Source organism: Pseudoalteromonas sp. SG45-3 (genome assembly GCF_014164075.1).
GTDB lineage: Bacteria > Pseudomonadota > Gammaproteobacteria > Enterobacterales > Alteromonadaceae > Pseudoalteromonas > Pseudoalteromonas distincta.
Genome location: NZ_JACJEN010000002.1, coordinates 386,513 through 444,183 on the forward strand (window position 1 = coordinate 386,513; position 57,671 = coordinate 444,183).

49 protein-coding genes, 1 tRNA gene and 1 other RNA gene (1 of these 51 cut by a window edge) are annotated in these 57,671 nt (G+C 40.4%); 33 read left to right on the top strand and 18 right to left on the bottom strand.

The window, feature by feature from the left end:
* Positions 1-430 precede the first annotated feature (430 nt).
* Genes H5126_RS04180 through H5126_RS04190 form a run of 3 tightly spaced genes read left to right on the top strand, consistent with a single transcriptional unit; the run spans position 431 to position 6,232 of the window.
* The gene (locus H5126_RS04180; protein WP_182721144.1) at positions 431-1,846 is read left to right on the top strand and encodes a TolC family protein; all 1,416 of its coding nucleotides are present in this window, start codon (positions 431-433) and stop codon (positions 1,844-1,846) included.
* Positions 1,836-3,152: an efflux RND transporter periplasmic adaptor subunit gene (locus H5126_RS04185; protein WP_149603183.1), complete on the top strand. Its 1,317-nt coding sequence runs from the start codon at positions 1,836-1,838 to the stop codon at positions 3,150-3,152. Before H5126_RS04180 ends, H5126_RS04185 begins: the two co-directional genes overlap by 11 nt.
* Positions 3,149-6,232 (top strand): efflux RND transporter permease subunit, encoded by a 3,084-nt coding sequence (locus tag H5126_RS04190; protein ID WP_002962744.1) that lies wholly within the window; start codon positions 3,149-3,151, stop codon positions 6,230-6,232. Before H5126_RS04185 ends, H5126_RS04190 begins: the two co-directional genes overlap by 4 nt.
* Positions 6,233-6,370: 138 nt before the next feature.
* On the opposite strand, the gene ssrS is transcribed toward H5126_RS04190, so the two are convergent.
* Positions 6,371-6,553, bottom strand: a non-coding RNA gene (ssrS, locus tag H5126_RS04195) — 6S RNA.
* Between the two features lie 193 nt (positions 6,554-6,746).
* Between ssrS and H5126_RS04200 the strand changes: the two genes are divergently transcribed.
* The 4 genes from H5126_RS04200 to H5126_RS04215 are packed head-to-tail and all read left to right on the top strand — an operon-like array spanning position 6,747 to position 11,027.
* Positions 6,747-7,310 carry a UPF0149 family protein gene (locus H5126_RS04200; protein WP_002962745.1) on the top strand — a complete coding sequence of 188 codons (564 nt, stop codon included), beginning with the start codon at positions 6,747-6,749 and terminating at the stop codon, positions 7,308-7,310.
* A 28-nt stretch (positions 7,311-7,338) separates the two neighbouring features.
* Entirely contained in the window at positions 7,339-8,661 is a 1,323-nt protein-coding gene (gene pepP, locus H5126_RS04205) for a Xaa-Pro aminopeptidase (protein WP_182692801.1), read from the top strand.
* A gap of 15 nt (positions 8,662-8,676) precedes the next feature.
* Positions 8,677-9,864, top strand: a complete 1,188-nt coding sequence (gene ubiH / locus H5126_RS04210) for a 2-octaprenyl-6-methoxyphenyl hydroxylase (RefSeq protein WP_182721145.1) — start codon at positions 8,677-8,679, stop codon at positions 9,862-9,864.
* Positions 9,861-11,027 carry an FAD-dependent monooxygenase gene (locus tag H5126_RS04215; protein WP_182721146.1) on the top strand — a complete coding sequence of 389 codons (1,167 nt, stop codon included), beginning with the start codon at positions 9,861-9,863 and terminating at the stop codon, positions 11,025-11,027. The genes ubiH and H5126_RS04215 overlap by 4 nt, the downstream gene beginning before the upstream one ends.
* Positions 11,028-11,295: 268 nt before the next feature.
* On the opposite strand, the gene H5126_RS04220 is transcribed toward H5126_RS04215, so the two are convergent.
* Complete coding sequence (locus H5126_RS04220) at positions 11,296-12,495, bottom strand: alpha/beta hydrolase-fold protein (RefSeq protein ID WP_182721147.1); 1,200 nt, start codon at positions 12,493-12,495, stop codon at positions 11,296-11,298.
* 376 nt (positions 12,496-12,871) lie between these two features.
* Between H5126_RS04220 and rpsF the strand changes: the two genes are divergently transcribed.
* From rpsF to alr, 9 genes are all read left to right on the top strand, one after another.
* A complete protein-coding gene (gene rpsF / locus H5126_RS04225) occupies positions 12,872-13,213 on the top strand; it encodes a 30S ribosomal protein S6 (protein WP_002962750.1) in 342 nt (113 codons plus the stop codon).
* Positions 13,214-13,256: 43 nt separating this feature from the next.
* Positions 13,257-13,574 carry a primosomal replication protein N gene (priB, locus tag H5126_RS04230; protein WP_004588456.1) on the top strand — a complete coding sequence of 106 codons (318 nt, stop codon included), beginning with the start codon at positions 13,257-13,259 and terminating at the stop codon, positions 13,572-13,574.
* Positions 13,575-13,586: 12 nt separating this feature from the next.
* The gene (gene rpsR / locus H5126_RS04235; protein WP_002962753.1) at positions 13,587-13,814 is read left to right on the top strand and encodes a 30S ribosomal protein S18; all 228 of its coding nucleotides are present in this window, start codon (positions 13,587-13,589) and stop codon (positions 13,812-13,814) included.
* Positions 13,815-13,849: 35 nt separating this feature from the next.
* Entirely contained in the window at positions 13,850-14,302 is a 453-nt protein-coding gene (gene rplI, locus H5126_RS04240; RefSeq protein WP_002962755.1) for a 50S ribosomal protein L9, read from the top strand.
* A 390-nt stretch (positions 14,303-14,692) separates the two neighbouring features.
* Positions 14,693-15,241 carry an RNA polymerase sigma factor gene (locus H5126_RS04245; RefSeq protein WP_182721148.1) on the top strand — a complete coding sequence of 183 codons (549 nt, stop codon included), beginning with the start codon at positions 14,693-14,695 and terminating at the stop codon, positions 15,239-15,241.
* Positions 15,228-15,710 carry a hypothetical protein gene (locus H5126_RS04250; RefSeq protein ID WP_182721149.1) on the top strand — a complete coding sequence of 161 codons (483 nt, stop codon included), beginning with the start codon at positions 15,228-15,230 and terminating at the stop codon, positions 15,708-15,710. The genes H5126_RS04245 and H5126_RS04250 overlap by 14 nt, the downstream gene beginning before the upstream one ends.
* 9 nt (positions 15,711-15,719) lie before the next feature.
* The gene (locus H5126_RS04255) at positions 15,720-16,658 is read left to right on the top strand and encodes a DUF4097 family beta strand repeat-containing protein (RefSeq protein WP_182721150.1); all 939 of its coding nucleotides are present in this window, start codon (positions 15,720-15,722) and stop codon (positions 16,656-16,658) included.
* A 112-nt stretch (positions 16,659-16,770) separates the two neighbouring features.
* On the top strand, positions 16,771-18,150 hold the full coding sequence (gene dnaB, locus H5126_RS04260; protein WP_002963050.1) for a replicative DNA helicase: 1,380 nt from the start codon (positions 16,771-16,773) through the stop codon (positions 18,148-18,150).
* The gene (gene alr, locus H5126_RS04265) at positions 18,150-19,229 is read left to right on the top strand and encodes an alanine racemase (RefSeq protein WP_182721151.1); all 1,080 of its coding nucleotides are present in this window, start codon (positions 18,150-18,152) and stop codon (positions 19,227-19,229) included. Before dnaB ends, alr begins: the two co-directional genes overlap by 1 nt.
* Before the next feature lie 31 nt (positions 19,230-19,260).
* On the opposite strand, the gene H5126_RS04270 is transcribed toward alr, so the two are convergent.
* On the bottom strand, positions 19,261-19,500 hold the full coding sequence (locus H5126_RS04270; RefSeq protein WP_002963045.1) for a DUF2960 domain-containing protein: 240 nt from the start codon (positions 19,498-19,500) through the stop codon (positions 19,261-19,263).
* Between the two features lie 100 nt (positions 19,501-19,600).
* Between H5126_RS04270 and H5126_RS04275 the strand changes: the two genes are divergently transcribed.
* The 3 genes from H5126_RS04275 to H5126_RS04285 all read left to right on the top strand — a co-directional run bounded on the left by H5126_RS04275 (position 19,601) and on the right by H5126_RS04285 (position 21,481).
* The gene (locus tag H5126_RS04275; RefSeq protein ID WP_002963043.1) at positions 19,601-19,852 is read left to right on the top strand and encodes a hypothetical protein; all 252 of its coding nucleotides are present in this window, start codon (positions 19,601-19,603) and stop codon (positions 19,850-19,852) included.
* A 201-nt stretch (positions 19,853-20,053) separates the two neighbouring features.
* Positions 20,054-20,671, top strand: coding sequence for a nicotinamide riboside transporter PnuC (gene pnuC, locus H5126_RS04280; protein ID WP_002963042.1), 618 nt, complete (start codon positions 20,054-20,056; stop codon positions 20,669-20,671).
* 3 nt (positions 20,672-20,674) lie between these two features.
* The gene (locus tag H5126_RS04285) at positions 20,675-21,481 is read left to right on the top strand and encodes a phosphotransferase (protein ID WP_182721152.1); all 807 of its coding nucleotides are present in this window, start codon (positions 20,675-20,677) and stop codon (positions 21,479-21,481) included.
* Positions 21,482-21,484: 3 nt separating this feature from the next.
* On the opposite strand, the gene H5126_RS04290 is transcribed toward H5126_RS04285, so the two are convergent.
* Positions 21,485-21,667: a hypothetical protein gene (locus H5126_RS04290; protein WP_039490259.1), complete on the bottom strand. Its 183-nt coding sequence runs from the start codon at positions 21,665-21,667 to the stop codon at positions 21,485-21,487.
* Between the two features lie 246 nt (positions 21,668-21,913).
* Here H5126_RS04290 and H5126_RS04295 point away from each other — a divergent pair.
* From H5126_RS04295 to H5126_RS04305, 3 genes are all read left to right on the top strand, one after another.
* Positions 21,914-21,988: transfer RNA gene (locus H5126_RS04295), tRNA-Arg, on the top strand.
* 211 nt (positions 21,989-22,199) lie between these two features.
* Positions 22,200-22,751 (top strand): DinB family protein, encoded by a 552-nt coding sequence (locus H5126_RS04300; protein ID WP_182721153.1) that lies wholly within the window; start codon positions 22,200-22,202, stop codon positions 22,749-22,751.
* Positions 22,739-23,443 (top strand): NRDE family protein, encoded by a 705-nt coding sequence (locus tag H5126_RS04305; RefSeq protein WP_002963038.1) that lies wholly within the window; start codon positions 22,739-22,741, stop codon positions 23,441-23,443. The genes H5126_RS04300 and H5126_RS04305 overlap by 13 nt, the downstream gene beginning before the upstream one ends.
* Before the next feature lie 106 nt (positions 23,444-23,549).
* On the opposite strand, the gene H5126_RS04310 is transcribed toward H5126_RS04305, so the two are convergent.
* Positions 23,550-25,313, bottom strand: a complete 1,764-nt coding sequence (locus tag H5126_RS04310) for a lysophospholipid acyltransferase family protein (protein ID WP_182721154.1) — start codon at positions 25,311-25,313, stop codon at positions 23,550-23,552.
* A 336-nt stretch (positions 25,314-25,649) separates the two neighbouring features.
* Between H5126_RS04310 and H5126_RS04315 the strand changes: the two genes are divergently transcribed.
* The gene (locus H5126_RS04315; protein ID WP_182721155.1) at positions 25,650-26,864 is read left to right on the top strand and encodes an HD-GYP domain-containing protein; all 1,215 of its coding nucleotides are present in this window, start codon (positions 25,650-25,652) and stop codon (positions 26,862-26,864) included.
* Here the strand turns inward: H5126_RS04315 and H5126_RS21435 are convergent.
* A complete protein-coding gene (locus H5126_RS21435; protein ID WP_154903641.1) occupies positions 26,824-27,147 on the bottom strand; it encodes a hypothetical protein in 324 nt (107 codons plus the stop codon). The genes H5126_RS04315 and H5126_RS21435 overlap by 41 nt on opposite strands.
* Positions 27,148-27,430: 283 nt before the next feature.
* Here H5126_RS21435 and H5126_RS04320 point away from each other — a divergent pair, with 283 nt between their 5' ends.
* Entirely contained in the window at positions 27,431-28,699 is a 1,269-nt protein-coding gene (locus H5126_RS04320; RefSeq protein ID WP_154903642.1) for an outer membrane protein transport protein, read from the top strand.
* Positions 28,700-28,812: 113 nt separating this feature from the next.
* On the opposite strand, the gene H5126_RS04325 is transcribed toward H5126_RS04320, so the two are convergent.
* From H5126_RS04325 to pepA, 3 genes are all read right to left on the bottom strand, one after another.
* Positions 28,813-31,668: a valine--tRNA ligase gene (locus tag H5126_RS04325; protein ID WP_182720498.1), complete on the bottom strand. Its 2,856-nt coding sequence runs from the start codon at positions 31,666-31,668 to the stop codon at positions 28,813-28,815.
* 53 nt (positions 31,669-31,721) lie between these two features.
* Positions 31,722-32,168 (bottom strand): DNA polymerase III subunit chi, encoded by a 447-nt coding sequence (locus tag H5126_RS04330; protein WP_024604879.1) that lies wholly within the window; start codon positions 32,166-32,168, stop codon positions 31,722-31,724.
* A gap of 149 nt (positions 32,169-32,317) precedes the next feature.
* Positions 32,318-33,829 carry a leucyl aminopeptidase gene (gene pepA, locus H5126_RS04335; protein WP_024595639.1) on the bottom strand — a complete coding sequence of 504 codons (1,512 nt, stop codon included), beginning with the start codon at positions 33,827-33,829 and terminating at the stop codon, positions 32,318-32,320.
* A gap of 309 nt (positions 33,830-34,138) precedes the next feature.
* Here pepA and lptF point away from each other — a divergent pair, with 309 nt between their 5' ends.
* Both lptF and lptG read left to right on the top strand, forming a co-directional pair.
* Entirely contained in the window at positions 34,139-35,251 is a 1,113-nt protein-coding gene (gene lptF / locus H5126_RS04340) for an LPS export ABC transporter permease LptF (RefSeq protein WP_182720499.1), read from the top strand.
* Positions 35,248-36,315: an LPS export ABC transporter permease LptG gene (lptG, locus tag H5126_RS04345; protein ID WP_182715597.1), complete on the top strand. Its 1,068-nt coding sequence runs from the start codon at positions 35,248-35,250 to the stop codon at positions 36,313-36,315. The genes lptF and lptG overlap by 4 nt, the downstream gene beginning before the upstream one ends.
* Positions 36,316-36,395: 80 nt before the next feature.
* On the opposite strand, the gene H5126_RS04350 is transcribed toward lptG, so the two are convergent.
* From H5126_RS04350 to H5126_RS04360, 3 genes are all read right to left on the bottom strand, one after another.
* Positions 36,396-36,896 carry an RDD family protein gene (locus tag H5126_RS04350; RefSeq protein ID WP_002962012.1) on the bottom strand — a complete coding sequence of 167 codons (501 nt, stop codon included), beginning with the start codon at positions 36,894-36,896 and terminating at the stop codon, positions 36,396-36,398.
* Positions 36,897-37,066: 170 nt separating this feature from the next.
* On the bottom strand, positions 37,067-37,831 hold the full coding sequence (locus H5126_RS04355; RefSeq protein ID WP_182711848.1) for a DUF6515 family protein: 765 nt from the start codon (positions 37,829-37,831) through the stop codon (positions 37,067-37,069).
* Positions 37,832-38,076: 245 nt separating this feature from the next.
* Positions 38,077-39,216 (bottom strand): alkene reductase, encoded by a 1,140-nt coding sequence (locus tag H5126_RS04360; protein ID WP_182720500.1) that lies wholly within the window; start codon positions 39,214-39,216, stop codon positions 38,077-38,079.
* An 80-nt stretch (positions 39,217-39,296) separates the two neighbouring features.
* Here H5126_RS04360 and H5126_RS04365 point away from each other — a divergent pair, with 80 nt between their 5' ends.
* On the top strand, positions 39,297-40,214 hold the full coding sequence (locus tag H5126_RS04365) for a LysR family transcriptional regulator (RefSeq protein WP_220488585.1): 918 nt from the start codon (positions 39,297-39,299) through the stop codon (positions 40,212-40,214).
* On the opposite strand, the gene H5126_RS04370 is transcribed toward H5126_RS04365, so the two are convergent.
* The 4 genes from H5126_RS04370 to H5126_RS04385 all read right to left on the bottom strand — a co-directional run bounded on the left by H5126_RS04370 (position 40,209) and on the right by H5126_RS04385 (position 47,598).
* Positions 40,209-41,276, bottom strand: coding sequence for a cytochrome-c peroxidase (locus H5126_RS04370; RefSeq protein ID WP_182720501.1), 1,068 nt, complete (start codon positions 41,274-41,276; stop codon positions 40,209-40,211). The genes H5126_RS04365 and H5126_RS04370 overlap by 6 nt on opposite strands.
* Positions 41,269-43,947, bottom strand: coding sequence for a TonB-dependent receptor plug domain-containing protein (locus H5126_RS04375; RefSeq protein ID WP_182720502.1), 2,679 nt, complete (start codon positions 43,945-43,947; stop codon positions 41,269-41,271). Before H5126_RS04375 ends, H5126_RS04370 begins: the two co-directional genes overlap by 8 nt.
* Positions 43,948-43,963: 16 nt before the next feature.
* Positions 43,964-46,708 carry a cadherin-like domain-containing protein gene (locus H5126_RS04380; protein WP_182720503.1) on the bottom strand — a complete coding sequence of 915 codons (2,745 nt, stop codon included), beginning with the start codon at positions 46,706-46,708 and terminating at the stop codon, positions 43,964-43,966.
* Positions 46,709-46,905: 197 nt separating this feature from the next.
* A complete protein-coding gene (locus H5126_RS04385; protein ID WP_259413324.1) occupies positions 46,906-47,598 on the bottom strand; it encodes a hypothetical protein in 693 nt (230 codons plus the stop codon).
* A gap of 153 nt (positions 47,599-47,751) precedes the next feature.
* Between H5126_RS04385 and H5126_RS04390 the strand changes: the two genes are divergently transcribed.
* The 6 genes from H5126_RS04390 (at position 47,752) to H5126_RS04415 (ending at position 56,281) form a co-directional block, all read left to right on the top strand.
* Complete coding sequence (locus H5126_RS04390) at positions 47,752-49,113, top strand: TolC family protein (RefSeq protein ID WP_182720505.1); 1,362 nt, start codon at positions 47,752-47,754, stop codon at positions 49,111-49,113.
* Positions 49,110-50,255, top strand: a complete 1,146-nt coding sequence (locus H5126_RS04395) for an efflux RND transporter periplasmic adaptor subunit (RefSeq protein ID WP_182720506.1) — start codon at positions 49,110-49,112, stop codon at positions 50,253-50,255. The genes H5126_RS04390 and H5126_RS04395 overlap by 4 nt, the downstream gene beginning before the upstream one ends.
* Entirely contained in the window at positions 50,255-53,443 is a 3,189-nt protein-coding gene (locus H5126_RS04400) for an efflux RND transporter permease subunit (RefSeq protein WP_182720507.1), read from the top strand. Before H5126_RS04395 ends, H5126_RS04400 begins: the two co-directional genes overlap by 1 nt.
* On the top strand, positions 53,443-54,126 hold the full coding sequence (locus H5126_RS04405; protein ID WP_024596691.1) for a response regulator transcription factor: 684 nt from the start codon (positions 53,443-53,445) through the stop codon (positions 54,124-54,126). Before H5126_RS04400 ends, H5126_RS04405 begins: the two co-directional genes overlap by 1 nt.
* Positions 54,123-55,415 carry a HAMP domain-containing sensor histidine kinase gene (locus H5126_RS04410; RefSeq protein WP_182720508.1) on the top strand — a complete coding sequence of 431 codons (1,293 nt, stop codon included), beginning with the start codon at positions 54,123-54,125 and terminating at the stop codon, positions 55,413-55,415. The genes H5126_RS04405 and H5126_RS04410 overlap by 4 nt, the downstream gene beginning before the upstream one ends.
* A gap of 191 nt (positions 55,416-55,606) precedes the next feature.
* A complete protein-coding gene (locus H5126_RS04415) occupies positions 55,607-56,281 on the top strand; it encodes a hypothetical protein (RefSeq protein ID WP_182720509.1) in 675 nt (224 codons plus the stop codon).
* Between the two features lie 517 nt (positions 56,282-56,798).
* On the opposite strand, the gene H5126_RS04420 is transcribed toward H5126_RS04415, so the two are convergent.
* On the bottom strand, positions 56,799-57,032 hold the full coding sequence (locus H5126_RS04420; protein WP_182696147.1) for a hypothetical protein: 234 nt from the start codon (positions 57,030-57,032) through the stop codon (positions 56,799-56,801).
* A 216-nt stretch (positions 57,033-57,248) separates the two neighbouring features.
* Positions 57,249-57,671 carry the 3' end of an MBL fold metallo-hydrolase gene (locus H5126_RS04425; protein ID WP_182720510.1) on the bottom strand. 435 nt of this gene lie beyond the right edge of the window, so 423 of the gene's 858 nt are visible here — the last part of the coding sequence; its start codon lies off the right edge, out of view — the gene reads right to left on this strand; its stop codon occupies positions 57,249-57,251.

Sequence of the window (57,671 nt, forward strand, 5' to 3'; positions counted from 1 at the left end):
CCGTTCGACTCGGTTAGTCGGCACCATTTATTTTAGGTAACTTGAAGCAACTGACTTGTAATCAGTAGTCTGTATAAGTTATCCGTTCGACTCGGTTAGTCGGCACCATTTATTTTAGGTAACTTAAAGCAACTAACTTGTAATCAGTAGTCTGTATAAGTTACCCGCTCGACTTCGTTAGTCGGCACCATTTATTTAAAAGCCTCGCTTATAGCGGGGCTTTTTTGTTTTTGTATAGTTAATCTCTTAAACACATTGCAAAAAGTTAATTTTAGTATTAAAAATTGCTGATCATTTACTCATTTTTACCGTATAACTGGCTATTATGTTAATTCATCGCTAGCTATGTAATGTTATGTAAAGTAAGTTGAGCAAAATTTGCCAAAGTGCTTGAATTACGTTCATAAATAGCAGTAATTTAGGTTTAATTATGATTTGGCAATGCAAGCCAACCCTACTGGCAATTAGTGTGATGCTGCTCAGCGGCTGTGCGAGTGATTTAAACTCGTCTCAGCGCATGCAAGTCTCTAATAATATGCCTCAGCAATGGCAGCAAGAAGCATCAAGCTCAGTATTAAAAGTACAAGAGCAATGGCTTACACAATTACAAAATCCTACGCTTAATAAATTTGTACAACAAGCACTTAAAAATAACCAACAGCTTTTGCAAACGAGTTATGATGTTGAAATTCAAAAGCAGCAACTTATAGTCTCGGGCGCTGCACTTTGGCCAAGCCTTGATTTATCAACACGTACAAGCCGTAGTAAAGACAACCGCCCTGTAAGTTACGACAACGCAAGCTCAGCTAGTTTAAACTTAACTTACGAGGTTGATTTATGGGGTAAGCTCTCTGACGCCAAGCGCGAAGCTAATCTTAACTATTTAGCTCAGCAGGCACGGTTTGAGCAAGCTAAACAGCAACTTGTTGCTGATGTATTAACAGGTTGGTTTGATGTGGTTACGGCGCAGCAATTACTGGATTTATTTAAGCGTCGCGAAGCCAACTCACAACAAAATCTCGATATTATTGAAGCTGGCTATCGCCAAGGCATAAACGAAGCGCTCGATGTGTATTTAGCGCGTAATGAGCTTAATAATGAACGCTCTCGCATTGCCACTCAAAAAGCGAGTTTATCGGCATCAGCACGTGTACTTGAGCGTTTACTTGGTGAATACCCAAAAGGCGCTATTACTGCTAGTAGTGACTTACCTGTTATTAATACCGATATTCCTCTAGGATTACCTTCTGAGCTTATAACGCGAAAACCTACTCTACGTGCAAGTTGGTATGAGCTTTTAGCAGCCGACGCATCATTGGCATATGCGCACAAACAACGCTTTCCAAGTTTAGATTTAACAGCTTCATTAAGTGATAGTACAGACAGAGTAAGCGACTTGTTTTCTCCATCAAGCCTTGCATGGTCTTTGTTAGGTAGTATTTCAGCGCCACTTTTTGAAGGTGGGCGCTTAAAAGCCAACGAAGAAATAGCGCGTCTTAATACTCAAAAGCAAGAGCAGCTTTATTTACAAACGCTTTATGACGCATTTGGTGATGTTGAAAATGCAATTTCGCAGCAGCAGTCCCTCAAAGCTCAATATACAAGCACGTTAGAGGCACAAGAAAACGCACTTGCTGCAGAGCAATTGTCGTTTGAGCAGTATCAAAGTGGCTTGGTAACTTACACGACAGTGCTTGATGCCCAAGACCGTTCTTTTGACGCGCAAAGCTCCTTAATCGATATTAAAAACCAATTAATAGCCAATAGAATTAACCTACACATTGCCCTTGGTGGTGATTTTGCAAAGCCCTCAAGTGAACTAAAGAGCAATAACGATGAAAACTAAAACAGCAAAAATTATTATTCCAGCGGTGGTTATTGTTGCCACAATTTTAATTGTTATGTTTATTAAGGGGAATCCACCAGAGGCTAAACGCTTTGGGACACCTCCGAAGGCATCAATAAGTGTGGCTGCGCTTGAGCTAAAACCACAAAATTATCAAGTTATGATAGACAGCTACGGTACGGTAAAACCACGTACACAAAGTTTGTTAGTGGCTCAGGCATCTGGGCAAATAATTGAAGTAAGTGATGACTTTAGAGAAGGCGGTTTTTTTGAAAAAGGCGATGTACTTTTAAAACTAGACGACAGAGATCATCAGGCTGAAGTTAAATCTGCTCAAGCCAATTTATTAACCGCAGAGCAAGGTTTGCTAGAAGAGAAGGCGCGTGGGCAACAAGCCATTACCGATTGGAAGCGCCTTGGCGGCTCAAATCAGGCAAGCAGCTTAGTACTACGTGAGCCACAACTAGCAGCCGCTGAAGCTGAGGTTTTATCGGCTCAGGCAGCACTTGAAAAAGCGATGCTTGATTTAGAGCGCACTAAAGTAACGGCGCCATATGCGGGGCGTATACTTAGCCGCAGTGTTGATTTAGGGCAAGTTGTTACTAACAACACACAGTTAGCAACCATTTACGCAATCGATAGCGTTGAGATTCGCTTACCAATTAAAAATAAAGATCTCCCATTTGTAAATTTACCAGAGCAGTATCGCGATGGTGCTAAAAACCAAGCGGGTTCAATTGTTAAATTTACTTCTGACTTAGTAGGTGAGCAAACGTGGCAAGGTCAATTAGCACGCACAGAAGGTGCTATAGATGAAGGCGCACAGCAGCTTTATGTAGTTGCTAAAATTAATGACCCGTATAAAGCAACAGCAAATAACCAGTACCCAATAAAAATTGGGCAGTATATAAAAGCGCAAATTACCGGCAGAACAGTATCTAACGCACTTATAATTCCTAACAGTACAATTTATCAAGGAACGTACGTTTACATTGTTGAAGGTGGCGTACTTAAGCGCAAAGACATCACACTAGCTTGGCAAAATGCGACTCAGGCGATGATAAAAACCGGTTTAAACGCAAATGATAAGCTTGTTATTACTCCACTTGGTCAAGTAAGTTCAGGAACTCAAGTAAGTATTTTAGGTGAACAAAGCGCAGATCAACCTAAAAGCCGTGGAGCGAATGGGCAAGGTAAAGGAAAGCGCCCGACTCCAGAGCAGCTTGAACAAAAAGCAAAAGAGCTTGGTATTAGTGTTGAAGAGTTAAAAAAACGCCGTCCAGCAAAGCAAGGAGATAAGCCATGATAGCTTGGTTTGCCAAAAACCATGTTGCAGCTAACTTATTGCTAGTAACACTGCTGCTGTCGGGGCTTTTTAGTTTATCGACTAAAATACCGCTTGAAGTATTCCCTTCATTCGAAACCGACATGATAAGCGTGAACGTAAGTTTGCGCGGTTCAACACCAGAGGATGTAGAGCAAGGCGTAACAATTCGTATAGAAGAAGCCGTACAAGATTTAGAGGGCATAAAGCAAATATTTAGCCGCTCTTCTGAAGGCTCAGGCTCTGTAACAATTGAAGTTGAAACGGGCTACGACCCGCGTGAGCTTTTAGCCGATATTAAAAGTCGTGTAGATGCAATTAACACCTTTCCAGCCGATGCTGAAAAGCCAATAGTCGCGCTTGCGGAACGAATTCGCGAAGTTATCGCGGTTACCGTATCAAGTGATTACGGCGAAAAAGAAACCCGTGAATACGCAGAAACAGTACGCGATCAAATTCTACGTTTACCAAATGTGACGCAGGTAGAGCTAAGTGGTGTTCGTGATTATGAAATTGCCATTGAAGTAAGCCAAGACGTTCTTCGCCAGTACGATTTAAGTTTGGCACAAATATCGAGTGCCATTGCTAATTCAAGCTCTGATATTTCTGCTGGTAACTTAAAAACTGAAGGTGGGGACGTACTTATAAGCTCTAAAGGGCAAGCATATCGTAAAGATGAATTTGCCAATATTGTTGTTAAAAACCAAGCTGACGGCACTATTATTCGTTTAGGCGATATTGCAATAATTAAAGACGATTTTGAAGAAACCCCAGTACGTACTCGCTTTAATGGTAAGCAGGCTGCATTTATCGACGTATATCGAATTGGTCCGCAAAGTGCGATTACTGTTGCTGACGAAGTTAAAAATTACATAAAAGAGCAACAAAGCTCCCTTCCACAAGGATTTGAACTAAGTTACTGGGATGATGATTCGGAGCTGGTTAAAAGTCGAATTGCCACACTAACGACCAATGCCCTACAAGGCGGTATTTTAGTACTTGCTTTGCTTACTTTGTTTTTACGACCTGCAATTGCATTTTGGGTATTTATTGGTATTCCGGTTTCGTTTATGGGCGCGTTTATAGCGATGCCTATATTTGGCGTAACCCTTAATATTATGAGCTTATTTGGCTTTATATTAGTACTTGGGATTGTTGTTGATGACGCCATAGTTACTGGCGAAAATGTCTATACCCATTTAAAAACAGCTAAGTCGGGCGAGCAGGCTGCAATTTTAGGTACTCAAGAAGTCGCAACACCAGTAACATTTGGTGTATTAACTACCGTTGCCGCCTTTTTACCTTTGGCCTTTATTGAAGGGGCGCGCGGTGCTTTGTTTGCACAAATACCGGTAGTGGTTATTCCGGTATTATTGTTTTCATTGATTGAATCTAAATTTGTACTACCCGCACATTTAAAATATATAAAACTACGCCACGAAAAAGGCGAACCTTCAAAGTTTGATGTTATTCAACAGCGTTTTGCAGATGGATTTGAAAACGCGATTTTAAAATACTACCAACCCACTTTAAATTTAGCACTGCGCCATAAATTGGCTTCGGTAAGTTTGTTTGTTGGTGTGTTTATAATAATTTTAACCATGATCACTAGTGGTTGGACTAAGTTTGTATTTTTCCCGCGTATACCAAGCGAAACAGTCCGCGTTAACTTAACACTACCAACAGGTACGCCGTTTGAAGTCACTAATAAATACGTAATTGATATGTCGCAAAAGGCGCAGCAATTACAAGAAAAATACCGCGACCCAGATACAGGTGAAAGCGTTATTTTAAATATATTAGCCACAACAGGTGGGCGCGGTGGTGTATCTAATTCAGGTTCTGTACGCTTTGAAATAACACCGGCTGAAAAGCGTGAATCAGACATAGGATCAAGAGAGCTTGCCAGCGAATGGCGCGATTTAATTGGTGTCATTCCAGGCGCTGAAAGCTTAACGTTTAGAGCTGAAATTGGCCGAAGTTCTGACCCAATTGATGTTCAGCTTAGCGGGACTTCGTTGACTATTTTACAAGACGTGGCTGATCACATTAAAACCCGTTTATCGACCTACCCAACGGTATTTGATATTGCCGATAGCATGTCTGATGGTAAAGAAGAGTTACAAATAGAGCTTACGCAGCAAGGCTTAGCGCTGGGCTTAAATAGAGTCAATGTTGCAGGTCAAGTGCGTAACTCGTTCTTTGGCTCGCAAGTCCAACGTATTCAGCGCGGCCGTGACGATGTACGTGTAATGGTTCGCTTGCCTATAGACGAGCGCCGCTCAGTTGCCGATTTACAAAATATACTCATCAATACACCTACTGGTGGTTCGGTGCCGTTATCGCATGTTGCAACCCTTACCGCAGGGCAAAGCCCGTCAACTATTAACCGAATAGACCGCTACCGTACTTTAAATGTAACAGCGGATATCGAAAAAAATAACACCAACATGACCATACTTCAGGCTGACCTAACGGAGTATTTAGATGAATTAATGCAGCAATATCCTGGAGTAGATTACAAACTAGAAGGTGAGGCTAAAGAGCAGCGAGAGTCGTTTGGCTCATTGGCTTGGGCACTTGTGTTTGTATTTTTCATAATTTATGCGCTATTAGCGATACCGCTTAAGTCTTACTTACAGCCAATTATAGTAATGAGTGTAATTCCATTTGGCATGATAGGTGCTGTAGTCGGGCATTGGATTATGGGCATGGATTTAACCATTATGAGCTTGCTTGGTATGCTCGCCCTAACTGGGGTGGTAGTAAATGACTCCCTTGTACTAGTTGATTTTATCAATAAAAAGCGTAGTGAAGGCGGCAAATTACTAGATGCAGTTAAACTTGCCGGTGCATCGCGTTTTCGCCCTGTAATGCTAACAAGTTTAACGACCTTTATTGGCTTAATGCCGTTATTATTTGAAAAAGCGACTCAGGCGCAGTTTTTAATACCTATGGCGGTAAGTCTAGGGTTTGGGATTATTTTTGCGACCTTTATTACTTTATTGTTAGTACCAATAAACTACATGATGATGGAGCGCTTTCAAGGTTGGTTTAAGTAAATAAGCGTAAGCATTTAAAATTTAGCTGTAAGTAAGAAATTGCTTGCAGCTTTTTTTTGCCAAAAATTATAAAAATAATGTACGAAGGTATAGCAAAAAAATGAATAAGTAATAAGAGGGAGTATAAAAAGTAAGAAGGTGTTCCCCAAGATACGGTACCCGGTTTCAGTCCTGAAACCAGAAGGTTTCAGGGCGGAAATCTGCGGTTTACCGTAGGCTTCTCGGTACATGCCGAGCTTGCACAATAGTAGACGAACAGAAATCCTGGTATAAAATTTATCGGCTCAGGGACTTAACCAAGCTCCGGTACCCCAGGGAACAATTTAAGTATATAAGACATAATCCAATCCTTAAACCCTAAACGTAAAAAATTAAACCGTTCGCTTAGTTTTCCCGCACCTTTAACTCGTCATTTACTTTATCGCATGGTTTTTGAGCTTGATCATACAATTAATTGGAGTTGCTTTTTATCGAGTGGTAGCATTGCCTTAACTTGCAAAGCGAAGATTCGATTATGAACGATTTACCCGATTACGAAAAAGCTCAACTGCTTTTAGAAAAAAACGAAATATTTGTATCACCTGCCGAAGCGCATGGTGTAATTAGTGGTTTACTTGCGTGTGGTTTAACCATTGACGACAAAGAATACTTAGGCCTTTTGAGCGATGTGTTTAACGATGGTGAATCATTTAGTAACGATTTAAAGCAGTTTTTTGGCACTATTTATAAGCAAGTAGTTGCGAGCTTTAATGATGACGAATTTCAGTTTGATTTATTTTTACCAAACGATGACGAAACACTCATCGATCAGGCTAATGGCCTCGTATCATGGGTAGCAGGGTTTATGCTTGGTTTTGGCTTAAAGCAAAAAGATTACGGTAAGTTATCAAGCGATGTTAAAGAGGTTATTACTGACTTTAGCGAAATCACTCGCCTAGATACCACTTTTGAAGAAACCGAAGAAGACAGCCAAGCGCTGCACGAAGTGATTGAATATGTGCGCGTATCAGCACTACTTTGTTTTGCAGAGCTTGGTAAAGAGCAAAACACGCAAAGTACTAAAAAAACACTTCATTAGTTTAAAAAGTTAAACGGGTTGGTTAATAATGGTTGAAGTACAAAAGTCAGAATTTAAAGCACGCCGTGAGCGTTTACTTGCGCAAATGGATAAAAATAGTGTTGCTATTATTCCCGCTGCGAGCGAAGTGACGCGTAGCCGCGATACCGAATATGCATTTAGACAAGATAGCGACTTTTTCTATTTAACAGGCTTTAACGAACCCGACGCTGTACTTGTACTATGTAACAACAGCGATGCACCCAGTACTTTATTTTGCTTAGATAAAGACAAGCTTGCAGAAATTTGGCATGGCCGCAGAGTTGGCTTTGATAAAGCTAAAAGCGACTACTTGTTTGATGAAGCTTACCCGCTAAGTGAATTAAACGATAAGCTGCTCGATATACTAAATGAAAAAGATGCGATTTATTTTGCACAAGGTGCTTATCCTTCATTTGATACCAAGGTGTTTACGTTACTAGGTACACTTAGAAGTGGTGCGCGAAAAGGCCTCAAAGCACCGAGTACTTTAAAAGAAATACGCGGCCTTATTCATGAAATGCGTTTGTTTAAATCGCCAAGCGAAGTAAATGTTATGCGAGAAGGCTGTGAAATTAGTGCGCGAGGGCATATGCGCGCTATGCGTTTTTCACACCCCGGAGCTACTGAATTTCAGCTAGAGGCTGAGCTGCATCATCATTATGCCATGAATGGTGCGCCGCACCCTGCATACGGCACAATTGTTGGTAGTGGCGACAACGCCAATATTTTACATTACACGCAAAATAGCGACGTATTAAAAAATGGCGACCTGGTACTTATAGACTCCGGTTGTGAGCTACAAGGTTACGCCGCCGATATTACCCGTACTTTTCCAGTAAATGGACAATTTAGCGAAGAGCAAGCCGCGCTTTACAATATTGTACTTAAAGCGCAAGAAGTTGCTTTTGATGAAGTAAAACCAGGTGGTTACATGTCGCATGCTAATAAACTAGCAATGGAAGTAATGACCCAAGGTTTACTTGATTTAGGTATTTTAACCGGCGACTTTGATGAGCTAATGGCAAAAGGGGCATGTAAAGAATATTACATGCACGGGCTTGGGCATTGGCTTGGTTTAGATGTACATGATGTTGGCGATTACAAAGTAAATAACGTTGAGCGTGCATTTGAGCCCGGTATGGTACTCACCATAGAGCCTGGGCTTTATATCAGCGAAGACTCAAGCGCACCGCAAAAATACAAAGGCATTGGTATTCGTATTGAAGATAACTTGCTAGTTACCGAAACAGGCCATGAAAACTTGACCCTAAGCGTGCCTAAAAAAATTAGCGATATAGAAGCACTTATGCAAAGTGCTAAAAACGTATAAAGCTCGGAGAGTAAAGTGGCTAAGCAGTTTGATGTAGTTGTTATTGGCGGTGGTTTAGCGGGAGCAAGCTGCGCGTTAAGTGTGGCTAAAACTAATCCCGCGTTAAATATTGCCGTTGTAGAAGCTAATCAAGTTACCGGCGACTACCACCCAAGCTTTGACGACAGAAGCATTGCACTTGCTCAGCAATCGGTAGAGTATTTACAAAGCCTCAATTTATTTGAACAAAATGCCCCTTACACCGCCGTAATCAAAAAAGTGAGCGTGTCTGATAGAGGCCACTTTGGCAAAGCGCACATTAATTGCGACGAATTTGCTAAACCTTCACTTGGTTACGTAGTAGAAGTTAACCCTTTTGGCCGAGCGCTCCACCTGCGTTTAACGCAATCAAATATTACGCTTTTGTGCCCCGATAGCGTAATTGCCATTGAGCAAACCCTGCACAGCAATACACTTACCCTGCAAAGCGGCGAGCAATTAAGCGCAGCGCTATTGGTTATTGCTGATGGTACACAATCACCCACACGTAATTTACTTGAGCTTGGCTTTAATACCCAGCCTTATGAACAAGGCGCAATTATTGCCAATGTAGAAGTAGCTGGTAGGCATAATAATCATGCCTTTGAGCGTTTTACACAAAGCGGGCCTATGGCGTTATTACCCATGAGCAATAACCGTTATTCGTTGGTGTGGTGTATGAGCCAAGATCAGGTTGAACAGCACATGGCACTTAATGAACAAGACTTTATAAGTGCCCTACAAAGTGCGTTTGGTTATCGCGGTGGTCAATTTACTAAAGTAGGCATGCGCACGAGTTACCCGCTCGTTTACGGGCAAGTCGAGTCTTTGACTGCGCACCGTACAGTGGTTATTGGTAATGCCGCACATGCTATTCATCCTATTGCAGGGCAAGGTTTTAATTTAGGCCTTCGCGACGTGCAAGTACTAAGTAATTTAATAGCAAACAGCCAACACGGTTTAGGCAGCTATGCGTTTACACGTGAATATTCTAAAAAGCGCAGTGATGATATAAAAACCGTAATGAGCTTAACCGATGCACTTGTTAGGCTTTTTTCAAACTCATCGCGAGTGCTCGCATTGGGGCGCAGTATTGGGTTGTTTTCGATGGATTTATTTCCCGCATTAAAAGCGCCATTAGCCAAACAGTTAATGGGGCAAGTTAAACAAGGTAGGCGTTTATGAAGCAAGCACAGGTTTGTATTGTAGGTGGTGGCTGCGTAGGGCTAACACTAGCACTTGGATTGGCAAAAGCCGATATAAGCGTCGTTGTACTCGACGGCGCACCAACACAAGCGTTGCCAACTGACGAATATGGTTTGCGCGTAAGTGCGCTAAGCATTGCAAGTCAAACCTTGCTTGAGCAATTAAATGTATGGCCAGAAATTATCGCACAGCGAGCGTGCGCTTATACGCATATGGATGTACGTGATGCCGACAGTTTTGGCAAAATAGCGTTTGATAACAAACAACTTGAGCTTGAGCATTTAGGCCATATTGTTGAAAACGACATTATCCGCTACGCGCTCATAAAAGAGTTGGAACAACAAAGTAGTGCCACGTTAATGTTCGATACACAGTATCAGCAAATACATCAAAGCGAATCAGATGTATTTATAACGCTTAAAAGCGGCGAGCCAATTATTGCAAAACTGCTGGTGGCCGCTGATGGGGCAAACTCAGCTATTCGCAAACAATTTAATATGGCGCTTAGCTTTAAAGATTACGATCACCATGCGCTAGTCGCAACCGTAAAAACCAAAGAGCCGCACGCAAATACCGCACGCCAAGTGTTTTTACCAACCGGGCCGCTGGCATTTTTACCTCTGAGCGATGCAAATACCCATTCAATAGTATGGTCTACTAGCCCCAACCACTGCGATGAGCTGCTTGCAATGGACGACAGTGCCTTTAATAAAGCTGTTATGGCTGCAATAGATGGCCAATGCGGGCTATGTGAAGTGCAAAGTGCGCGCGCAGCTTTCCCACTTAAAATGCGCTACGCTCAGCAATGGGTTTCAGGCAAAGTGGTACTCATTGGCGATGCTGCACATACAATCCATCCACTTGCAGGGCTTGGTATGAACTTAGGCCTAAAAGATGCGGCTTATTTAATTGAGCTACTCACAAGTGATAGTAAGGAGTTTGCAAGCACGCGCACACTTCGCGATTACGAACGTACCCGTAAGCTCGATGCGCAAAAGCACATAGCCATGATGCAAGGGTTAAAAGAGCTATTTGAAGGTGCAAACCCGGTTAAAAAACTTATCCGCGGAGTAGGGCTATCATTAGTTGATAATTTAGGCCCAATAAAACACCTGTTCGCTAAAGAAGCGATAGGAAAGTAACGTAGGTTGGGTTGAGCGAAGCGAAACCCAACGGATAAAGTAAAGCGATGAGCTTGATTAAAAAAACCGATGTTTAATTTAAACATCGGTTTTTTTATGAAGGTTTTAAATATATTAAAAGCTGCGCTTTTCACGCGAGCAAGCTCTGCGTCTATATGCAAAGTTTAACACTGAGCTTAATTTTACCTGTAGGCGTTTAGCTTGCTGACGCGACGAGCCTAGCTCGTAATTACTATCGTTAGCTAAAAAGCGCTTTGCGTTAAATCAGTTACAAATTCTTTTGTGCTTCATTCACCATATCCTTGAGAGCATCAATTAACATTGGATCTCGCGAGTTTTGCTTAGCAAGTTCTAATGCGTGTTTCATACTAGTGACGGCTTCTTTGAACTGCTTATTTTCAGTATAGCCTTGCGATAAACGCATGTGAGAATAGGCTGCATTTGGGTAATGGGTAGTAAAGTGTTTAAGCGTGGTAATAGCTTTGGCTGTGTTACCAAATTTTTGCTGGCTATGAGCAAATTCTACATATACATCTTGTGGAATTTTAAGCTCAAACCCATATTTATCACTCAGTGCTTGGTAGTAACCTGTAATAAGCGATACATCAGCAAATCTTCCGTGCTCGTCAGTAACGCTAAAAATTAGGTCGCCAAATAAGTGAATTAGGCTATCGCTAAGGGCTGGTAGTATGGTGCCCATATGACTAAAAGTAGGGTAATGCTTATATTCCCATTTTAGCTGTGTTGGCATTTGTTGTTCTAAATTTACTAAAGTATTTAATACACCTGTATAAAAGCGTGACCCTTCACTTGCTACACTAATAAATAACGATTGACCGCCTTTAGGGCTTTTAGTGTATTTTATAATATTATTTTTTAATTCTTCATCACTCCACCAACTGTTTGGGCTTATAGCTATATAGTTATTAAATAACTCAGGCTGATTAACTAAAGTATAAAGCGCTAAAGTACCTGCATTAGAGTGGCCAATTAACGTGTTGTAGCCGTTAGTTGAGTAGTTAGAATTTATGTATGGCATAAGTTCGTCAGAAACAAATTTCAAAAACTCGTCAGTTTGCCCCGCTTCAGGCCATTTATTTTTTACAAAGGTTTGAAACTCAGTTTTAGGCTCACCATCTACTTTAGGTAAGTAATCACGAACGCGGTTAGTTGTATCAATACCAACAAGCAAGGCATTAGGTATCTGCTCGTAATCAACTAAGGATTTTATAACACCAGACGCCGTATGAAAGTGCTCAACACCATCAAGTAAATAAATAACATAAAGCGGCTGATCGTCTTTTACAGTGTCAGGTATGAAAATTTTAATGGGTCTGTCTTCGTTAAGTATTTTTGATTGCAGAATGACTTTTTTACCAACGGTTATGTCAGTTGTATTGGTTTTTGCGTGGCTTAAAAATGGTGTACTAAAAGTAAGTATTAATACAAGCGATAGTAAGAGCTTCATAAATATCCTTATTTAATAATGTATTGCTTAATAATTGCACGGCTTTAAATTTGAGTAAATACTTATATTTTGAGGCAGGTGTTAGACTTAAGTAATTCAAAGCTGCGCTTTTTTATGCGCGCAAGCTTGGCGTATATGATAAATATTAAACTACGAGTTTAGCTTTTCCTTTAGGCCTAAGGCTTGCTAACGGGATGAGCGAAGCTCGCAATAATTGCTTTTAAACTCTTATCTATAAAAGCTTAAAAAACCTGCTTGCTTAATTATCCGTCTAAGCGTAAAATGCGCGCTCATTTCGGCTTTTAAACTATTAATTCCTTGCCTTAAACCGACCGGCCGAAACGGTAGAAGGCTCTATTAACCGTAAGGAATATCCATGCGTCATTACGAAATCGTATTCATGGTTCACCCTGATCAGAGTGAGCAAGTAACTGGTATGATCGAACGTTATACTGGTTCTATCACTGAAGCTGGTGGTACTATCCACCGTCTTGAAGACTGGGGCCGCCGTCAACTGGCTTACCCAATCAACAAGCTTCATAAAGCTCATTATGTTCTTATGAACGTTGAAGCACCTACTGAAGTAATCAGCGAGCTAGAAACTACTTTCCGCTACAACGATGCAGTGCTTCGTAACTTAGTTATGCGTACTAAAAATGCTGTAACTGAAGCGTCTCCTCTTGCAAGAGAAGAGAAGAAAGAAGCACCAGCTGCTTAATTGTTTTGAGTCCTAGCATGGCATGTAGTCAGCAGTTATTATAATGGTTAGCCCATATATGAATCAGCTGGTTATATCTGGGGTAGTTTGTAAAACTCCCAAGTTTAGCCAAAGCCCTGCTGGCATCCCGCATTGTATTTTTGTTGTAGAACATAAATCAATGCAAACCGAAGCAGACCTTAACCGTAATAGTTATGTGAGGCTTCAGGTAGTTGCCAGTGGAAAGCAAATGCAACAACAGACTCAACATTTGCACGTTGGGCAGGCATTGCAAGTGAGTGGTTTTTTAAATCGCCACGAAGGTCGTAACGGCCTTAGCCAATTGGTTTTGCATGCTCAGCATATAGAAAGAATTATTTGAGGAATTAATCTCATGGCACGTTATTTCAGACGTCGTAAGTTCTGCCGCTTTAAAGCGGAAGGCGTACAACAAATCGATTACAAAGATCTAGCTACTCTTAGAAACTATGTTACAGAAAGTGGCAAAATCGTACCTAGCCGTATCACAGGTACTAGCGCTAAATACCAGCGCCAGCTAGCAACTGCTATTAAGCGTGCTCGCTACTTAGCCCTTCTTCCATACACTGACTTACATAAGTAAGCAGCGGATTAACAGTTTTTAAAAGGTGTAGAAACATGCAAGTTATTCTACTAGATAAGATCGCTAACCTAGGTAGCCTAGGTGAACAGGTTGTAGTTAAATCTGGTTTCGCACGTAACTTCCTTTTCCCGCAAGGTAAGGCAGTTCCTGCGACTAAAGCTAACATTGAAACGTTTGACGCTCGTCGTGCAGAACTTGAAGCGAAAATCGCTGAACAGTTAGTTGCTGCACAAGCACGCGCTGAAAAACTAGAAGCATTAGCAGAAGTTACATTAGTATCTAAAGCTGGTGACGAAGGTAAGTTATTCGGTTCAATCGGTACTCGTGACATCGCTGACGCTATCTCAGCTGTTGGTGTTGAAGTTGCTAAGTCAGAAGTTCGTTTGCCTCTAGGTACTATCCGTGAGACTGGTGAATTTGACGTATCAATTTCAGTTCACTCAGACGTAACGGCTACTATCAAAGTAATCGTAATCGCTGAAGCTTAATTTTTAATTAAGCTAAAAAAGCCGTGCTATTAGCACGGCTTTTTTGTGCCTATAATTTGGCTAACTTCATTAGTTGAGGGCACAATTTAATAATACCAATCCGCAATAATACTTAATCATTTTGCGGGGCTAAACGTGTCGCTACCTGTGTTAAAAAATTCTCATTTAGAACAACTAAATAGCGAATTTTTTGTCTAGCTATCAACACGTTTTTCCATCCTCAAAATAGATCACTTAATTAAGCGAATTGGTATAAAGCCTCGTATAAGCCCCTTTTTTATTCAATTATTTTTTCATTCCTTTTAAACCTTTTCGAACTGTCATTACGTCTAACTTATCAATACACTTAAATAGCAACTCAACAATAATAATTAAAAGGCGGCATCACGGATGTTACACGTTAAACCCGAACCAGCGCCTTTGTGCGAAGCTGCACTCATTGAGCGAGTTAAATCGGGTGATCAAGGCGCATACACAACGCTTTATGAGTTACATATAAAACGAGTATACGGTTTATGTTTACGCTTATTAGCAGACCAAGCACACGCCGAAGACGCCGCCCAAGAGGTATTTGTACAGGTATGGCATAAAATAGCATTATTTGATGGGCGTTCGCAGTTTTCTACTTGGCTATATAGTGTTGCCAGTAATGTAGCGATAAGTTATCTGCGCAAGCAAAAAAACTGGTTACAAAAAGTAGTAAGTATTGAACGCAGCGGTATGGATGAGCAATCAGCTAACGACTGCAAAGGCTTAAATGGCCTCGATAAGTTAATAGTAAGGCTTCCTGAGCGCGCACGTATGGTATTTGTATTATTTGCTATTGAAGGTTATAGGCACGAGGAAATCGCGGAGCAATTAGGTATGGCTGTTGGTTCAAGTAAGTCACAATATCATCGTGCTAGGCAGTTATTACAAGAGTGGTATGAAAATGAGTAAACCAAACTTTAGCGACTACTTAAACAAGTCATTAAACACGCTTGATAAAGAAATTACGCCACATAAAGATTTATGGGCGGGGATTGAGCGAGCAATTGTTAATAATAAGCAGAACCCAAATAGCACTATTATTTGGCCAAAACTAACGGCAATAGCAGCGTGTACTGTGGCTGCTTTAATTGCTGTTAATATATTTGTTATAGCACCTGAACCACAGCCCGTAGTGGCTATAAGTGATTACTTTTCGGCTCAAAAAAATAGTTTGTTAGTTGAATACGAAAATAAAGAAGCATTAACCACTAACTGGCAAACGCAACTACAAGAACTTGAAGAAGCTGAGCAAGCAATAAAGCAAGCTCTTGAAAACGAACCACAAAACCAAGCGCTACTGACAATGTTAGCGCAAATATATCAACAACAACTTGATTTAATTAACAAGGTGCACGCGCCACGTTGGCAGCACATTTAGGAGTACGATATGAAAGCGATTTTATTAGGACTGAGCTTATTTCCACTGGCGGCATTTGCGGGTGAAAAAATAGATAAGCAAATAGACGTACCAAGTGGCGGCACTATTTTTATTGAAAACCAACGCGGTGATATACATATTACAGGCTGGGATAAAAACGAATTTAAAGTATCTGGCGAGCTTGATGATAAAGCACAGGGTTATGAGCTTAAAACAAGTGGTGATAAAACACAGTTTATTGTAAAAATGCCCCGTAAATCAAATTGGGGTAATAGTGGTGACGGCTCAAACCTAACTATATTTATGCCTAAAAGCAGTAGTTTAGCGTTTGCTGGCGTTAATGTATCGGTGACTGCAAAGGCGCTTAAAAACGGCGCAGAAGTTGATGTGGTTAACGGCGAAATTACGGTAGATGATATTACTGGCAACATTAAGCTCACCACTGTAAATGGTGATATGAACGCTGAGAACTTAAACGGGAATATTCAGTTTGAAACCGTAAATGGTGAAATTAACGATAGGCAATCAAGTGGTGAGTTGCGTTTTAGCGCTGTTAATGGTGATATTAAATCAACTTCAAGCGCTAATGATGTACGCCTTGAAAACGTAAATGGCGATATAGAATTTACGCTATCGACTATTAAAAACCTACGTATTAATACGGTCAATGGCGAAGCAGAAGTACAGATTAACGAGCTTTTAAAAGGCGGTGATGTACGTTTTGAATCAGTAAGTGGTGATGCCGACTTTTATTTCCCACAAAGTGTATCAGCAAAGTTTGAAATTAAAGCCCATGCTAATGGTAAAATCATTAACAAAGTCAGTAGTGACAAAGTCAGTAAAGCTAAATATGGCCCAGCCAGTGATTTAGAGTTTAGTATTAATGGCGGTAATGCAAATGTCGAAATGGATACCATTAGTGGACGAATAGAGCTTCGTACCAAATAACACTCATTCCCCATCACGATTACAAAAAGCAGGAAAGATTTCCTGCTTTTCTATTTGCACAGCCCCTGCAAGTCGATAGAATAGAGCCATTCAATTTTACTACTGTGAAGTTATGGCCAAACCAGATAAGCAAGTCGATACTCTTAAAGTTCCTCCCCATTCAATAGAAGCTGAACAATCTGTTTTAGGTGGCTTAATGCTTGATAACCAAGCTTTTGACCGCGTAGCTGAGCTTGTTGTATCACAGGATTTTTATACCCGCACGCACAAGTTAATTTTTGAGGCGATGACGGCACTTGCTGAGATTGGCGATCCGATAGATTTAATCACTATTTCTGAAAGTTTAGAAAAAAATAATAAACTTGCAGGTATTGGGGGTTTTGCTTACTTAGCCGAAATTGCTAAAAATACGCCAAGTGCAGCCAACATTGATGCCTACGCAAACATTGTACGTGAGCGTGCTGTTGTACGTGAAATGATTGGCGTGGCAAATGAAATAGCCGAAGCGGGTTTTAATACCGAAGGGCGTACTAGTCACGACCTACTCGATTTTGCCGAAAGCAAAGTATTTAAAATTGCCGAGCAACGTACAAAAAGTACGGAAGGCCCGCAAAGTATTCATAACATACTCGAAAAAACCGTTGATAAAATAGAAGAGCTTTATCAATCGCCACAAGATGGTGTAACGGGTGTAAGTACAGGTTATGCCGATCTTGATAAAATGACGACGGGCCTGCAACCGTCTGACTTAATTATTGTTGCAGCGCGTCCTTCAATGGGTAAAACCACCTTTGCGATGAATCTTGCAGAACATGCCGCAATGACTCAAGACAAACCCGTGCTAATTTATTCGCTAGAGATGCCTTCAGAACAAATTATGATGAGGATGTTAGCGTCTCTTGGCCGTATTAACCAAACTAAGGTACGTACAGGTCAGTTAGATGATGACGATTGGGCGCGACTTTCATCAACAATGGGCTTGTTGATGGAAAAAGGCAAAATGTATGTTGATGATGCCTCGGGCTTAACACCTACCGATGTTCGCTCTCGTGCACGTCGTATTGCGCGTGACCACGGCGGCATTAGTATGATCATGGTCGATTACTTGCAGCTAATGCGCGTACCTAGCCTTGCTGATAACCGAACGCTTGAAATTGCTGAAATTTCGCGTTCACTTAAATCACTAGCAAAAGAGCTAAAATGTCCGGTTGTTGCGCTTTCGCAGCTAAACCGTACGCTAGAGCAACGTGCCGATAAACGCCCAATTAACTCAGATTTACGTGAGTCAGGGTCGATAGAGCAGGATGCCGATTTAATCATGTTTATTTACCGTGACGAAGTTTACAACGAAGACAGTACTGATAAAGGTATTGCTGAGATTATCATAGGTAAACAACGTAACGGCCCAATTGGTAAAGTGCGTTTAACATTCCAAGGTCAATTTTCTCGCTTTGATAATTACGCGGGACCAGCGGTAGATGACGATTACTAATGCGCTTAGCGACTGCTGAAATTAACTTAACGGCACTTGCGCATAATTTAGCGCAAGTTAAGGGCTTTGCACCTAACAGCAAAGTGATGGCGGTGCTAAAAGCAAATGCTTACGGGCATGGATTAGTAACGATTGCGCAGCATTTAAATAATGCTGACGCATTTGCTGTGGCACGTATAGATGAAGGGCTTGCCCTTCGAGCTGGGGGCTTAACAAAACCAATTGTTTTACTAGAAGGCTTTTTTAACAAAGCCGACTTACCGATTCTGCTCGCCAACAATTTTCAAACTATTATTCACGATGAGTACCAATTAGCGGCGCTTGAAAAAGCAAAGCTAGATGCACCAATAACATGCTGGTTAAAAGTAAATACAGGTATGCATCGATTAGGTATTGCGCCAGAGCAGTTTGAAGCCTTTTATAGCCGCTTGCAAAAAACACCTAACGCTAAAAATACCGTTAATTTAATGACCCACTTTTCGTGTGCTGATGACGTTGATAATGCTAAAACGGTTCAGCAAATTAGGTTGTTTGATAATTTAGTGAATGGTATTGACCAAGCGCATTGTTTATCAAATTCGGCTGGTATTATTGCCTGGCCGAGCGGTCATGGCGATTGGGTGCGTCCTGGGCTTATGTTATATGGTGTATCGCCAATGGCAAATAGTATTGGGGAGCAACACAAATTAAAACCAGTTATGCGCTTAACTACGCGCGTAATTGCAGTGCGAGATGTGCCTGCTAATGAGGCTGTTGGGTATGGTGGTCGTTGGAAAAGCGATAAACCAACCAAGTTAGCTGTTGTAGCTATGGGTTATGGCGATGGTTATCCTCGGCATGCTAAAGAGGGGACACCGGTAATAATTGGTGAGCAGCGTTATGGTATTGTAGGTAGCGTAGCTATGGACATGATCAGCGTTGATATAGGCGCTAATGAGCATAATATTAAAGTTGGCGACAGAGTCACTATGTGGGGCCCTGAGCTACCAGTTGAAGAAATAGCACTGTGCGCTGATACTATTCCTTACGAGCTATTATGTAATATTACACCACGCGTAAGTTATGAGTATCAGCCATAGTTAGTTTTTAGCGTATACCAATTGGGTATAATTACTCTTTTATAAAGTAAATGTCGCTAAAGCCCATACGGGCAAATTCTTGGTCGCGAAAGTTACGAACAGAAGCAGACCCTTTTGAGGTCATTTCTATTTGGCGTACCATATTTAAGTAATTTGTTAAATCAATACCCTCGGCAGCAGCAATAGCTTGATACATGTCGTGGTATTTATCTTTTGCGAAGTTAATTTCGCGCGGTTGGTTTTTAAATGTATACGTTATTCTGCGTGCCATAATAAGCTCAGTTAAATTGAGTGTTAGTATAATTTTACACTGTATTGAACTGGCATTGAATGATTTGTTTAAATCAAATAATTAAAAAGTAGAGTTTAAAATGAAATTATCAGTAGAGATCAGTAAATATCCACTTCACCAAGATTACATTCCGTTTATTAAAGGCTTTATTGACCGCTTAAACGAATACGAAAATTTAAAAGTGATTACTAATACGCTATCAACGCAAATTTTTGGTGATTATGATTTAGTAATGCAGGTGTTAAATACCGAAATTAAGCGCTCATATGAAGAATTTGGTAAAGCTATTTTTGTATGTAAGTTTCTCTCTGGCGACTTATCGCCTGAATAATCTATAATACCAATCTGCATAAATCTTTGATCAATTTAACGAATTAAATTGCACTATAACGTCGTTAAAAATTTTTTATTTAGAACAACTAGATACAAAAATTTTTGCCTAGTTTTAGCGTGATTTTCTTAACGTTAAATAGACCCCGTATATAAGCAGATTGGTATAACAAATGGCGCAACTAAACGGTGATTGCATAATATGGACTTTTTAACACAAACCTTAAGCGGTTTTACAGCAATGTCGCATTGGGAATACATTGCGGTAGGATTGTCGATGGCGTACTTATTATTGGCAATAAAGGAAAGCTTATGGTGTTGGCCGGCGGCATTTTTTAGCACGCTCATTTATACAATTATGTACTGGAATGGCGCATTGCTCATGGAGTCGTTACTTAATTTTTATTATATGTATATGGCTGTGTTTGGATGGGTTGTATGGAGAAAAGGCAAAGCTGAAAATTTAAATATTACATCGTGGTCGATAAACCGTCATGCTGTTTTAATTAGTTTAACAACCGTAGCTGCAATTACAATTGGTTACGTTATGCAAAACTATACGCATGCCGATTTTGCTTATCTTGATAGTTTCACAACGTGTTTTGCCGTAGTAACTACTTACTTAGTTGCTAAAAAAGTCCTCGAAAACTGGCTGTACTGGATTGTAATAGATGCAGCTTCCATGTATTTATATTATGAAAAAGGCTATTACCCAACGCTTGCGCTCTTTATATTTTATACCATTATGGCCGCGTGGGGCTTTAAAACTTGGTACGAAGAGTACGAACAAAGCCAAGCTAAGCCGCTAGCTCAGCTTTAATTAATGATTGAGCATAATCAACTAGTAAAAATGTGTAGGGCGTTTATAGAGCCTACTAGCGTTACTTCAAGCGAGCGACTACTAAATGGTTTTAGTAACGATAATTTTTTAATACGTACCAAACAACAAGGGTATTTATTAAAGTGTTATAAAAGCCATTGGCCAGCCATAGGACTTGAAGCACAGCGTTTTTTAAGTGAGCTTAATATATGTCCTGCGCCTGTTTGGCTCGATAAAAAGAATAGCCGTGCGGTATTTAATTATATTGAAGGTAATACAGCGCAATCGGATATAACGCTTAGCTTTATTAATAAACTTGCCCAAGTACATAATTACAAAGCGTCTACCGCGCCAATGGATATAGCTAAAGAGCTGCATTTTTATCAAAGCACCGGCGTATATACGCAATATAAACCTCAAATAGAACAGGCACTCAAAGTAGTTGCAGCCATGCAATTTGATGAAGGCTTTTGTCATAATGACTTGGTAAAAGATAACATTATTGTAAATGCTTCGGGCATGTATTTAATTGATTTTGAGTACGCGCAAACTAACGATGTATATTTTGATTTGGCAGCCCTTGCAGTGAGCTTTAATCTTAATGAGCAAAGTAAAAAAGCGCTGCTAAACAACTATAAAAATAGCGTTGATAAAACAAGCACGTTTTACCCATCAATAGATAAGCTAAATTACTATAAACTGTTTTTTTTGGTGTTATGTATTGCTTGGTATGAGGAGCGCAACATAACTAGTAAATCTATAATGTTACGTGCGCAGCTAAATAAACTTGTTACTAATACTTTTTTATAAAAGTTACAAACCACCAAAGCGTTCAGCGAGCTCTTTGTACTTTGTTACTTCGGCCGCATCAAATTGTGGTTCGCCATTCTCGTCTTCAGATTTAGCAATTAATAAACTTTCTCTAGAGAGACGTTTTACACGCTCTACTTTTACACCTAAAAATTCAGCGACTTGCTCAGTAGACATTAAACTCATTATTATTTCCTCGTATTAAACTAATCCTCACAGCGACAATCATAATTTTAATGTTACTAAACCGTTACTGTTTCTTATCTAATAAGAATAAATAGCGTGTTTTTAAGCCTTTGTGAAGTGTTTTATTTAAAAGAGTTTAATTAATAAGCATATAAGCTGATCTTACTGGTATTTATTTAAAGATCTCTTTATCATTGCGGGTGCTAAAGCACTGATATCGCGAGTTGGTGTGGCGGCAACAAATGTGCTCTCGTGGTGAAATGGATATCACGTGGCCCTCCGGAGGCTGAGTTGTAGGTTCGATCCCTACCGAGAGCGCCATTTGCTTTTATATGTATTAATTATCCTCTCTATATTACCTAGCTTCTTATTAATTACTCTTGTATTTAAAAATGCATTTACTGCAAAAACTTTGAAAGTTAATTTTAAAAACAGCTTTCTAGTTATTTATACAATGCAAAATTAGCATCCAAAAATCATGTTGTAATTATTTGCATATAAGTTTTAGTGATAAATGAGGAAGACCGATTTAATGTTAAATAGTCAATTAGAGATACTAGCTCAAGGACACGCTTATCTTGAAGGTGTAACTAAAGAGGACTATTCCCAAGTCATCACTCCTAACTTTATTAGCTCGGCTGGAGCTCATATGCGACATATTATCGATCATTATCAATCTTTAATGACCGGCTTTAGCACGCAAAAAGTAGATTATGATTGCCGCTTAAGAGGAGGAGATATTGAAAACTCTCCAACTGCTGCAATAAAAAAAATTGCCGAAATAACAACGTGGATTGAACAGCTAAGTCCAGATGATTTTAATAAACCGTTATCACTTTCAAGCGAAGTTTCAATTAAAAGCAAAAATGTACAAACAGTAACCACATCACTTGCGCGAGAGCTTATTTTTGTAGGCAGTCACGCTGTGCACCATTACGCGATGATTTCACAAATTTCTTTTGCTCAAAAGTCACAGCTCGATCAAAGCTTTGGTTTAGCACCAAGTACAGCTACTTTTTTAAGAGCAAATAGCCAGCCAGCCAGCACAACCAAAATCGATGCAAAATTAAAATGTGCACGTTAAGCTACTTTTTAACTGATGATGGCTACGAGCTATTTTTTAATCGCGATGAGCAAAAAACACGAGAAACGGCAATCGCTCCAAGTAAGCACCAGGGCAATGCAATTTTCCCCATTGATCCGCAAGGAGGAGGTACTTGGCTTGGGGTATCGCATTTTGGGCAAACACTCGCATTATTAAACGATTACCAAAGTGTATTTGATATAACTGCGGTAAAGCATAGTAGAGGTTTGTTAATCCCTCATTTACTGAGCAATAAAGCCCCTGCATTGTACCAATTACAAAACATGGATTTATCGGGCTACGCGCCTTTTAAGTTATGTATTTTTCCGGATGGACTATCGATAAATAACAATAACGTGGTTTTTGTTAGGTGGGATGCAAAGCAGTTGATCCACTGCCAAGTTGAACCACTTGCTACGTCATCAGGTGTTGAGCTTGAAACGGTGACACAAAAACGTAAACAACAATTTAAGCAACTTATTGATTTAAGACATCCTGAAAGTGAGCAGTTTTTAGCGTTTCATTACAGTAAAGCCGAACAAGGGCAATATGGCGTAAATATGCTAAGGGAAGATGCAATGACGGTCAGTATTAGCCATATTAAAGTTGGTAACACTATACGTTTTAATTATTTTGATAAGCAGTCTCAGCTCATTAGTAGCATTGGTTGTTTAAAAGTGGCTGCTGCTTAACTAAATATTTTTATAGCTGTTACATAACTAAAAAAGTCGACGCAATTAATAGCGTCGACTTTTTTTGCTCAATTTTTACCTGCTATATTAATACAGCAGGTAAAAATTATGAGTGATTTATATAATCATCCTTTTTATCACCAAGGTAGAGCTTAAGTAGCTTTTCAGGCGCACTTGGTAGGTGCACACTTAAAAGTAATCCTGGCGTGTGATTAAAGTTGCTATCAATGCCCATGCAATGAAATTGAGCGCCTAGCTTATGGTATTGCTTTAATAAAATCGGTATGTCTTTTTTATCTTCTTCTATTCCCATAACCAATGCTGATACATGGCCTATGTTTAACGTGTGGTCATTAATAAAGTCTTCAAACTCTGGGTGGAGCTTATTATTAAAAGGCGTATTGGCGCTAACACCTTGTTTATTATTAACCATTGCATGGTCAATAATTGCAACAGAACGAGGGTCATAAAGTTTACTTAATGAAACAGTGCCATATAAAGTCCTATAGCGTGGATTTTGCGCCATAAACGCACCAATCCCTTTAAATAGCAGTAATAAACCATGGTAACTGCCCTGATGTTTTTGAACTATAAACGATCGACCCATTTCTAAGCACGGCTGTTGCTGATTAATAAAAGAAGGTTCAAAGTTAAACATTTGCGATAAATAAAGAGCGCTCACGTCGCTATTTTTTTGTAATAAATCGGTTTGTCCAATTCTATAAGCACCAATAATTTCTTCATTTTTATGATCAAAAATAAACAAATGCATGTAAGTCGCATCAAACTTATCTGTGTCGCATGGCTCGCCACTTCCTTCGTTTAATGTGCGAAAAGTTATTTCTCTGAGGCGTGTTATTTCAGTAACGCAATTAGGTATTTGCTCTTGGTAGCCGTAATAAACTGAGTAACCTTTAAAGTCGACTAAGTGCTGCTCGCTTGGCAAGTTAGCAAGCTCATTTTTCATTTTTGTTTTATCAACTTCCTGCATAATGGCTTTGAGCTGTGTTGATTGGTTATCCTCTTGCCAAGGCGTTACAAAGCGCTCATCGTTTAAGTAACATTGCAAGCGCGCAAGTGCGTTTATGTCGTCAGTTTTTTCAAACTTATTTAATAATTTGGGTGTAAGTAAATTACCAGCGCTTAAGCTAATAGAGCTTTTTTGAATTTTAAGTAATTCGCGTATTAGCATTAATAATCTAAATCGGTAGTAAACACGCCCCAAGTTATAAAAGGTTGAGCTATTCTGACCGCTAATAAATACAGGCAATAAAGGAGCTTGTGTTTTTAAAGCTAGTTGAGCGGCTAAGCGATTCCATTGCCCGTCAGTTACACGCTGTTTTTCTGATTGAAAAAATGACACTCTTCCCGCAGGAAAAACCACAAGTAAGCCATCATTTTTAACATGACTAAAACACTGTTTTATTGCGCTGGTATTAATGGCTGCTTTTGGTTTTAGTGGGTTAGCAAAAATAAAATAGTCTTTAATTTCTTTAAATATTTTTAAACCCACGTTAGCCATTACTTTTGTATCGCTACGATAATGGGTGAGTAAATTTGCAATTATTACGCCCTCAATCATGCCATAAGGATGATTACATACCACTATGCAAGGGCCATGCTTTGGTATTTTGTCAATAACACCTTGTGCACCAAGCACATTTATACCTAATACATTTAACAGCTTTTCACTAAACTCTTGTTTATCTAAACCCGATAAATTATTAGAGAGGTATATATCACGCAGCTTATTGATGCCCAATAGGCTATCGAGCAGCGGAGCGGCTATTTTTAGTATATGACTCAAAGGAGAAACGGTGTTTATTGCCGCTACACTTAAGTTTGATACGGGGTGGTTTAATTTTGTCATATACGTTGATGCTCTTAAATTTTTATAGCTGTTGTGTATATTTAGACCGAGGAAAAACCACATTATGTTCAAATTAGGTTAATTAAGTTTGTTTAAAAGCGTAAAAATAATACTCAAATAGTCTTTTAAGTGCTAAATGGTTGTAGGTTATTAAGAAAATAGAAGAGGGTTTTAATTATCCATAAAATAAGGTTACCCACTACAGCTAATAAGAGTGATACAGCAAGTAATCCTTTGTAGTTATATATCACTACTTATAACTCAAAAACTAGACTTTTAAGCTTAATTAATGCTATTTAAGGTACATCTACTTTAAATGTAAAAAATCTCACCTTTATGCTAATTACTTTGCCCGTGTCTGAGCTCACCCCTGGTATGTACGTTGATAGCGTTACTAAGCAACACGAGGGGATCAATAGCATAAAAATTAAGACCAGTGGCTTGGTGCGCGACAAATCTATTATTAAGCGTTTAGTGTCTGAAGGGGTGCTCGAGCTGCTTATAGATTTTACTAAAGGTGATGCGCCAGTTCCTGCCAAATATAAGCCCCAAAGCGCACCTAAAACATCTAATAGCCAAAAAAAAGTAGAAAAAACATCTATAGCTATTTCTATCGAACAGGAGTTTGCTAAAGCTACTGTAAATTACGATCAGCATGGCCGAAAGTTACAATCATTATATGGCGATTTAACATCTGGCCTGAGTGTTAATATAAAAGTGCTTGATGAAATTGCCAGCGAGATAGTCAGCTCAGTTTTTCGTAATGCTAACGCTATGACTATTCTTACTCGTATAAAAGACAAACATAGCTATAACTGGCGGCATATGATCAACTGCGCCATTTTTACTGCTGTATTTGCTAAATACTTAGGGTATGGAAAAGCTGTTGTACAAGAGCTTGCAATGGGGGCGTTACTTCATGACTTGGGCCAAGCTAAATTACCGCAGGGTATATTTTCCAAGCCAACTAAACTAAGTAATAACGAGCTAGCAGCAATTAAAAAGCATGTTGCCCAAGGTTTAGGTTTAGTTAAAGGTGAGAAGGGTATAACTCCCCTTATGCTCGATATGATAGTAAATCATCATGAGCGTTTAGATGGCTCTGGTTATCCGCGAGGCCTGCAGGCTGAAAAGTTAAGTCGCCCGGCGCGTATAATGGCAATTGTAGATGTGTACGATGCTATGACAGCCGATAGAATGCACCAAGAGGGTGATGAGCCTATTAATGCATTACGCTACTTATTAGCCAATAAGCACTTGTTTGATGGTGAGTTAGTTCAGCGCTTTATAAAGTGCTTGGGGGTCCATCCGGTAGGAACTATTGTAAAATTAACGAATGAACGTTTAGCCTTAGTGCTTGAAGGGAACGTATTAAATCCTATTAAACCTAAAATTAAGCTATTTTATAATGCTAAGCATAATCATCATGTTACACCTAAAGACATAGATTTAAGTGAGCACACCCAAGAGCTTAAAATACTAGCGAGTGTTAAGCCTCTTGATTATCAGATTAATTTGTCTCGCCTGCTAAAAGAGCATTTGTTGAACTAGTTTTACTGCATTGCCTTTTTTTAGTTTGTTTTGCAGAAATAAACGCACCCAAAAAACAACTCCCCATCAGTGTTAACCATAGCAAAGTACCTAACTCTACATGCAATGCAAAACAACAAAGCGCTAAAGAAATCAACGCATTTAACATTGCCCCTAACCAATAATGGTTTACGGGGTTATCGCATTGTCCTGCTTGAGTGCATGCGCAGTAGTTTGCTTTGTAAAAGCAAAATACACTCGCCCCACAAAATATTAGCCCTGTAATAATAAATAAAATGATCACAGTTTTACTTCCTTTGCGATTTTATAGTGAGTGTAATTTGCTATATATTTCAAGTCAATCTAAATGATAATTAATTACAATTAGAGCTTTAGCTCTAATAACACATTTCTCATCCGATGAGTTTTAAATAGTTGTTAAAATGTCGTTAAATAACATGTTTTTTGCTGTTTTTTGACGCATTCATAGAGTTTTTTACAAAAAATTAAGGTAGTGTAGCAAAGTTTCAAATCCTAATAACAACACACATAGTACCCAGACAGTCAGTTTGGTTAAGGACTCAACAATGAAATTTTCTAAAACTCTTATTGCAGCTTCGCTTGCATTTGTTTCAGCTGATAGCTTTGCAGCTGCGTTTCAATTATCAGAGCAAAATGCATCGGGTTTAGGCCGTGCATACGCTGGTGAAGCTTCTATCGCAGACGATGCGTCTGTAGTTGCACGTAACCCAGCACTAATGACTTTATTTAAAGATAAACAACTAAGTGTTGCTGCTATTGGTGTAATTCCAGATGTAAGTATTGAAGGCGAAAGTACTAATAACGGTATTGACCCAAGTGCATTAGATGACGACAGCATTGCACCAAGTGCTGTAGTACCTGCTGTTTACTTTACTATGCCTTACAACGATAAAGTATCGATTGGTTTTGGCGCATTTTCTAACTTTGGTTTATCTACAGAGTTTAACGACGAATACGTTGCTGGCCAAATTGCTGGCGAAACAGAAATCTTTACTGTTAACCTTAATGCAAGCGTTGCTTATAAAGTAACTGAGCAATTCAGCTTTGGTATTGGTTTAAACGCTATTTATGCTGATGCAACTGTTATTCGTAAAGTGGGTGCTAATGCAAGCGGTATTGATTTTGGTGCTGATGCTGTAAACCTTCAAGGTGATGATACTGGTTTTGGTTTAAACGTTGGTTTAATGTACCAGCTAGATGATAACAGCCGTTTTGGTTTTAACTATCGTAGCGAAACAGACATCACATTTGATGGTGACTTCTCAAACGATCTACCAGCAGCTATTGGTGGTACAGGCGGCGCTAAGCTACCAGGAGCTGTTGATCTAACACTACCAGCTATTGCTGAGTTTTCTGGCTCACATCAGTTAGATGATAAGTTAGGCCTACATTACAGTGTATTATGGACAGGTTGGAGCAGCTTTGAATCACTAGAAGCACAAGTAACGTTACCAACTGGTGATAAGTTTGTTGCGTTTGAAAAGCAAGAGCAGTTTGATGACTCTTTCAGATACTCTGTAGGTGCTGATTACCAATACAACGAAGATTTACTACTTCGTGCCGGTGTTGCATTTGATGAGTCTCCAGTATCACAAACGCACCTATCAATCTCTATTCCTGATACCGATCGCTTTTGGTTCTCGTTTGGCGGTAACTACACAATTGATCAAAACTCTAACGTTGACCTTGGTGTAAGTATCATCCGTGGTAAAACACAAACGTTCACAGAAGCTGATGACTCGGGCAGCCAGTGGGGCTTCGAATCTAAAGGCCACGCGGTATTACTTGGCGCTCAGTATAACTACAAGTTTTAATGTAGAAGTGTCTCGTGGTTAATCACAGGGCACAAAAAAGCCGCTCACTTTAATTAAAGTGAGCGGCTTTTTTAATGCCTATTAAATAGTGTTAATAGGCATTTTATGAAAGCTTATAAGCTTTCTATTTTAGTTTTTTGCTCAAGTAGCTTAGTTTTAGCATCGCTAAACTCAGCCAGTTTTGCATTTTCTTTAGCAAGTACCGCTTCAGGTGCGTTATTAACAAACTTTTCGTTAGCGAGTTTGTTTTGCACTTGTGCTAGGCCTTTTTCTGCTTTTTCGAGTTGCTTATTAATACGTGAAAGCTCGGCTTCTACATCAATTAAGCCCGCCATTGGGATCATGATCTCAAGGTTGCCAACATAAGACGTTGCACATGCAGGTGCGTCGTCTTTGTTTTCAAGCATTGTAAACTCTTCAATTTTTGCAAGTGATGCTAAAAATGATTTGTTTTCTTCAATGCGGCGCACGTCGTCGCTTGATGCATTAGCAAGTAATACGCTAAGCGGTTTACTTGGGCTAATATCCATTTCACCACGAATATTACGAATAGCTAAAATGAATTGTTTAACCCACTCTAAGTCGTCCATCGCTTTAGCATCAACGCTTGCTTCATTATATACAGGGAACGGCTGAACCATAATGCTGGTGTTTGTTGTTTCAAGGCCTGCAAGAGGTGCAACACGTTGCCAAATAGTTTCAGTGATGTACGGCATCATTGGGTGCATTAAACGCAGTAAGCTTTCAAGTACGGTAATAAGTGTATTACGTGTACCACGTTGCTGTGCTTCATTACCTTTAAACAATACCGGCTTAGTTAGCTCTAAGTACCAATCACAGAACTGGTTCCAAGTGAATTCGTAAAGCGTGTTAGCAGCTAAGTCAAAACGATAGTTATCAAGGTGTTCAGTGTATGTTTTAACTGTTGACTCAAATTGACCTAAAATCCAGCGGTCAGCTAATGAAAGCTCTTTTTGTGCATCGTTTGCAAAACCACAGTCTTGCTCTTCTGTATTCATTAATACGTAACGGCTCGCGTTCCATAATTTATTACAGAAGTTACGGTAACCTTCAAGGCGGTTCATGTCCCAGTTAATATCACGACCGGTAGATGCCATTGCAGCAAGTGTAAAGCGAAGGGCGTCGGTGCCGTGTGCCTCAATACCGCCTGCAAATACTTTACGCGTATCTTTTTCGATTTTAGCGGCAAGTTTTGGCTGCATCATGTTACCAGTACGTTTTTGTACTAGGTCTTCAAGTTCAATGCCGTCAATCATGTCTAGTGGGTCAAGTACGTTACCTTTTGACTTAGACATTTTATCGCCATTGTCATCACGTATTAAGCCCGTTACATACACGGTTTTAAACGGAACTTGTGGTTTGCCATTTTCGTCTTTTATAAAGTGCAGCGTCATCATAATCATACGCGCAACCCAGAAGAAAATAATATCAAAACCAGTTACCAGCACATCAGACGGGTGGAAGGTTTTTAAATCATCGGTATTTTCTGGCCAACCTTGTGTAGAGAACGTCCAAAGTGCTGACGAGAACCACGTATCAAGTACGTCTTCGTCTTGGCTTAGTGTTACGTTATCTGCAATGTTGTTTTCACGGCGAACTTCGGCTTCGTCGCGACCAACAAATACATTGCCTTCACTGTCGTACCAAGCTGGGATACGGTGACCCCACCAAAGCTGGCGTGAAATACACCAATCTTGTACGTCGTTCATCCACGAGAAGTACATGTTTTCGTATTGCTTAGGTACAAATTGAATGTCGCCGTTTTTAACAGCGTCTTTTGCAGGTTCAGCAAGTGGGGCAACACGTACATACCATTGGTCGGTAAGTAGTGGCTCAATTACCACACCAGAGCGATCGCCGTAAGGAACCGTTAAACCATGGTCTTCAATTTTTTCAAGTAGGCCTAGTTCTTCAAATTCAGCCACAATTGCTTTACGAGCAGCAAAGCGATCAAGGCCGTGCAAGCGCTCTGGAATTGGCGCATCAAACTCAAGCTCTTTGCCGTCAAAGGTGTATGTCTCACCTTGGGTAAGAATAGCGGCGTCTTTATCGAAAATGTTGATCATCGGCATTTGATGACGCTTGCCCACTTCGTTATCGTTAAAGTCGTGCGCTGGGGTTATTTTTACACAGCCCGTGCCTTTATCTTTATCGGCGTGTTCGTCAGCAACAATTTTAATACGACGATTAACGATGGGTAATAAAATCTCTTTACCGATTAAATCTGTGTAGCGCTCATCATCAGGATTTACTGCAACACCTGAGTCACCCAACATGGTTTCAGGACGTGTTGTTGCTACTACTATGTAGTCTTTTCCGTCTTGTGTTGTAACGCCATCAGCTAATGGGTAACGTAAGTTCCACATGTGGCCTTGCTTGTCTTTGTTTTCAACTTCAAGATCAGAAATAGCCGTGTGTAATTTTGGATCCCAGTTTACTAGGCGCTTGCCTCGGTAAATTAGGTTTTCTTTATGGAGGCGTACAAACACTTCTTTAACAGCTTCAGATAAACCATCATCCATGGTAAAGCGTTCACGATCCCAATCAACCGATGCGCCAAGGCGACGAAGCTGCTTAGTGATAGTACCGCCAGATTCTTTTTTCCATTCCCAGATTTTATTAATAAAATCTTCGCGGCCTAAATCGTGGCGTGTTTTGCCTTCTTCGGCATGCAGTTTACGCTCAACCAACATTTGCGTTGCAATACCTGCGTGGTCAGTACCTACTTGCCATAATGTGTTGTTACCTTGCATACGTTTAAAACGCGTTAGGGTATCCATTATTGTATCTTGGAAGGCGTGGCCCATGTGTAAGCTACCAGTGACATTTGGCGGCGGGATCATAATTGAATATGGTACGCCTTGGCCAGATGGCTTAAAGTAGCCTTTTTGTTCCCAGTCTTGATATAGAGACTGTTCAATATCTTGCGGATTGTAGGTTTTATCCATTACACAGAACCTTAAATAAGTACTTAAATTAGTTGGTTAGTTTGCCTGATTGGCTAGCTATTAATATCTTGCGTGGTGAGATTGGCACCGAGTTGGCGTAGCTTTTTAAAACGCTCGCGGGCTGCTTGCTTAGCAGCTGGTTCTACGGGTACAAAATCAAAAACTTGGTTAAACCGACGAATGTAATCCGGTAACTGAGTAGCCAAGTTAATTAAAACTTTACGATTGCCAACAGGTGGCGTAATACCAATTTCTACAGGTGCGCCGCCTTTAGGGCCTTCACCTTGTAAATTATGTGGCACAAAACTATCTGGATCGAATGCCCAAATTATTTCATCAATGGCACAGGCTGCTTCGTTATCGTTAACACAAATAAACACACGCTGCCCATTTCGATACTGATCGGCCGCAATTTGAGCAGCCAAAGCAAAATGATCGTCAGCCTTAGCTGTTAACTCATCTTGTTGCTTTAGAACGAAAAATTTAGCGTTCATGTTCATTGTATCGGGGTTTCCCATGACATTGAATGTATACCAAATTGATATACATAAATTAAGAGGCAGATTTTGCCATATAACGGGGTTTGCTTCAATTAATACACAAATAAATAAGGCGCCAAATGGCGCCTTATAAATAGCTAAATAGATTATTAATCGTGCGTAGCTTCGCTTACACCCGCTCGATTTAATAAATACTGAGTAAGCATAGGAACAGGACGGCCCGTTGCGCCTTTTTTAGCGCCACTGCGCCACGCTGTACCGGCAACATCTAAATGTGCCCAATTATACTTTTTAGTAAATTTAGATAAGAAACATGCCGCAGTAATAGTACCCGCAGAGCGTCCACCTAAGTTCGTAAAGTCAGCAAATGGGCTTTCTAGTTGATCTTGATAGTCATCCCATAACGGTAACTGCCATGCACGGTCGCCACTTTGCTCAGACGCTTTTAATAAATCGTGCGCAAGTGGGTTATGGTTTGATAGTAAACCAGTAGCATGCGCGCCAAGGGCTACAATACACGCGCCAGTTAGCGTTGCTACGTCAATAACCGTATCTGGATTAAAGCGTTCAACATATGTTAGTGCGTCACATAATACTAAGCGGCCTTCAGCGTCGGTGTTTAATACTTCAACTGTTTGCCCTGACATTGTTGTTAAAATATCACCTGGACGATACGCATTTGAGCCAGGCATGTTTTCACAACCCGCTAAAACACCAATAACGTTAATCGGCAATTGCATTTGTGCAAGTGCACGCATTGCGCCAATAACGCCTGCTGCTCCGCCCATGTCGTATTTCATTTCGTCCATGCCTTCGCCTGGTTTTAATGAAATACCGCCTGAATCAAACGTTAGACCTTTACCAACAAGTACAATAGGGGCTTGGTCATCAGCGGCGCCTTTGTAGTTAATAATCGACATAATCGATTCGTTATCACTACCTCGGCCAACAGCTAGGTAAGAATTCATACCAAGTTCTGCCATTTGCTTTTCGTCAATAAGATCAACAGTGATGTTGTCAAAATCAGTTGCCAGCTCTTGTGCTTGTTCACCTAAGTACACAGGATTACAAATATTTGGTGGCATATTAGCTACGTCTTTACATAGCTTACTACCTGCTGCAATGGCTAAACCATGCTCAATAGCGCTTTCGCCAATAGTTAGTTCGCGTCGTGTTGGTACGTTAAACACCATTTTACGCAGTGGACGGCGAGGGTCTACTTTTTTACTTTTCAGTTGGTTGAACGTATATAAGCAGTCTTGCGTTGTCTCAACTGCCTGACGTACTTTCCAGTAGGTGTCGCGACCTTTAACGTGTTGCTCTGTTAAAAAGCAGACTGCTTCCATAGAGCCCGTTTCGTTTAAGGTATTAATAGTTTTAGAAATGATTTGTTTATATTGCTTATCATCAAGCTCACGCTCTTTACCACAACCAACAAGCAATATGCGCTCGCTTAATACATTAGGTACATGATGCAATAATAAAACTTGGCCTGGCTTACCTTCTAAATCGCCACGGCGAAGTAAATTAGAGATATAACCATCACTAATTTTATCGAGTTGTTCACCAATGGGGGATAACCTACGTGGCTCGTAAACGCCAACCACAATACATGCGCTGCGCTGTTTTTCTGGGCTACCACTTTTTACGTTAAATTCCATTGTTACTCCTGGTTTTGAGTCGTTTAAGTTACTAAGTTGGGGCTAAAAAAGTATTTTCTAGTCTTATCTACGTAACTTATGTAAGGATAATTCTTATTTTAGCTGATTTTGTTAGACTCTTACTGTGTAATTGAACTTTATATGCTTAAGGGCTACTAATGCAACATTATATCGTGCACTTAGGTAGGATAATTAATTTTGATGGCTTATAATAATAGCCTATTTGCCGGTATTAATTGGGTAAAATAGCTATTTAACTATTCAATTCTCACTATCGTAGTGAAATTCCATGTTTAACAGGGGCGAGCATTGCTAATTTTCCGTTATTTGACCGCTGAGGTTTTAAAATCGCAGGTCGCCGTATTTTTAACTTTGATGACAATATTTTTGTCACAAAAGTTAGTTGGTATTTTAGGTGATGCCTCTGAGGGCAGCATTCCTGCTAAATTAGTGCTATCGATGATTGCACTAAAACTTCCACAACTAGCCTCGCTAATACTTCCGCTGAGTATATTTTTAGGCATTATTTTAGCCTACAGCCGTATTTACGCCGATAGCGAAATGACCATACTTAAAGCCTGTGGCGTAAGTGAATGGTATGTTGTGCGCGTAACACTTATATCAAGTGTAGGGCTTGCTATATTAGCCGCAGCACTGACTATGTATATAGCGCCGTGGGCAAGCGAGCAAGAGTATCAATTAAAAGAACAAGCCAAAGCTGATGCGGGGCTATCCGCACTCAGAGCTGGGCGGTTCCAAGAAACCGGTAACGAAAAAGCCGTGGTGTTTATTCATAATATTGAAAAGGGTGGCAAAGAGCTCAATAAGGTATTTGTTGCACAGTTACCCGATAGCGAAAAAGGCAACCTAGCGCGCTTAGTATATGCAGAGCAAGGTGTTGTGGTTGAAGCAGTAAATGGTGAGCAACAGCTCGTGCTAACAGACGGTAAACGTTACGAAACAGATGGCACAACGCCTGCACTTAACTTAACAGAATTTGATGGTTACAGCGTACAAATACGAGAACAAGAAATAGAGCACCAACGCCGTAAATTAGAGGCTGTGCCTACTAATCAATTACTCGCCATTAATACTCCAGAATCTATTGCTCAATGGCAGTGGCGACTCGCTATTCCGTTATCAATTCCGTTACTTACCTTACTGGCAGTACCGCTAAGTGTGGTTAATCCTCGTCAAGGTAAATTTGCAAAACTAGTACCTGCTATAAGCTTGTACTTAGGCTATTTTATTTTATTAAATGCCGCTAAATTTGCAGTTGAAGATGGCAAAATTCCGCCTTCAATTGGCTTGTGGTGGATTCACCTAAGTGCCTTGTTTATAGGTGGATTATTAATTATAAAAGGGCGACCGTTGGGCGCTTGGCTTAAAGCCGTTGTAACTAAGCGGGAGTTAGGCTCATGATGAAAACGCTTGATTGGTATTTAGGCCGCAGTATTTTACAAACTACCGGCTTTGCATTGTTGGTACTTGTTGGTATTAGCACCTTAATTAAGTTTATCGACCAGCTAAAGTCGGTAGGGCGTGGCAGTTACGATTTAATGACCGCAATGCTTTACACGCTTTACACAATACCTGGCGATTTAGTGGTGTTTTTTCCGATGGCTGCGCTAATTGGTGGCTTAACGGGTTTGGGGGCACTTGCCTCAAACAGTGAGCTGGTAGTGATGCAAGCGGCTGGTATGTCGCGCTTACAAATAATTGGCTCTGTGATGAAAACGGCCATATTTATGGCTGTATGCATGATGGCACTTGGCGAATGGGGTGCACCTGAAGCGCAATTACACGCCAAAGAAATGCGTAACCAAGCAATACATGGCGGCGATGTATTTAACACACAAAAAGGTGTATGGGCTAAAGACGGCAGCAATTTTATTAATATTGAAGATGTTGACGAAAACGGCAGGCTCAATGGGGTACACATGTACCACTTTGACAAATCGTTAGAGCTTACCCAAATCACTAAAGCAAAAGATGCACTGAGCCGAAAAGATGGCTGGCTACTTCGTGACGTAAATAAGGTTATTATTACTAGCGAAAAAACCACAACAGAGCAATTACCTGAAGAGTTTTATTCTTCGCAATTGACCGCTGAAAAGTTAGGGGTTGTTTCGGTAAAACCAGAGTCACTTTCATTTACTGGGCTTTGGTCGTATTTAACTTACTTAGAGCAAAACGAACAAGACACTAGTACCTACGAGCTTGCACTGTGGCGTAAGCTTATGCAGCCTGTATCTGTAGCGGTAATGCTGCTGGTGGCGCTCTCGTTTATATTTGGCCCGCTGCGTACCGTTACTATGGGCGCACGTATTATTATGGGTGTTGTAACGGGGATCGTGTTTCATTTAACTAATGAAATATTTGGCCCTGTAGTTATGGTTTACCAAATACCTGCCATTATAGGTGCGGTATTGCCCAGTATTATATTTATAGGCTTTGCGACATATTTGATGAATAAACGGGTATAGAGTACCTATTCAAAGCATTAAAAAGGGTGACCAGTAGTCACCCTTTTTGCTTTTTAATTACCAGTTTTGGAAAGCTGGTATTAATCAAGCTCACTATAAATACGTCTGTTTTCTTCTTTAGTAAGCGCAATAACTTCTGTTTTAGAGATGTAGTCTTGTAGTGCTTTTTTGTTTTTAAAATCGACTAACACCACCAAATTACCTAAACCGAGTAAAGCGCTAACGCTGCGGATAATTGATTGCGGCCAGCTAATTAAATTACCTTCAAGAGTTTGTACTTTTAAACGCCATGCACGCATGCCAATGGTTTGCCCGCTTTTAGTCCAAAAGTAGCCAAAAAATACTAAGCTAACAATAATTAAAAGAGCGGTACGAATACCCGAAAGAAGATTTGAATTTTGAATAAATGCAGATACATCCTCTGCGCCATTTAAACTAATTACATCGAGAGAAATAAGCCCCTGTACTGCAAATAAATACAGCACTACAGTTAACATCGCAAACGCAATAATGGCTAACGTATCGTAGACCAACGACGCAAAACGGCGCCAAAAACCAGCACGTGGAAACTCACCCGACATAAATACACTCTCACTATTAATATGCGAGCTAGTTTAACAAAAAAGCTTACAAATACTAAGACATGTTAATGTTTAGAGAGAATTGATTTTATTGCTGTAAATTACTACCTACGGAGGGGAATGAAAAAGACCCTACTATTTAAAGTAAGGCCTTTTAATTTATAGCGAGTTTAACCTAGCTTAATAGCAAGGTATTTTATGTCGTCACCACTTATTTGCGGTAAAAAATAAATATCGCCGTATTTAAAATACTGCTGTGAGTTAATTATTACGGCCTGTGCTGTCTGAGGTAATGAATCGTAAGTTTGGCCCAAGCTATAGTCATTCACATTACCCACTTTTACTGCCTGATTAAGGCGAGTTGATGGCTCATCAACAACCGTATAACCATCATTATCCGCAATGTAGTACACATTTTGATAAGTGTAGTAAGTCGTATTATGGTGTTTAAAATGCCTGTAATTTCTTGGTAGCGTATTTATACGCAGGCCTCTAGGTGGTTTAACAACATGGTAGCCTCTTTTAGCTTTACGGTAATAAAGGCCGTCGTTAAACGTAAACGAAATACCATTAAATCTGATTGATGCGCTATTGCGTGGTAAATGGTTTATAAATCGATTTTTTCTGTAAGTGACTGAATTGTGATGGCTTGTTAAGTAGTTATATTTTCGCTGGTTGTAGCGGTGTAGTTCACGCTTTTCCTGTTTGTACTTAGCAAGCTTACGTTTTTCTTGCTTACGGTCTTCTCGTTTTTCTTTTTTATGCTCAATACGCTGCTTTTTTTCATGGCGGCGTTCATCGCGTTTATATTCAACACGTTTGTCGTGATCGCGTTTAAAGCTTTTATCATTCTCTCGCTCGTTTTGTGCTCCAAGCGCAGAGCCTGATACTGCGCCAATGGCGAGCAGGGCAGGTAGTAAAAAAGTAAGTTTCATAGTATTGCCTCGTTTATGTTTTTACATAACTGGGTTCAATACTAGCGGCTCAAACTGAATGTTAACTGACATACAACAGCAAACGGAGTTATGCTTACAGCTTTTTACATTTTACTGACGGTTCTTGACATAATCTCTAGTTTTTGACGATTTTAGGAATATTTTGATACACCAAAATGATTAGTGGTATCACAAAAAATGGATACGAAATTAGTAATTAAGCCTTCCTTGGCTTTGCAGATTAATTACTTTTGATAAAAAGGATAATCGCTATAACCTACTTCAGTACCGCCATACATAGTGGCTGCATCGGCTTCGTTAAACGTCCAATTATTTGCTATACGCTCTGGTAAATCAGGGTTAGCTATAAATGGGCGACCAAATGCAAATAAGTCACCGTAACCTTCACCTAAAATACGCACTGCTTTTTCTACTGTGTATTTACCTGCATAAATAATGCGCCCTGAAAATTCAACTCGGACTGCTTTATAAAATTCTTGTGGTAAATCGGGAGCGTTATCCCAATCAGCTTCCGCAATCGATAAGTAAGCAATACCTGCTTGCTCAAGCACTTTAACGGCCTGGATATAAGTGTGATGAGGGTTTGATTCAACAAGCCCTAAATACACTCGTGTTTCATCTGTGCTTTCAAATAAAGGAGCAAAGCGTACACCTAAACGGTTTGCGCCTACAACGTCACTTACCGCTTCAACTATCTCTTTTAAAAAGCGCAGGCGATTACTAAGCGTTCCACCGTATTGATCGTCACGGTTATTAGTATGCTCAGAAATAAACTGATTAACTAAATAGCCGTTAGCACAATGAAGCTCCACACCATCAAAGCCAGCTTCTAGAGCATTGCGTGCAGCTTGAGCATACATGTTTACCAGTTCGCCAACTTCAGTTGTTGTTAGCGCACGAGGCTCACTTGGGTCAGCCAATGCGCCTTCACCAGGTGCGGTTTCAATAAATACTTTTACATTGTCAGCTGCAATGTCTGAAGGACCAACCGGTTTACCTGAATTTGGTTGTAGTGTGGCGTGCGATACGCGCCCTACATGCCAAAGCTGAGCAAAAATAACACCGCCTTTAGCGTGTACCGCGTGTGTTACTTTTTTCCAGCCTTCAATTTGTGCTTGCGAGTGAATACCTGGGGTCCAAGCGTAGCCTTGTCCACGAGGTTCTATTTGTGTGCCTTCGGTAACCATAAAACCAGCCGATGCCCGCTGCGCATAATACTCAGCCATTAATTCATTAGGAATATTGCCAGGCTGAGTGCTGCGAGAGCGAGTAAGAGGTGGCATCACAATACGGTTTTTAAGTGTAAAAGGGCCAAGCTCAATTGATGAGAATAAAGGGGCGGTATTAACTAATTCTGATTTCATTTTAAATTCTCTTATAAAGCAAACAAAGGCTTAAATAGTGGTTAAGCAACATTGGCAGCATAGAGACTTAAGGATACAATTTGAAACAACACTTTTTTGTGCAGCATACAATTATGAATGGTATTAGTCGGCTCGATATAAAACAGTTAAGAGTACTCAGTAGCTTATTAGAACTGCAAAATCTTTCGCAAGTAGCCAAAAAAATGGGGTTAACGCAACAAGCCATTAGTGAGCAACTACGAAAGCTACGAGACTTATTTGACGATCGCTTGTTTATACGCCAAGGCAATAACATGGTTGCTACTCCTAAAGCGCAAGGACTCAAGGCGCCTGTTAATCATATTTTAAAGCAATTAGAGTCGTTACTAGAGCCCGAGCAGTTTAGCCCGCAAACTTATAAAGGTGTGTTTACCATAAGCGCAACCGACTACGCCACGCAGGCCTTATTGCCACAATTATTTAATATTACCCGCCGCGAAGCGCCAGGTTTAAAGTTGATTGTGCGCGACTTTGCATCAGATAACGTTAATCAACTTATAACGGCAGGCGAGCTTGATTTGCTGATAAGCTTTCCAGAATTTATACCCGACAACCTTTCTTATATCACTTTGTTTGAAGAACAACATTTGTGTATTACCGGTATAGGTAACACGACTTACACTGAACCTTTGAGTTTGGCGCAATTTGCAAAGCATCCACAGCTAGTGGTGTCGCCATCTCGTGCAAATTTGCGCGGATCGCACGATCAGTGGTTTGAAAGCCAAGGGCTAAAACGTAATATTGTAATGTCGGTACCAAGTTTTTCTGCGGTGCCCGACATTTTACATACAACCGATATGCTCGCGTTTTACCCATCAAGATTATTACCAAACAGCAAAGTTAAACAGCTAAAAATAGAAGCTCTGCCCCCTACATTTAAAGTAATAGCCGCATGGCATCCGCGTACTAATAACAGCCCTATTCATAAATGGTTGATAGAGCAATTACAAAACTTATAAAATCCGTAAAAATGCAACAAGATCTAAACGCTCTTGCTTGGTGAGTTTTAATGGTTTTAACAGTTTCGTCGTTTTAGGAAAGTGTGGATCGTTTAATTGGCTTTTCCTAGGCTTAGGTCTTGCTCCACCATGGTTGTACATGTTTACTATGCCTAGTAGGTCATCAAAAAGCCCATTGTGCATCCAAGGAAATGTTTCAGTTAAACCAAGTAGAGAAGGGGTTCTAAATAACCCTATATCACTTGGATTATTTGTAAAATTAAACCGCCCTTTATCTTCAAAACTACGGCCGTAATAATGAAGGCCAGTGCCATGAAATTGGTTGTCACTTAATAGTGCGCCATTGTGGCAAGTCATACATTTTGCTTTGGTTCTAAATAAATGTAATCCGTTTAATTCATTATCGGATAAACGTCTAAGCGCTTTTTTTGGATTACTCTGAACCTCATTAATAAATGATTTAAAGCGAGTATTAGGTGCAATGAGTGTTCGCTCAAAAGCTACGAGGGCTTCTGCCATTTGTGCCATAGAGAGCGTATTTGCATTAAAAGCACTTTTATTAAATGCCGTATAGCTTTTATCTTTATTGACCCGCATTAAAGCTTTTTGTGGATCTAAGTCCATTTCAATTGGGTTGCTAATGGGCATAAGTGCTTGTTGCTCAGCTGTTTTAGCGCGACCATCCCAAAAAAAACTTTGCCACTGATCTATACCAAAAATTGCAGGGGTATTGCGTGTGCCTATTTTCCCATCAATACCCACTGCGGTTGTGCGGCCATCATGAAAGCCTTTGTCGCGCTCATGGCAGGTTGCGCAGCTAACGGTATTATTACGCGAGAGCTGCACATCATGAAAGAGCTTGTCACCTAAAGCAACATGCTCAGGTTTTGGCGAGGCTACAGGCAAAAGCGACATGGGCTCAACGCTTCTGCCATCACTGGTTTGAATAGCTGGCCAGTGTGCTTGGCCTTTGCTATACAGTGAGCGTAAATCGTGGCTACTTGTTGGTGTGGCGTTTAAGCTAAATGAGCACAGAAAAAAAATGCTTAATAACCTAATCATAGTTATAGCTAACTCCTAGCCAGAACATACGCCCAGGCTCAATACCAGATGCGCCTTCGTTTACTGTGTAAGTACGTGCATTCAACAAGTTAGAAATATCTGCTCTTATTTCAACTGACTGGGTTTTTGTTAGGTTGTGGCTATAGCGCAGGCTAAGGCCTAGCATGGTTCTGGCACGAATTTCTTGTTCTTCGTATACATCAACAAGTGTTGATTCTGCAGGACAATTTGCACAGCTCTGTTCAAGGCCTATGCTTTCGCTTGCGCCGGTACTCACTGCGCTGGTGTAGCTATCACTGAAGGTTACGTTAAGCCCTGTGCTTAATGAATTGCTCCAATCAACATTCCAACCTAGCGCACTGGTAATCGGAGTGCCAAAGTTTGTACGAATTTGATCAAGTTGTCCAAGCGTTACAAGCTCGCCGCTGCCACTTGCATTTACGTAGTAAACGAGTTCGTCAAGGGGGGTATTTTCAGCAGTGGCATTGTAGTCGTCGTTAGAGACTTTGTTTTCAGCGTATGAGGCGTTAGCCCATAATGAATGGCTACCAAACTGCGCGCTCCACGAAATAGAATAGCGCTCTGAGCTACCATCACCTTCGTTGGTCATACGAATATATTTATAGCCATCGCTACCTGCTTCTTCATCGGTAACCTGAGAAAATTGCTGATGCTTTTTACGTTTTACATATTTAAGCGATACATTACCTGCTTTTTCAAATGAATGTGCAATACCTAATGCGAGTTCGTCATCGTACGGGGTGTTTACATCATCAAAGCGGTACTTAAACGTGCCAGTATAGTTAGAAGGTAGCCACCCTTGCAGGTAACCGTTTTCAATTGGGCGGTATTCTCGATATGAAAAACGCTGCTGTTCTTTGACTTTATAACCAATAATGGCAGAGTCGTAATAGCGGTTAACGCCTGCACTAATAATAGTGCGGTTGTCGTTAAATACGTCGTAACCCAGCGATATACGTGGCGCGATATTATGATTTGCTAAAAAGTCATCATATTCGTAGCGCATACCTAAGTTTAGGTTTAGCTGCCCTAATGTGATGCTATCGGTTACATAAAACGAGGCACGATTAAGTGTTACGTTAATGTATTCGGCAGGGGTGACTAAACGGCCATTAAAATACTGCGCTGTAGCTGTTACATTATTTGTATAGGCAGTAATGTGCGATTGATTATTAAAATCAATTTCGCCACCAAGTTGTGCTGCTAACTCATCAATAGAAATAGTGGTTTGAAGTGCTTGGCAATCAAGTGTGTAACCGCTGCAATTAAGTGGCGTACTCGCGCTAGACCATATAATAGGGGAGTCGTAGCTGTAGCTATTTTGTATGCGTTCGCGTTCTACTTCTTGGCGAATAAGTTCAATACCGGCTTTAATGCGGTGCTCAGTGCCTGCAAACTCCAGCGTTTTAAAATCAAGGGTGTTTTTCCAGCTGGTGGTGTATTGGGTATTATCTAGGGCGCCATATCCCCCTTGGCGAGAGTAACGAGTTTGCGCATCGCCTTGGTCGGCATATTGCCCCCAACCTTTCCCTTTGGCTTGTAGCCAGCTATAAAAGTGAGCTGGGCCTTCTCGGCTGCTGTCACTCATACTAAAATTAAGATTACTGTGCCACGATGCAAAGTCAAAATGCTCAGTTAATGCCGCAACGGCGCCAATAGCACCGCCTTCTAAATGAAAGTTACTGTCTTTGGCATCCGTTATAAAGTTATCAACTTCGTAGGGGGAGTACATTAGTGTTAAATCTAGTGCATCTACCCAGCCATTTCGGTAGCCATACTTCACAATCGCATTTATGTTTGTTCTGCTTTGGGTTTTTACTTCCCCTAGCGATAAATCGCTGATGTCGCTGGTTAAGTAATTAACGCTCATCATTAATCCATGGCGCTCATTAATTTGTTTATTAGCACGCAGGTTATAGCTAATTTTTTCGTATTTAGGCTCTTCAAGAGTACTTTGGTCAACATTTTGCTGTGAACTGTCTTGATCAGCCTCAATAAAATGATAACTCCCCCAGCTACTTTGATTCCCCCGCACGCCAAAACTAAAGCTGTTGTTTGCAAATACGCTTTTGGTTTTACTATCAACAATACCACCCGAAAAACCACCAAATTCAGCCGGTATGTTATGGTCGTAAACTGTGATTGATTCAACTATATCGGAGTTCACGTTCATACTTTGTACGCCACCCGACACATCGTCTGATGAAGAGCTTAATCGGCTGCTGCTTGCTGGGTCTATGCGGTTATTGTAATTTAACCCATCTAACGAAAACCCTGTTTGCCAAGGCTGCGCCCCTGAGATTGATATTTCTGGCGCGCTGATCTCAGCTAAGCTACCAATAGAGTACGCTTCGTTACTTAGCTGCACGCCAGGGAGCAATGCAATTAGCTCATTTATATCGCCATTGCCTTTAGGTGTGGCGTTTATAAAATCACGGTTTAAATAAGAACGCCCAATAACTTCGGGTACTTCTATGCCTATGTACTGGCCTTTTACTTCAATATGCTCAAGTGCTTCACAGCGCTCTTTTTGCTCATCTTTAAGTTCGTTACATGGCTGTGGCTTTGGTTCGGTCTGCTGTTGCTGCTCTGCGGCGTATACACCCTGAGAAAGCAAAAGCAGACACGCGAGGGTAGTCGGTGTCTGCATATATTACGGCTCTTATTTAAATACCTAGTGGGGTAGTGTCTTCGCTATCAATGACGCCATCGTTATCGGCATCTTGGTCGGCAATTAATCCTGCTAAGGCTATGTTTTCATCGCTGCTATTAGGTAAAAAGAAGTTAGGTAAGCCGTCGTGGTCGGTGTCTACGCTCGCAATAGCTATGCCTCTAAAGTCATCGCGTGAGGCAACTAAGTTGGTCATGCCTATGTAAAGCTCAAGCTGATCAGCCTCGCCATTAACGCCATTAGTTATTAGGCTTTGTGATTTAGTAATATCGTTAATTAACGTAAAGCTGTTAACTAAGTCTGCCATGTTGTCGGCAATAATTGTATCGGCAAAGCCCAAAATAAGAGGCTGAAGCGTATTTAAAAGCGTGCTAGCTTGTGTTTTTGCATTACTATAATTTGCTGAAAAGTCGCTAATGTTCGCTGCGTTTGAACCCATACTTGAAAGCATAGAATAACGTAAAAATTCACCTGTTTGAGCTTCTTCTAAACCAATTACTTCGGCTTTAACAGCGGCTAAAATAGTTTCTAGCTGATCGCTTGTTAACTCATTTAACGCAGGTGTTATTTCTGTAATTGCATCATTTAAAGTGGTGCTTGCAAGCGATGTTTGATTTGCATTAACTAAGTAACCTAAGGTTTCTAGGCGGGCTTCAAATCTGTCTTCGGTATCTTCATCTAGTGCAATATAACTAAGTAGTTGATTGTGTACACCGGCTACTTGCTCCGCTAAGCCGCCTTCAATTAGCGATACTATTACTTGATTATGCGCCGTAATTGATGAGCTATTACTTAGCGTGCGTATGTCGCCATCATTAAGCGTATTAAGTATGGTTAAACATTTATTAGCCGCACTTGCTGTATCACCACCAACTCGCGCTGTTAAGCTTACTAATGACTTACAGCCTTTAAAACCCGTTAAAAACGTGGTTGATGACTCTTTGCTAATGTATTCATCAGAGGCTAAAAAGTCGCCCGCATAGGTAAATACTTGCTGTGCTAAGTCGTTTCTGCCGGCCTCACTTAAAATTAGGCCTGTGCCTGGGACGTTATCAAGTTCGGTAAGTGCTCTAAAGAATTCGTTATAATCGCCATTTTCAGTAAAAAAGCTGCGAGCTTGTGCTGCGGCACTTGTTATATCTTCACCGGCAAGTAAGCGGTTAGCTATATTAAAGCCATATACTTGCTCTTGAGCGTTGTTTATATCGGTTTCGCTGTCTGACAGCGTTATTGCTGGGTTTTCGTCGCTTTGGTATAAGCCTTCAATTAAGCCCGCTAAAAATTGAATAGGGTAAGTGTAGTTATCTAATGTAGCGGCGTTGTATGGCGACGCTGAGTAGGTGTAGTTACTATCAAAACCGGTAGAGCCATACATAGCAAGGACTTGGTTAGTGTAATCTTTTGCTGCTTCAAATTCGCCAGCTCTATAAAGGTATTGCGCAGCCCAAGCCCCGTGCAACGTTTTGTATTGCTCGTATGGTTGGCCTTCGTATTCGCCGCTACGTACAAGTCTGTAACCCGTTTTTACCGCAAGTTGCGCGTAGTTATTGGCAAGTAATTTGGCTTGAGTTAAATCGCTTTCATCTAGGCTTTGTGCATAGCTTTGTAGGGCATCATCTATTGATAAGCGTACGCTATTTAAAAAGTAGCCATAGCTTGATGTGTATTCGTCTTCGCGTACTTGCTCAGCGTATAACGAAATTGTATTCAACAAATTACTTGCTTGCGAGACTTGATCGGCGTCTAGGTAGCTTTTTACTAAAGAGTAAAGTGCTGATGCGTCTGATGAGGCAATGTTATCGAAACCTTTATCAGCTAAGTATTGGTTGTAGGCCGCTACCGCCTGGACGCGGTAATCGTTTGCTTGCTCTGTTTGGCCTATTTCATCAAGTGCTTGCGCCACATCTTTTAGTGCCGAAGAACGCGCCGTTTGCTCGTTTATAAGTGCTAAATAGTCGTTAGCAGTATCTAAAAATCCTGCACGCGCATAGGCCGCAGCTTGGGTTGCGTATATATCGTAACGAGACAGTTCGTCAGCAATATTTGCGCTTAGTTCATCTGCTTGTTTTAGATGAGATAGTCTAGAACTGTAGTAATAATTAAGTTTGTCTTCGTTAGTTACATAAGAAGGGCTTAACGAAATAATTGCAGTTAATGGCTCGCTAATTAGGCCATCTGTGTAACTAATTTCAAATTGCTCATCAATGCTGCTTAGAGTTTGTGCCTCATAGGTAAATTCACCCGTGGTGCTATTTATGCTCATTACGCCATTACTAGGTGGTGTAATTAAGCTAATAGTTACGGTGTCACCATCTAAATCTTGCGTAGTAATAATCCCTTGCGTGGTGGTTGAAGAGGTAACAAACACGTTAGTGGTTAGTAACTGTGGTGCATCATTAACATTTTCTACGCTAAAACGTACCACAACATTTGCTGTTAAGTTGCCATCGCTTGCGCTAATGGTCGCGGTATCTTCGCCATAATAATTACTAAAAGGCGTATACGTAAATTGACCATTTGCTTCTACTGCTATAGTGCCGTTACTTGGTGCATTAGCAAGTGTGTAGCTAAGGGTATCGTCGTCGGTGGCTGTTACTTGAGCAGTAAATGGAGTGTCTTCGTTTACAGTAAAGCTTAAATTAGGTTGTGCAAACTGCGGGGCTGTGTTGCCAGAGCCACCACCACAGCCAGCTAAAGCAAGGGCGCATAATATTGGGGTAAACTTAATTAGCTTGTTCATTATTGTTAATATAAAAAGTTAATGATGTTGCGAATGATAACTGATATCAATTAGATTTAAAAGTTTAATCTGTATTTGTATTATAAATAGTGAGTATTCAATTGAGGTTAAAATGTCCCTAAAAAGCAAAACCCTGCGCTTAACAGGGTTTATATTGCAAATAAGAGAGTGTTACTAAATGGAGGGGAACCAATTAATTATTTAAGATCGTTAATAATAAGAAGGGGGAAGTTTTTAGCTGAGCGAGGTTGCCAATTATTATAGCTAATATTGCTAATTCCAAAATAGTTAAGCACTTTAGGTGAATACGTCCAGCCACGGGCACGTTGCTTTATAGCTGCGCTGCGTAAATTGGGTTTTAACCCTACAGTGAGTAAATCATGATTTACGTTTAATTTTTTGTATAGGGCTTTTTCGCGCAGGCTTGCTTTATTAATTACCTCATCGTAATGAGCACGTAATTCTTCCCACTTTTGGTTTTTTTGCGGCTCTTCTAAATGCTTTACCATGGCATCAATATCACTATCTAACCATTTTGCTGAGGCTGCATCTCCATGCCAACCGATAATTGCATTAGGTTCTATTGTAGTAGGGTGCCCAGCAAGCAACACATAATTAGCACACGATGAAAAACAAAACTGCTTTATATTTACGGTTAATTTATGCGCCAAAATTAGCTCGGCTAAATCCATTCCTAAAGCTATGTTTCCGCCGCCGCTGGTAATAGTAAAGGTATTAATTGTGGGATTGTTTTTTAACAGCTCAGCTGCTGTATTGTTATTTTGTTTGTTGATTTGACCACTATAAATAAGCGTTTTATCGCTTAAAGTGACTTTAGCCTGTAATAAAGCTGGGAATATTAAAAAAAGAGTAAAAATTAATTTTTGCATGTGGGTTTTGAATGAGTATTTTTGCCAAAGGCTACGTAATTTGGCTAAGCGAGGCAAATACTAATTTGTCTAAAGTAAGTTAACTCCTTTTAACCCCTTCTTAACCCTCGACCTAATAAGCTATGTGTAATAGTACGAATTAGGCATAGTTAAATGGTTTATTTTAAAAAGCACTCAACTGGTTTTTTACTTGCACTTAGTTGTACACTTGCTGCATGTAGTAGTCAGCCAAGCTATCAAGGTAATAGTACTGAGCAGTCGCTAAAGCAACATACAAACTGGCAGTACACGCAAAGTAACGCACAGCAAGTAAATTACATTACCGATTTGGTGGATATTGAAGGGCTTGATTCGCTTATTGAGCAAGCTGTTACTAATAACCCATCGTTTAATCAAGTGCATGTTGCATTAAAACTAGCTTATGCGCAGCGTGATGTAACCGCTGCAAGTCAGTGGTTTAGTGTAGATGCAGGATTTGACGCGCAGCGCAGTAAAACCGAAGGCACGCAATACAGCTCATCAGTAGGTATAAGTTGGGAAGCCGATATATGGCAAAAAATTGCTGACAATGTAGCCGCGCAAGATATGACTATTGCCAGTAATCAAGCTACTTATCAAGGCGCTAAAGACACCTTAGTAGCCAGCGTGATACGCACGTATTTAAACATTATTTTGCAGCAAAATTTGCTCGATATAGAGCAACAACGTTTAGTTGTTTTACAAAATAATGAGCAAAGTATTGTAGAGCGCTACCAATATGGATTAGGTGATTTAGAAGCGCTTGATACCGCCCGTACTAGCACGGCATCTACTCGCGCAACCATTGCCGATTACAAAGAACAAATAGCAAAAGCAAAGCGTACTTTAATGCTAATTGTAGGCACTGATAAACTTCAAAACCTGCCAAATACATTAACACTACCAAGCGTTATTGAGCCATTAAGTACATTACCAGAGCAAGATTTAGCGCGCCGACCTGACTTACAAAGTGCCTATTACAACATTCAGGCAAAGCATTACTTGGTTGATGTATCGTACAAAGAGCTACTACCGAGTATTTCGCTTTCGGCATCACTGAGTGATTTTGCAAGCACGCCAAGCCAATCATTATTAACCAGCCCAGTGTGGAGTTTATTAGGCAGTTTAAGTGCCCCTTTATTTGAAGGTGGAGCACTGCGTGCGCAAGTTGATATTGCAAAATTAAATGCCGAGCAAGCGTTTTGGCAGTACCAAGATACGCTGCTAAGTGCTGTAAACGAAGTTGAAAATGCACTTGGGCAGGAGCAATCATTAACCGAGCAGCAACTGCAAATTAGCAATGCACTTGCTAGCGCTAAACGCAGCTTTAGTAACTATCAAAGTAAGTATCAACAAGGTTTGGTTGATATTTTAGATTTGCTAACAGTGCAACAAAAAGTATACGACCTGCAAGCCCAGCTTAGCCAAATAAACTACACCCTTTTAACTAACCGCATAGATTTAGGCCTCGCTTTGGGCCTTGGAGTATCGTCATGAAAATTTCGCCAACACCGGTTGTTGTAACGCTTGTTGCTATTGTTTGTATAGGGCTTGCTATTATGTATAACGGTCAAAAAATGGCTGAAAAAGCAAATAGTCCACAACCTGCCGCTATTAAAGCTATTGCCCCAAATGTATCGGTAATTAATGCAGCTCCGAGCACTTATCAGGCTTATGTTAGCGGCCACGGTGAAGCTAAAGCGCATTGGTCACTTAGCTTAAAAGCACAAGTTAAAGGCGAAGTAACCAGTATGAGCGAGCAATTTTCGACCGGTAACTTAATAACTAAAGGGCAGGTGTTTGCACAAATTGATGACACCGAATACTTACAAGCTCTAGCTAGCGCAAAAGCAACATTGGCTGATGCAAAACTAGCACTGCAAGAAGAACAAGATTTAGGTAATCAAGCAAAACGTGAATGGGATCGCTCAGGCGTTACGCAAGCGCCAAGCTCGCCGCTTGTATTTAGAACGCTACAACTAGAAGCCGCGCAAGCTACGCTCGATAACGCACAATATGCACTTAAAACCGCACAGCGTGATGTAAATAACACCCAGTTAAGTGCACCATTTGACGCTGTTATTTTATCGCGCGATATAGATTTAGGTACTTATGTGAGTATTGGCGATACGCTTGCCACGCTAAACAGCACTGACAAAGTAGAAATAACGGTGCCGCTTTCATTAAGTCAGTGGCAAAACCTAGCAAATAATAAATCAGGCGAGGTTATTTTAAGTGATGTAACCACTAATACTAAATGGAACGGTTATATTGCACGTTTTGAGCAACACCTTGATGACAGCTCGCGCCAACGCAGCGTAATTGTTGCCTTAGATAAACCGTTTGAGCAAACAACGCCGTTACTGCCTGGTACATTTTTAGCGGTAGAAATTGCCGGTAAGCAGTTAAGTAACGTAATAAAACTGCCTGCTTCGGCGGTATCTCAAGATGGCTTAATTTGGTACGTAAATGATCAAAATAGCTTAGTAAGCACACACGCTAATAAAGTATTTGAGCGTGGGGATTACGTATATATTACGCCAGTAGATGGTGCTAAAAATCTAAATGTGGTGGCGCGCCCACTTGTTAGTTACTTAAACGACATGAAAGTAAATCCAATAGTTGAGGAGATACAATAATGAGCCCTCATCAACCACCTCAAATACCCAGTAATAATAACCCGCTGCACGGTATTATTAATTGGTTTGCAAATAACTCTGTTGCCGCTAACTTATTGTTAGTTAGTGTGATTGTAATGGGTATTATGTCGCTTACGACTTTACGTAAAGAGGCTTTTCCGAGTTTAGAGCCAGATACTATTTCGGTATCGGTGGTTTACGACAGTGGCGATGCATTGCAAGCCGAAGAAGGAATAGCGTTAAAAATAGAAGAAGCGCTCGAAACCGTATCGGGTATTAAACGTATTACCTCTACATCCGATGCTAGCGGTAGCCATGTAAGCATTGAAAAAAGTACTGATTACTCACTCGATGAGTTACTTGTTGACGTTAAAAACCAAGTTGACGCTATTAATAACTTTCCGGCAGATGCTGAGCAACCTGTTATTGATAAAGCCCGTAGGCAAGATCATGCATTAACGCTGCAACTTTTTGGGGATGCAGATCGCCATACATTACAAAACCTGGGTGAAAAACTTAAAGCCGATTTATTAGCGCAATCAGGCATTAGCGACGTAGAGCAATCAGGTGTGCTCGACCCGATGATGTCCATAGAAATCGACGAAGGTAAATTACAAGCATATGGCTTAACTATTAGTGATGTAAGTGAGGTCATTAATAATGAGTCATCAAGCCCGCTTTCGACTAGTTTGCGCGATAGCAGTAAAATTATACGCTTAAAAGCCGCCGACCAAGCTTACTGGCAGCGCGACTTTGCCAATATTGTATTGTTAACAACCGCATCAGGCACACAAATTAAGTTAGGAGATGTAGCCACAGTTACCGACTCATTTGCCGAAGATAGCAACTCATTAAGCCGTTATAACCAACAAAATGCCGTAGGCGTTGAAATTTTAATGGGCGATAACAGCGATATAACTACCATTGTTAAGCAAGCTAATAGCGTAATAGATAAATGGCACGAAAGCGGTTTATTACCTCAAAACGTAGAGCTTGAAAGCTGGCACGACAAAAGCACCATGATCACCGAGCGTTTATCGCTACTTACTAAAAATGCCGTGACCGGTATTATTATGGTGTTTGTAATACTTGCCATATTTTTAAACGTACGCGTAGCGCTGTGGGTTGCTGGTGGCTTGCCGTTTGTATTTTTTGGTACGCTTTATTTTATGACCGATGGCTACACCGCACTAACCATAAACGAAATGACCACCTTTGGTTTTATTATGGCGCTGGGCATAGTGGTAGACGATGCCGTTGTTGTAGGCGAGAGTATTTACACCACACGTAAAAAGCATGGCGATACATTAAATAATACAGTTTTAGGTACCATGAAGGTTGCTGTGCCAACAATATTTGGGGTGTTAACCACGGTGGCTGCGTTTGTAGCGCTTTCGAATGTGTCGGGCAACTTAGGTAAAATTTATTCTCAATTTGCCACTGTAGTGACCATTTGTTTACTGCTTTCAGTTGTTGAATCAAAACTTATTTTACCCTCGCATTTAGCCCACATTAGTACTAAACGCCAAGTTAAAAAAGGCTTAGCAGGTCTGTGGTCAAAAATACAACATGGTGCTGATAGCGGCTTAAGCTGGTTTAGTAAAAACATTTACTGCAAGGTTATTGAATTTTCACTGCGCTTTAGATACGCCGTAGTGGCTGCGTTTATCGCCTTTTTTATATTAGTTATTGGCATGCCGATGACAGGCACAGTTAAAGTTGGTTTTTTCCCAAGTATTGCAGGCGATACTGTAACAGCCGATTTGGTTATGCAAAACGACGCCGCTTATGGGCAAACAAACACAAACTTACTAACGCTTGAGCAAAGTGCATTACAAGCTGAGCAAAACTTAATGACTAAGTTGAGCTCTGACAAAAGCGAAATAACCAGCCTACAAGTCATTAGTAGCAGCGACACCAGCGGTGAAGTAAGCGTTGAGCTATTAAACGAAGGCGCTTTTACAGCAAGCGAATTTGCTCAAGAGTGGCAGCGCGTAGCAGGTAGCCTTGAGGGCAGTAAAAAATTACAAATATTAGCCACGCGTAAAATGGTTGATAACTTTAAAGTTGAGCTTAAAGCGTGGGACGACGAAACCGTAATGGCGGCGGGCGCACTATTTAAGGAGCGCTTACAAAATACCGCAGGCGTTAACGGAATAGACGACAACTTAAACCCAGGTCAGCCACAACTTAAATTTACCCTAAATGCACAAGGGCGCGCGCTTGGCATGGATACAGCTAGTTTATCAAAGCAAGTACTGCAAGCCTTTGGTGGTGCAGTTGTACAGCGCTACCAACGTAATAAAGACGAAGTTAAAGTACGTGTACGCTACCCAGAAGATGCTCGTAAAACACCTGCCGATATAATGCAGTCGCGTATTCGCCTGCCTGATGGCACCGTTGTCCCTTTAGTTAACGTAGCCACAGTAAGCAGTGAATATCAGCAAGATGAAATAACCCGCATTGATGGACTTCGTGCAATTTATTTAAGCGCCCAAGTAGATAAAAACGTGATTGCTCCAAACGAGTTAGTTGCTAACTTAAAGCGCGACTTAATTCCTGAGTTAACACAGCAATTTCCTAACTTAAGTGTGTATTTTGCAGGAGAGGCAGAGCAACAAAGCGAAACCACCAGCTCAATGAGCACTATGTTTGTAGCCGCTTTATTAGTTATTTACGTGTTGCTGGCTATTCCGCTTAAATCGTACATTCAACCTATGTTGATTATGGTAGCAATTCCGTTTGGCATTGTGGGCGCTATTTTAGGACATTGGTGGAACGACTTAACCATTAGTATATTGTCATTAAATGGTATTTTGGCGCTCAGTGGGGTAGTTGTAAACGACAGCTTATTACTTGTTTCACGCTTTAACGAACTAGTAAAAGAAGAGGGCATGAGCACGCACGATGCGATAGTTGAGTCGTGTACGAGCCGATTACGTGCGGTATTACTTACCTCAATTACGACGTACGCAGGCTTAGTGCCGCTACTTAGCGAAACCTCAATGCAGGCACAGTTTTTAATCCCTGCTGCGGCATCACTTGGCTACGGTATTTTGTTCGCCACGGTTATTACCTTAATACTTATACCGGCATTATTGATGATTCAAACCGATGCTAAACGCGGTATTGATGCTGTGCTAATATCGCTAGGTGCTAAAAATAAAACGCAGGAAGTAGCCTCTTAATGATAAACGTACTACTGGTTGAAGACGACATAGATTTGGCAACCACCATTGTTGATTATCTCGAAATTGAGTCAATAGAGTGTGACCATGCAAGCAATGGCGTAATGGGTTTAAATTTAATAGAACGTAATCAATATCAAATGATTATATTAGATGTAAACATGCCCAAAATGGACGGTTTAACCATGTGTAAATCATTGCGTGAGCAAGGCATTGATATACCTGTATTAATGCTGACAGCGCGCGATAGCCTCGACAATAAGCTTGAGGGGTTTGCAGCCGGTAGTGACGACTATTTAGTAAAACCATTTGCGATGAAAGAGCTAGTAGCGCGGGTTCAAGTATTAGCAAAGCGTAAAAGTGGAGAGGTTAAGCGACTTACCTTTGCTAATTTAACACTTAATTTAACCGCGCATACAGCAACAGTGGCTGCGCACAGTTTAAAGTTATCACCCATTACTTTTAAGTTATTAGAAGTGCTTGTACGAGAGCAGCAAAAACCGGTAACCCGACAGGTAATTATGCAAGCAATATGGGGAGACGATCAGCCAGACAGCAATAGCTTAAAAGTGCATATTCATCATTTGCGTAAACAGCTAGAGCAAGCGCATTGCCAAGCCGTACTAGAAACAATACCCAGTGTAGGGTTTGCGCTAAAATTAAAAAATGGGACACAAGCATGAAAATTAGACCCAGCCTGAGGTTGTATTTTTTTGCCACCATGGTGCTTTTAAGTTCATTAATGGCAATTGGTTTTTCGTTTTTAAGTGTTAATTATTTTATTGATGGCTTAGACCGAGGGTTAAATGGCGTAATGCATGCGCTTTCGCAATCTACTGAGGTTAAAAACGGTGAACCTGCAGAAATGATTGGCTTTAAAATAGCGAGTCGCTGGGAAGACATGCCAAGCGAAATTCAGCAACGCTTTACAAAGCCTACAGAGATTGGCGTACTACAAAAAAGCAAAGTAAAACCATCGTTTTTTTCAATGCCGGAAGACCTCTATTTTGTAGCGTATTTTCAAAACCCTGCAGGGGAGCCCCGTTACGTATCACGTATTATGCTTGAAAAAGAGCGCCTTAAAAAACAAAGCTCACCCGATAAACCTATAAAAAAGTTGGCATGGATAGCGTTAACAGGGGTTACGGCAATTGCTTTATTTACCTTCTTTTTGTTTATGGTAATGAAAAAAATAGCTAAACCAGTAGAGTCACTACGCGGTTGGGCTAAGTCGCTAAATCAAAATAATTTACAAAACACGCCGCCCGACTTTACCTATAACGAACTAAATACCTTGGCAACGCTAATACGCAGTAGCTTGCTTTCTGCTCACGACAGCCTTGAGCGAGAGCAGCGCTTTTTAAGTTATGCGAGCCACGAGTTACGTACGCCAATTTCGGTTATTCGCAGCAACGTTGAGTTACTTAACCGCTTAAGCGAAAAAGCGCCTTTAAGCGATAAACAGCAACTTACACTGCAGCGAATAGAGCGCGCCGGTTTAACTATGAGCGATTTAACTGAGACGTTATTGTGGCTTAGCAGAAATGACGACCAGCAAAGTGCACCAGAGCCTGTAAACCTAGCCGAAAAAATAACGACCTTGAGTAACGAACTCGATTATTTACTCAATTCAAAACAAGTTGATGTACTTATAAATACCGATAACCATAGTACAACTATTAATACCGAAGCCACCGCATGCCACATTGTGCTTACTAACTTAATACGTAATGCGTATCAGCATACACAACAAGGGCAAGTGCGAATTACTCAGCAGGGTAGCCGTGTGATTATAGTAAATAGTAGCGCACAAACTGATATGCCACACGCGACTAATAACACAGACAAGCCAGCTAATATTGGCTACGGTTTAGGATTAGAGTTAAGCGAAAAAATAATAAAACGACACGGTTGGGTATACGAAGTAAACGACATGCCTGGGCGTTATGAAGTGGTGGTCGATTTTAGTTAATACGCTTTTTTTAATACTTAGGTTTTTTACATTCAAAAATATTTAATTTAACGCTGAGAATATAAAAAACTTAGTGATAGTAATGTGTTAAGTAATTTGCTAAAACTATAAATAGAAAGGATGCGAGTGTAGCGCGAATGGAAATACACGTGAATTATGTGCTACTAAATTATTAGGGTTAATGGAGTAACATGCAATATATCGACTATTATAATTCAATTAAAGATAAGGTTCTAAAAGAGCTTACTTTTAATGAACTAGCATTTGTTCATCTAAATGCTCGAGACTATAACGACATAAAGCATGGACAAATACAATCTGTTCTTCCTTTAGTTATAGGAGAGATCAGGCACGCTAAATTTTATAGATATTCTCAGAATTTTCTACCCCTTGCTTCAGCATTCACTGTTTTAGATCAGCTTGGTTTTTGTTGTTCAAGAAGTGATATCCCTACTTATAGTGACATTAATGCAAGCTCAATAAAAAAGTCTCTATATTATTTTTGTGGTTTTTCTGAGAATGATAGAGATACAAAAACATTATATGCATTAAGAAATTCATTTTTGCATACGGCATCATGTTTATCGAAAGCTGAACGACCTAACCAACCAAATCATAGTTTCGTATTTGATAAAAATTCAGATGATTTGATAAAGTATCCAGACATACCATGGGATGGTGATTTTAATAACCTAAATAACAGCATGTCTACGATTGTCAATCCTGTGATGTTGGTAGACTTAATTGAAGCTTCGGTTGAAAATGCACTTAAATACTTATATGACGGAAGTTTGGTAGTATCTTGTGATAGTGGGAGAGCCGAGTTTTACTATCGTTTCCTTAAGTTCTATTCTGAAAAAATCTAGCATAAACAATCAATATGAACGGTTTTAAAGCACTTAAAGTAAACCTGCTCTTGCTGCTATTAATTAGCTCACGGAAGTCTTATGGAGGATATCGAGTTTAAAGTTTTAAAGTCTTTTCTCGTTGAGTCTAAGAGCCATCGCTGGATTCAGGAAATGTATTAAAAATAGTTGCTCCTGAAAGAGGTGGTGGCTACGAAACAATGAAAATACTCCATGCTTATGTTAAAGGCGAACTTAAAGGAGCTTTAACTGGATATGACATAACTAAAAATAATGTAGTTTGCCCAATAAAAGATTTGATCCCGTTATGCTCTAATTACTACTCAGTCGCGCATAGGAAGAGCCTTCCGTACACAATAGAGGAAATTAAAAGTATGAACGCTAATTAACCATGCTTTCGAGTTTTGCTAGTCAGGTTTTTTCAGTATTTTAGAAAAGTATGGAAGTAGCTGAAAATAAGATCGCAAGCGGATATTAGTAACGTTTAGATTGCTAATTTTACTCAATCAAAGAGTTTTTATCGAGCCTTACAATGCCAATGATCATCGTGTTTAGTGCAGGCTTGTTTTGTGGGCTTGGCTTTTACGATCACAATGTTGGGAGAGTTGTGCTCAGTTACTAAAGCAGGCGTAACTACTTTAACGACTTTTTTATGTGGTTTATGCGCACTGGGACCATGTTGATATACTGTGCAGCCGCTCATAATAAGCGCGGTCGTCATTACTAAAACTACTTTTAAAGATAAGTTCATGTTTATTAGTCCTATGTAGCTTAACACAAAGCCTAGGATAAACTTTTTTTTGTATAGTGCTGTAAGCAAACGTAAGGATATTGTAAAGGTGACTTATATGGCTTTTGACGTCTATTTAACTAATTAATAAGTACATTGGTACTGCGTTAAATACGCCAATACCAATGCTTACAATATTGAGTTTAGAGCTCAGAGCTTAGTCCACTGAGTTCAAACTTATAAATCGCTGCGCCAACCCATACCAGACTCTTCCATTAAACGCTCGTACACGCCTTCTATGTTAAGTGGTAACCATGCATCAAACTGTTTAAAGTCACTAAATTGGTCTAATTTTACATTTTGTTTAATTTCGTCAAGCGTATTACCGGCTAAAACGCCTGCGGTTACTTGGCTATACAAAAGCTCTAAATAACTTAAGTAACGCGCTACATCTGCTTTACTGCCAATATCGGCATGTCCGCCTACAAAAGTATTAAAGTCATATTTGAGTACCGCTTGAGTTGAATTAATCATGCCTTGAATATCGTAACTCCACAGTTTTTGCCATGGCATTCTGCCAATAACAATCCAATCAACTACAAATAGTGTTTTTTGCTTTTCGAATAATATACTAACCGAACCACGACCATCGTTTGGACC

Coding starts and splice junctions, on each gene's coding strand:
- H5126_RS04180 (WP_182721144.1), top strand. CDS start 431: ATGATTTGGCAATGCAAGCCAACCCTACTGGCAATTAGTGTGATGCTG.
- H5126_RS04185 (WP_149603183.1), top strand. CDS start 1,836: ATGAAAACTAAAACAGCAAAAATTATTATTCCAGCGGTGGTTATTGTT.
- H5126_RS04190 (WP_002962744.1), top strand. CDS start 3,149: ATGATAGCTTGGTTTGCCAAAAACCATGTTGCAGCTAACTTATTGCTA.
- H5126_RS04200 (WP_002962745.1), top strand. CDS start 6,747: ATGAACGATTTACCCGATTACGAAAAAGCTCAACTGCTTTTAGAAAAA.
- pepP (WP_182692801.1), top strand. CDS start 7,339: ATGGTTGAAGTACAAAAGTCAGAATTTAAAGCACGCCGTGAGCGTTTA.
- H5126_RS04215 (WP_182721146.1), top strand. CDS start 9,861: ATGAAGCAAGCACAGGTTTGTATTGTAGGTGGTGGCTGCGTAGGGCTA.
- H5126_RS04220 (WP_182721147.1), bottom strand. CDS start 12,495: ATGAAGCTCTTACTATCGCTTGTATTAATACTTACTTTTAGTACACCA.
- rpsF (WP_002962750.1), top strand. CDS start 12,872: ATGCGTCATTACGAAATCGTATTCATGGTTCACCCTGATCAGAGTGAG.
- priB (WP_004588456.1), top strand. CDS start 13,257: ATGGTTAGCCCATATATGAATCAGCTGGTTATATCTGGGGTAGTTTGT.
- rpsR (WP_002962753.1), top strand. CDS start 13,587: ATGGCACGTTATTTCAGACGTCGTAAGTTCTGCCGCTTTAAAGCGGAA.
- rplI (WP_002962755.1), top strand. CDS start 13,850: ATGCAAGTTATTCTACTAGATAAGATCGCTAACCTAGGTAGCCTAGGT.
- H5126_RS04245 (WP_182721148.1), top strand. CDS start 14,693: ATGTTACACGTTAAACCCGAACCAGCGCCTTTGTGCGAAGCTGCACTC.
- H5126_RS04250 (WP_182721149.1), top strand. CDS start 15,228: ATGAAAATGAGTAAACCAAACTTTAGCGACTACTTAAACAAGTCATTA.
- H5126_RS04255 (WP_182721150.1), top strand. CDS start 15,720: ATGAAAGCGATTTTATTAGGACTGAGCTTATTTCCACTGGCGGCATTT.
- dnaB (WP_002963050.1), top strand. CDS start 16,771: ATGGCCAAACCAGATAAGCAAGTCGATACTCTTAAAGTTCCTCCCCAT.
- alr (WP_182721151.1), top strand. CDS start 18,150: ATGCGCTTAGCGACTGCTGAAATTAACTTAACGGCACTTGCGCATAAT.
- H5126_RS04270 (WP_002963045.1), bottom strand. CDS start 19,500: ATGGCACGCAGAATAACGTATACATTTAAAAACCAACCGCGCGAAATT.
- H5126_RS04275 (WP_002963043.1), top strand. CDS start 19,601: ATGAAATTATCAGTAGAGATCAGTAAATATCCACTTCACCAAGATTAC.
- pnuC (WP_002963042.1), top strand. CDS start 20,054: ATGGACTTTTTAACACAAACCTTAAGCGGTTTTACAGCAATGTCGCAT.
- H5126_RS04285 (WP_182721152.1), top strand. CDS start 20,675: ATGATTGAGCATAATCAACTAGTAAAAATGTGTAGGGCGTTTATAGAG.
- H5126_RS04290 (WP_039490259.1), bottom strand. CDS start 21,667: ATGAGTTTAATGTCTACTGAGCAAGTCGCTGAATTTTTAGGTGTAAAA.
- H5126_RS04300 (WP_182721153.1), top strand. CDS start 22,200: ATGTTAAATAGTCAATTAGAGATACTAGCTCAAGGACACGCTTATCTT.
- H5126_RS04305 (WP_002963038.1), top strand. CDS start 22,739: ATGTGCACGTTAAGCTACTTTTTAACTGATGATGGCTACGAGCTATTT.
- H5126_RS04310 (WP_182721154.1), bottom strand. CDS start 25,313: ATGACAAAATTAAACCACCCCGTATCAAACTTAAGTGTAGCGGCAATA.
- H5126_RS04315 (WP_182721155.1), top strand. CDS start 25,650: ATGCTAATTACTTTGCCCGTGTCTGAGCTCACCCCTGGTATGTACGTT.
- H5126_RS04320 (WP_154903642.1), top strand. CDS start 27,431: ATGAAATTTTCTAAAACTCTTATTGCAGCTTCGCTTGCATTTGTTTCA.
- H5126_RS04325 (WP_182720498.1), bottom strand. CDS start 31,668: ATGGATAAAACCTACAATCCGCAAGATATTGAACAGTCTCTATATCAA.
- H5126_RS04330 (WP_024604879.1), bottom strand. CDS start 32,168: ATGAACATGAACGCTAAATTTTTCGTTCTAAAGCAACAAGATGAGTTA.
- pepA (WP_024595639.1), bottom strand. CDS start 33,829: ATGGAATTTAACGTAAAAAGTGGTAGCCCAGAAAAACAGCGCAGCGCA.
- lptG (WP_182715597.1), top strand. CDS start 35,248: ATGATGAAAACGCTTGATTGGTATTTAGGCCGCAGTATTTTACAAACT.
- H5126_RS04350 (WP_002962012.1), bottom strand. CDS start 36,896: ATGTCGGGTGAGTTTCCACGTGCTGGTTTTTGGCGCCGTTTTGCGTCG.
- H5126_RS04355 (WP_182711848.1), bottom strand. CDS start 37,831: ATGAAACTTACTTTTTTACTACCTGCCCTGCTCGCCATTGGCGCAGTA.
- H5126_RS04360 (WP_182720500.1), bottom strand. CDS start 39,216: ATGAAATCAGAATTAGTTAATACCGCCCCTTTATTCTCATCAATTGAG.
- H5126_RS04370 (WP_182720501.1), bottom strand. CDS start 41,276: ATGATTAGGTTATTAAGCATTTTTTTTCTGTGCTCATTTAGCTTAAAC.
- H5126_RS04375 (WP_182720502.1), bottom strand. CDS start 43,947: ATGCAGACACCGACTACCCTCGCGTGTCTGCTTTTGCTTTCTCAGGGT.
- H5126_RS04380 (WP_182720503.1), bottom strand. CDS start 46,708: ATGAACAAGCTAATTAAGTTTACCCCAATATTATGCGCCCTTGCTTTA.
- H5126_RS04385 (WP_259413324.1), bottom strand. CDS start 47,598: ATGCAAAAATTAATTTTTACTCTTTTTTTAATATTCCCAGCTTTATTA.
- H5126_RS04390 (WP_182720505.1), top strand. CDS start 47,752: ATGGTTTATTTTAAAAAGCACTCAACTGGTTTTTTACTTGCACTTAGT.
- H5126_RS04395 (WP_182720506.1), top strand. CDS start 49,110: ATGAAAATTTCGCCAACACCGGTTGTTGTAACGCTTGTTGCTATTGTT.
- H5126_RS04400 (WP_182720507.1), top strand. CDS start 50,255: ATGAGCCCTCATCAACCACCTCAAATACCCAGTAATAATAACCCGCTG.
- H5126_RS04405 (WP_024596691.1), top strand. CDS start 53,443: ATGATAAACGTACTACTGGTTGAAGACGACATAGATTTGGCAACCACC.
- H5126_RS04410 (WP_182720508.1), top strand. CDS start 54,123: ATGAAAATTAGACCCAGCCTGAGGTTGTATTTTTTTGCCACCATGGTG.
- H5126_RS04415 (WP_182720509.1), top strand. CDS start 55,607: ATGCAATATATCGACTATTATAATTCAATTAAAGATAAGGTTCTAAAA.
- H5126_RS04420 (WP_182696147.1), bottom strand. CDS start 57,032: ATGAACTTATCTTTAAAAGTAGTTTTAGTAATGACGACCGCGCTTATT.